This window comes from Gilliamella sp. ESL0405, from assembly GCF_019469205.1.
Classification (GTDB): Bacteria; Pseudomonadota; Gammaproteobacteria; order Enterobacterales; family Orbaceae; genus Gilliamella.
This window is the reverse complement of the sequence record NZ_CP048265.1, coordinates 1,095,756-1,153,426: the sequence shown is the minus strand read 5'-3', so window position 1 is coordinate 1,153,426 and position 57,671 is coordinate 1,095,756. Positions and strand designations below refer to the sequence as shown.

The 57,671-nt window shown below is 37.3% G+C and carries 50 protein-coding genes, 1 tRNA gene, 1 pseudogene and 1 riboswitch (2 of these 53 cut by a window edge); of the genes and pseudogenes, 20 read left to right on the top strand and 32 right to left on the bottom strand.

Annotated elements, in window-relative coordinates:
- Positions 1-2,141, top strand: partial view of a translocation/assembly module TamB domain-containing protein gene (locus GYM74_RS05125; protein WP_220219415.1) — the 3' portion only. It extends 1,660 nt beyond the left edge of the window; only the last 2,141 of its 3,801 coding nucleotides appear in the window; its start codon lies beyond the left edge, outside the window; it ends in the stop codon at positions 2,139-2,141.
- A gap of 154 nt (positions 2,142-2,295) precedes the next feature.
- On the opposite strand, the gene GYM74_RS05120 is transcribed toward GYM74_RS05125, so the two are convergent.
- Together GYM74_RS05120 and mnmD are read right to left on the bottom strand one after the other, a co-directional pair.
- Entirely contained in the window at positions 2,296-3,225 is a 930-nt protein-coding gene (locus GYM74_RS05120) for a hypothetical protein (protein WP_220219414.1), read from the bottom strand.
- A 122-nt stretch (positions 3,226-3,347) separates the two neighbouring features.
- Complete coding sequence (mnmD, locus tag GYM74_RS05115) at positions 3,348-4,058, bottom strand: tRNA (5-methylaminomethyl-2-thiouridine)(34)-methyltransferase MnmD (protein ID WP_220219413.1); 711 nt, start codon at positions 4,056-4,058, stop codon at positions 3,348-3,350.
- A 90-nt stretch (positions 4,059-4,148) separates the two neighbouring features.
- Between mnmD and GYM74_RS05110 the strand changes: the two genes are divergently transcribed.
- The 6 genes from GYM74_RS05110 to GYM74_RS05085 all read left to right on the top strand — a co-directional run bounded on the left by GYM74_RS05110 (position 4,149) and on the right by GYM74_RS05085 (position 9,117).
- Positions 4,149-4,880 (top strand): 1-acylglycerol-3-phosphate O-acyltransferase, encoded by a 732-nt coding sequence (locus GYM74_RS05110; RefSeq protein ID WP_220219412.1) that lies wholly within the window; start codon positions 4,149-4,151, stop codon positions 4,878-4,880.
- A 3-nt stretch (positions 4,881-4,883) separates the two neighbouring features.
- Positions 4,884-5,660 (top strand): methyltransferase domain-containing protein, encoded by a 777-nt coding sequence (locus GYM74_RS05105; RefSeq protein WP_220219411.1) that lies wholly within the window; start codon positions 4,884-4,886, stop codon positions 5,658-5,660.
- 262 nt (positions 5,661-5,922) lie between these two features.
- Positions 5,923-6,849 (top strand): ADP-glyceromanno-heptose 6-epimerase, encoded by a 927-nt coding sequence (rfaD, locus tag GYM74_RS05100; RefSeq protein WP_220219410.1) that lies wholly within the window; start codon positions 5,923-5,925, stop codon positions 6,847-6,849.
- 11 nt (positions 6,850-6,860) lie between these two features.
- The gene (rfaF, locus tag GYM74_RS05095) at positions 6,861-7,907 is read left to right on the top strand and encodes an ADP-heptose--LPS heptosyltransferase RfaF (protein ID WP_220219409.1); all 1,047 of its coding nucleotides are present in this window, start codon (positions 6,861-6,863) and stop codon (positions 7,905-7,907) included.
- Between the two features lie 2 nt (positions 7,908-7,909).
- A complete protein-coding gene (rfaC, locus tag GYM74_RS05090; protein ID WP_220219408.1) occupies positions 7,910-8,872 on the top strand; it encodes a lipopolysaccharide heptosyltransferase RfaC in 963 nt (320 codons plus the stop codon).
- Positions 8,873-8,916: 44 nt separating this feature from the next.
- A complete protein-coding gene (locus GYM74_RS05085; protein WP_220219407.1) occupies positions 8,917-9,117 on the top strand; it encodes a YaeP family protein in 201 nt (66 codons plus the stop codon).
- Here GYM74_RS05085 and GYM74_RS05080 read toward each other — a convergent pair.
- The 3 genes from GYM74_RS05080 to trmA all read right to left on the bottom strand — a co-directional run bounded on the left by GYM74_RS05080 (position 9,110) and on the right by trmA (position 12,645).
- A complete protein-coding gene (locus GYM74_RS05080) occupies positions 9,110-10,513 on the bottom strand; it encodes a heavy metal sensor histidine kinase (RefSeq protein WP_220219406.1) in 1,404 nt (467 codons plus the stop codon). The genes GYM74_RS05085 and GYM74_RS05080 overlap by 8 nt on opposite strands.
- Positions 10,500-11,186, bottom strand: coding sequence for a heavy metal response regulator transcription factor (locus tag GYM74_RS05075; RefSeq protein WP_220219405.1), 687 nt, complete (start codon positions 11,184-11,186; stop codon positions 10,500-10,502). The genes GYM74_RS05080 and GYM74_RS05075 overlap by 14 nt, the downstream gene beginning before the upstream one ends.
- 358 nt (positions 11,187-11,544) lie before the next feature.
- Positions 11,545-12,645 (bottom strand): tRNA (uridine(54)-C5)-methyltransferase TrmA, encoded by a 1,101-nt coding sequence (gene trmA / locus GYM74_RS05070; protein WP_220219404.1) that lies wholly within the window; start codon positions 12,643-12,645, stop codon positions 11,545-11,547.
- Between the two features lie 409 nt (positions 12,646-13,054).
- On the opposite strand from trmA, the gene srmB reads away from it, so the two are divergent.
- Complete coding sequence (srmB, locus tag GYM74_RS05065) at positions 13,055-14,368, top strand: ATP-dependent RNA helicase SrmB (RefSeq protein ID WP_220219403.1); 1,314 nt, start codon at positions 13,055-13,057, stop codon at positions 14,366-14,368.
- Between the two features lie 119 nt (positions 14,369-14,487).
- A complete protein-coding gene (locus tag GYM74_RS05060; RefSeq protein WP_220219402.1) occupies positions 14,488-15,090 on the top strand; it encodes a peroxiredoxin C in 603 nt (200 codons plus the stop codon).
- Positions 15,091-15,256: 166 nt separating this feature from the next.
- Here the strand turns inward: GYM74_RS05060 and GYM74_RS05055 are convergent, their stop codons facing one another.
- The 4 genes from GYM74_RS05055 to GYM74_RS05040 all read right to left on the bottom strand — a co-directional run bounded on the left by GYM74_RS05055 (position 15,257) and on the right by GYM74_RS05040 (position 16,758).
- Positions 15,257-15,589, bottom strand: coding sequence for a multidrug efflux SMR transporter (locus GYM74_RS05055; protein ID WP_220219401.1), 333 nt, complete (start codon positions 15,587-15,589; stop codon positions 15,257-15,259).
- 113 nt (positions 15,590-15,702) lie between these two features.
- Positions 15,703-15,778: transfer RNA gene (locus GYM74_RS05050), tRNA-Lys, on the bottom strand.
- Between the two features lie 216 nt (positions 15,779-15,994).
- The gene (locus GYM74_RS05045; protein ID WP_220219400.1) at positions 15,995-16,309 is read right to left on the bottom strand and encodes a multidrug efflux SMR transporter; all 315 of its coding nucleotides are present in this window, start codon (positions 16,307-16,309) and stop codon (positions 15,995-15,997) included.
- A 125-nt stretch (positions 16,310-16,434) separates the two neighbouring features.
- Positions 16,435-16,758: a multidrug efflux SMR transporter gene (locus GYM74_RS05040; RefSeq protein WP_220219399.1), complete on the bottom strand. Its 324-nt coding sequence runs from the start codon at positions 16,756-16,758 to the stop codon at positions 16,435-16,437.
- 663 nt (positions 16,759-17,421) lie between these two features.
- On the opposite strand from GYM74_RS05040, the gene GYM74_RS05035 reads away from it, so the two are divergent.
- Genes GYM74_RS05035 through GYM74_RS05025 form a run of 3 tightly spaced genes read left to right on the top strand, consistent with a single transcriptional unit; the run spans position 17,422 to position 19,653 of the window.
- On the top strand, positions 17,422-18,078 hold the full coding sequence (locus GYM74_RS05035) for a nucleoside recognition domain-containing protein (protein ID WP_220219398.1): 657 nt from the start codon (positions 17,422-17,424) through the stop codon (positions 18,076-18,078).
- Entirely contained in the window at positions 18,071-18,538 is a 468-nt protein-coding gene (locus tag GYM74_RS05030) for a YjiG family protein (protein ID WP_220219397.1), read from the top strand. The genes GYM74_RS05035 and GYM74_RS05030 overlap by 8 nt, the downstream gene beginning before the upstream one ends.
- Before the next feature lie 14 nt (positions 18,539-18,552).
- Entirely contained in the window at positions 18,553-19,653 is a 1,101-nt protein-coding gene (locus GYM74_RS05025) for a M20 peptidase aminoacylase family protein (RefSeq protein ID WP_220219396.1), read from the top strand.
- Positions 19,654-19,748: 95 nt separating this feature from the next.
- Here the strand turns inward: GYM74_RS05025 and ribB are convergent, their stop codons facing one another.
- The 6 genes and pseudogenes from ribB to eco all read right to left on the bottom strand — a co-directional run bounded on the left by ribB (position 19,749) and on the right by eco (position 26,259).
- The gene (gene ribB / locus GYM74_RS05020; RefSeq protein ID WP_220219395.1) at positions 19,749-20,384 is read right to left on the bottom strand and encodes a 3,4-dihydroxy-2-butanone-4-phosphate synthase; all 636 of its coding nucleotides are present in this window, start codon (positions 20,382-20,384) and stop codon (positions 19,749-19,751) included.
- A 215-nt stretch (positions 20,385-20,599) separates the two neighbouring features.
- Positions 20,600-20,787, bottom strand: a riboswitch (FMN riboswitch).
- Positions 20,788-20,909: 122 nt separating this feature from the next.
- Complete coding sequence (locus GYM74_RS05015; protein WP_220219394.1) at positions 20,910-21,911, bottom strand: ABC transporter permease subunit; 1,002 nt, start codon at positions 21,909-21,911, stop codon at positions 20,910-20,912.
- Positions 21,912-22,784 (bottom strand): annotated as a pseudogene (locus tag GYM74_RS05010) (ABC transporter permease subunit); the annotation flags it as partial.
- Positions 22,785-23,102: 318 nt separating this feature from the next.
- Positions 23,103-24,239 carry a putrescine ABC transporter ATP-binding subunit PotG gene (gene potG, locus GYM74_RS05005; protein ID WP_220219393.1) on the bottom strand — a complete coding sequence of 379 codons (1,137 nt, stop codon included), beginning with the start codon at positions 24,237-24,239 and terminating at the stop codon, positions 23,103-23,105.
- A 105-nt stretch (positions 24,240-24,344) separates the two neighbouring features.
- Entirely contained in the window at positions 24,345-25,454 is a 1,110-nt protein-coding gene (locus tag GYM74_RS05000) for an extracellular solute-binding protein (RefSeq protein WP_220219392.1), read from the bottom strand.
- 310 nt (positions 25,455-25,764) lie between these two features.
- On the bottom strand, positions 25,765-26,259 hold the full coding sequence (eco, locus tag GYM74_RS04995) for a serine protease inhibitor ecotin (protein ID WP_220219391.1): 495 nt from the start codon (positions 26,257-26,259) through the stop codon (positions 25,765-25,767).
- A 112-nt stretch (positions 26,260-26,371) separates the two neighbouring features.
- Between eco and ydiK the strand changes: the two genes are divergently transcribed.
- Both ydiK and pssA read left to right on the top strand, forming a co-directional pair.
- Positions 26,372-27,424: an AI-2E family transporter YdiK gene (gene ydiK, locus GYM74_RS04990; RefSeq protein WP_220219390.1), complete on the top strand. Its 1,053-nt coding sequence runs from the start codon at positions 26,372-26,374 to the stop codon at positions 27,422-27,424.
- A 128-nt stretch (positions 27,425-27,552) separates the two neighbouring features.
- Complete coding sequence (gene pssA, locus GYM74_RS04985; RefSeq protein WP_220219389.1) at positions 27,553-28,908, top strand: CDP-diacylglycerol--serine O-phosphatidyltransferase; 1,356 nt, start codon at positions 27,553-27,555, stop codon at positions 28,906-28,908.
- 1,581 nt (positions 28,909-30,489) lie between these two features.
- Here pssA and GYM74_RS04980 read toward each other — a convergent pair.
- The 11 genes from GYM74_RS04980 to GYM74_RS04930 form a co-directional block, all read right to left on the bottom strand.
- Positions 30,490-31,464, bottom strand: coding sequence for a sugar-binding transcriptional regulator (locus tag GYM74_RS04980; RefSeq protein ID WP_220219388.1), 975 nt, complete (start codon positions 31,462-31,464; stop codon positions 30,490-30,492).
- A 21-nt stretch (positions 31,465-31,485) separates the two neighbouring features.
- Positions 31,486-32,265, bottom strand: coding sequence for a triose-phosphate isomerase (locus GYM74_RS04975; RefSeq protein WP_220219387.1), 780 nt, complete (start codon positions 32,263-32,265; stop codon positions 31,486-31,488).
- Positions 32,266-32,491: 226 nt separating this feature from the next.
- On the bottom strand, positions 32,492-33,607 hold the full coding sequence (locus GYM74_RS04970; RefSeq protein ID WP_366915701.1) for a glycerol dehydrogenase: 1,116 nt from the start codon (positions 33,605-33,607) through the stop codon (positions 32,492-32,494).
- A gap of 70 nt (positions 33,608-33,677) precedes the next feature.
- Positions 33,678-34,340 (bottom strand): dihydroxyacetone kinase subunit DhaL, encoded by a 663-nt coding sequence (gene dhaL, locus GYM74_RS04965; protein WP_220219385.1) that lies wholly within the window; start codon positions 34,338-34,340, stop codon positions 33,678-33,680.
- Positions 34,341-34,355: 15 nt separating this feature from the next.
- A complete protein-coding gene (locus GYM74_RS04960) occupies positions 34,356-35,357 on the bottom strand; it encodes a dihydroxyacetone kinase subunit DhaK (RefSeq protein WP_220219384.1) in 1,002 nt (333 codons plus the stop codon).
- 36 nt (positions 35,358-35,393) lie between these two features.
- A complete protein-coding gene (locus GYM74_RS04955) occupies positions 35,394-35,741 on the bottom strand; it encodes a hypothetical protein (protein ID WP_220219383.1) in 348 nt (115 codons plus the stop codon).
- Positions 35,742-35,766: 25 nt separating this feature from the next.
- Positions 35,767-36,240 (bottom strand): hypothetical protein, encoded by a 474-nt coding sequence (locus GYM74_RS04950; protein ID WP_220219382.1) that lies wholly within the window; start codon positions 36,238-36,240, stop codon positions 35,767-35,769.
- 15 nt (positions 36,241-36,255) lie between these two features.
- Complete coding sequence (gene dhaM / locus GYM74_RS04945) at positions 36,256-36,639, bottom strand: dihydroxyacetone kinase phosphoryl donor subunit DhaM (RefSeq protein WP_220219381.1); 384 nt, start codon at positions 36,637-36,639, stop codon at positions 36,256-36,258.
- Between the two features lie 659 nt (positions 36,640-37,298).
- Positions 37,299-38,846, bottom strand: coding sequence for a hypothetical protein (locus tag GYM74_RS04940; RefSeq protein ID WP_220219380.1), 1,548 nt, complete (start codon positions 38,844-38,846; stop codon positions 37,299-37,301).
- Positions 38,847-39,428: 582 nt separating this feature from the next.
- Complete coding sequence (locus GYM74_RS04935; RefSeq protein ID WP_370634051.1) at positions 39,429-40,964, bottom strand: hypothetical protein; 1,536 nt, start codon at positions 40,962-40,964, stop codon at positions 39,429-39,431.
- A gap of 714 nt (positions 40,965-41,678) precedes the next feature.
- Positions 41,679-43,655, bottom strand: coding sequence for a TonB-dependent receptor domain-containing protein (locus GYM74_RS04930; protein WP_220219378.1), 1,977 nt, complete (start codon positions 43,653-43,655; stop codon positions 41,679-41,681).
- 169 nt (positions 43,656-43,824) lie between these two features.
- On the opposite strand from GYM74_RS04930, the gene GYM74_RS04925 reads away from it, so the two are divergent.
- From GYM74_RS04925 to GYM74_RS04910, 4 genes are all read left to right on the top strand, one after another.
- Positions 43,825-44,751, top strand: coding sequence for a siderophore ABC transporter substrate-binding protein (locus GYM74_RS04925; protein WP_220219377.1), 927 nt, complete (start codon positions 43,825-43,827; stop codon positions 44,749-44,751).
- A 334-nt stretch (positions 44,752-45,085) separates the two neighbouring features.
- On the top strand, positions 45,086-46,402 hold the full coding sequence (gene rimO, locus GYM74_RS04920) for a 30S ribosomal protein S12 methylthiotransferase RimO (RefSeq protein WP_267335806.1): 1,317 nt from the start codon (positions 45,086-45,088) through the stop codon (positions 46,400-46,402).
- A 9-nt stretch (positions 46,403-46,411) separates the two neighbouring features.
- Complete coding sequence (locus tag GYM74_RS04915) at positions 46,412-47,800, top strand: MATE family efflux transporter (protein WP_220219375.1); 1,389 nt, start codon at positions 46,412-46,414, stop codon at positions 47,798-47,800.
- Between the two features lie 322 nt (positions 47,801-48,122).
- A complete protein-coding gene (locus GYM74_RS04910; protein ID WP_220219374.1) occupies positions 48,123-49,619 on the top strand; it encodes a phosphoethanolamine transferase in 1,497 nt (498 codons plus the stop codon).
- A gap of 83 nt (positions 49,620-49,702) precedes the next feature.
- On the opposite strand, the gene tkt is transcribed toward GYM74_RS04910, so the two are convergent.
- From tkt to GYM74_RS04880, 6 genes are all read right to left on the bottom strand, one after another.
- Positions 49,703-51,709 (bottom strand): transketolase, encoded by a 2,007-nt coding sequence (gene tkt, locus GYM74_RS04905; RefSeq protein ID WP_220219627.1) that lies wholly within the window; start codon positions 51,707-51,709, stop codon positions 49,703-49,705.
- Positions 51,710-51,834: 125 nt separating this feature from the next.
- The gene (tal, locus tag GYM74_RS04900) at positions 51,835-52,785 is read right to left on the bottom strand and encodes a transaldolase (protein ID WP_220219373.1); all 951 of its coding nucleotides are present in this window, start codon (positions 52,783-52,785) and stop codon (positions 51,835-51,837) included.
- 212 nt (positions 52,786-52,997) lie between these two features.
- Positions 52,998-53,453 carry a ribose 5-phosphate isomerase B gene (rpiB, locus tag GYM74_RS04895; RefSeq protein ID WP_220219372.1) on the bottom strand — a complete coding sequence of 152 codons (456 nt, stop codon included), beginning with the start codon at positions 53,451-53,453 and terminating at the stop codon, positions 52,998-53,000.
- A 348-nt stretch (positions 53,454-53,801) separates the two neighbouring features.
- Complete coding sequence (locus GYM74_RS04890) at positions 53,802-54,053, bottom strand: FeoC-like transcriptional regulator (RefSeq protein WP_220219371.1); 252 nt, start codon at positions 54,051-54,053, stop codon at positions 53,802-53,804.
- A 62-nt stretch (positions 54,054-54,115) separates the two neighbouring features.
- Positions 54,116-56,440: a Fe(2+) transporter permease subunit FeoB gene (gene feoB, locus GYM74_RS04885; RefSeq protein WP_220219370.1), complete on the bottom strand. Its 2,325-nt coding sequence runs from the start codon at positions 56,438-56,440 to the stop codon at positions 54,116-54,118.
- Positions 56,437-56,679 carry a FeoA family protein gene (locus tag GYM74_RS04880; protein WP_220219369.1) on the bottom strand — a complete coding sequence of 81 codons (243 nt, stop codon included), beginning with the start codon at positions 56,677-56,679 and terminating at the stop codon, positions 56,437-56,439. The genes feoB and GYM74_RS04880 overlap by 4 nt, the downstream gene beginning before the upstream one ends.
- A gap of 400 nt (positions 56,680-57,079) precedes the next feature.
- Here GYM74_RS04880 and GYM74_RS04875 point away from each other — a divergent pair, with 400 nt between their 5' ends.
- Both GYM74_RS04875 and dapE read left to right on the top strand, forming a co-directional pair.
- Positions 57,080-57,436 (top strand): ArsC family reductase, encoded by a 357-nt coding sequence (locus GYM74_RS04875; protein ID WP_220219368.1) that lies wholly within the window; start codon positions 57,080-57,082, stop codon positions 57,434-57,436.
- Between the two features lie 13 nt (positions 57,437-57,449).
- On the top strand, positions 57,450-57,671 hold the start of the coding sequence (gene dapE, locus GYM74_RS04870) for a succinyl-diaminopimelate desuccinylase (protein WP_220219367.1). 918 nt of this gene lie beyond the right edge of the window; the window shows 222 of its 1,140 coding nt (coding positions 1-222); its start codon is at positions 57,450-57,452; its stop codon lies beyond the right edge, outside the window.

Here is a 57,671-nt window from a genome sequence, read left to right as displayed (position 1 = left end):
TATCGCTTTTGGTAGATGATATCAACGGCTCAATCGAAGGCAACATAAAAATGAGTGGTACCGCCACTGCGCCAATGATTATGACCAACTTAAATGTTAATAGCTTAAGTTTAAATAATCTATCTGTTGCTAAAGCTAACCTTATCGGTAAAGTACAATATCAAAATCAGATTAGTGGTGAGATAAAACTACTAGGACAAGGCATTGAACTCGCCAATGAAACGATCAAAAAAGCCACTATCGAACTTTCAGGGAATGAAAGCCGGCACACATTAACGGTTGATCTTAACGGAACGCCAGCATCATTTTCCACCTCATTAACCGGTCAAATTAATCATGAACGCACTAAATGGACAGGCGATCTACCACAAGCTTTATTAAAGTTAGGCGATAACAACCAGTGGCATTTAACCCATACATTACCGCTATCTTATGATTTAACTAAACAGGTACCTACAATTGGCGCGCATTGTTGGCGAAACAACAATTCAACAATCTGTCTGGATAAACCATTAATCATCGCCCCTAACACCGATACAAGTATTACTCTTAAAGATATCGACTTAACTCGATTACCCATCCCGAATGACGGTGAAACCAAATTAGAAGGCTATATCAATGGTACGGTAAAAATTAATTTTAACAACAGTAGTTCCATACCGAATATCAAAGCCAACATCAACAGCAATAAAGTTTTTGTTAAGCAGATGATTACCAATCAAGCACTACCTATCCCTTTTAATCTGTTTAACATCAATGCTGAATTTAATGAACAACAAGCGAAAGTCGATTGGAATTTTGGGTTGAATCAACTAGGTAAAATCAGTGGTGATCTCACCATTAGCGACCCGATGCAACAAAAAAGGCTTAGTGGTCAATTAGCGATTAATAATTTGGCTCTGGCGATTATAAACCCGCTACTTGATAAGAATGATTATGCCAAAGGTGCCATTAATGGGGTTGTTAAATTTTCCGGAACACTTAATGATCCTTACTTAAATGGTGGAATTAACTTAAAACATATCGAAATCAAATCCAGCCAACTACCTGTCGATGTTAAATCCGCTATTGTTGATATCGACTTTAACGGCAAATCATCAACCTTAAAAGGTCACTTAACCACAAAAGCAGGTAACATTAATCTTAATGGTCAAGCCAGTTGGAACACTTTGAATAAATGGCAAGCAAGCTTAGTTGTCAACGGTGCGGCTATGGAAGTAACCGTACCGCCAATGATTGTAATGACTGTCATACCAGATATAAAAATCAATGCTAATCAAGACGAGTTAACTTTACTAGGAAAGGTCACCATTCCTAAAGGAAAAATCACGGTTGAATCACTGCCACCGTCAAGTATTGATGTTTCACCGGATGAAGTCATGCTGGATAAAAACTATAAGCAAATCGAACCACAAAAATTTGGTATGAAAATAAATAGTCATCTTGAAATCAACATTGGCGATAAAGTAACCGTCGATGCCTTTGGTTTAAATGCCTCGTTAAAAGGCAATTTAATTGCAACCCAAACCAATAAAGGTTTAGATTTACATGGTGAAATATTAGTTCCAACTGGTCGCTTTCATGCTTATGGACAAGATTTGATTATCCGCAAAGGCATTATTACCTTCTCAGGCCCAACTGATCAAGCTATGCTAGAAATTGAGGCAATCCGTAATCCCGACTCTATGGACAATAATAATATCACTGCCGGAATACGCGTGACCGGCACTTCAGAAGATCCAAAAATTGAGGTCTTTTCCGATCCGTCCATGTCTCAACAAGAAGCCTTATCTTATTTGGTTCGAGGACAAGGGCTTGATAGCTCAGATCAAAGTGATAACGATATGATGACCGCATTATTAGTTGGTTTCGGAACTGCCAAAACAGGTAAGTTTATCGGTGATATTGGTAATGCATTTGGCATTAAAAATCTTTCGTTAGATACGCAAGGCGCAGGAAACAACTCCAAAGTTGTGGTGAGTGGTTATATTTTACCTAATTTACAACTTAAATATGGTGTTGGAATCTTTGATTCACTGGCAATATTTACTTTAAGATATAGACTTCTGCCTAGCTTATATTTAGAGGCGGCCTCGGGTCTTGCTCAAACATTGGATTTAATTTACCAATTTGATTTTTAACTCAGTAAAAATAAAATTTTAGTTAATCTTGAAAGTATACTTGGGATTGGTTGGACTGAAGATAAATGTTTTATCATTCAATCAAAAACATAGGCAAATCACAATTATTTACTATTATCTAAAACCCCATTAAACATGGGGTTTTAGATGAATCCTAGTTACTAATTTTCTCTTTAAAATTGGTATAGGACATTCCTCGCTTAATAGCAGCTTCTCTTATTTGGCTACAAGGATAACTGTCTTTAATATTTTGATTTAATTCAATTCTCTTTGACCAGTCATCAACGGTAGAATCAATAGCCACGACTTTATCAACGCATGCATTATAGGTACTGATAAATTCCGCTTGATTATCAACAAAAAATTTCACAACTTCCTGATTTTGTTTTGCCCAAGCTTTTTGCCAGCTACTTCTACAAACTGATGAAAATCTCAAATCATCAGAACAATAAATAGATTCCTTTTCTTCAATGGTTTTGAGATCATCATTTGCTAATTCAGTTGTAGCCTTTTCTTCTAACGCTTGTTCAGCTACACGACAGTTAGATTTCGTTCTAGAATCGAGCTTACATAAAGACAGCATTTCACCTTTGATTTCATCAAATGATAACTGTTTTAACTGATCTTTACCCTCTTGAGCCTTTTCATCATAAATAATCTTCCAAGCTTGACATTTAGCACTACTAGTTCCAAACGTAAATTCTTGGCATTCATCATCCTTCAAATATTCGTTTATAGTTTGTTGCCAAGTAAGTCCTTCTGTTTCTTTTACTATAATGGCCTTCGCTGCATCTAGTGCTTGTTGCTTCTCAGCTTCCTCACGCTCTCTTTCCAATTGCGCCTTTAACTTTTTATCGTTGATAATTGCGTTTTTTGCAGCAATACATTGTTCATCATTGATTAATTTATCATATGCTTTGCGATCCCCTTCTAACTGAGCTTTACTTATTCCATTGGAACACTCTTCTCTTTTTGCTTCAGCAGCATCGAGATTTTTTGAATAATACTCATAATCTTTTTTCTCACAACCGGCCAAACTTAATGCTATAGCAACAACAAATACAACTGTATTTAATATTTTCATCTTAACTCCTTATTATTTATTAATAATTAAGCTCAATTTATATTCCATTAATGATAAATGTTTATTTAAAATCGCAATATTGGCTAAGTTTACCGTAATTTCCGTAATCGTTATAGCATATTTTATAAAGACTTAACGCCAACTAACATTTCACGTTTTATACCAAAACCTTTACGCTTTAATACTTGAAAACCTGCATTGGTTAAATTACGGCGCACAAAACCTGCTGAAGTAAAAGTTGCAAAAGTTCCCGCTGGTCGGGTTAATTTAAAACAATCTTGAAATAAATGTTGTGACCACATATCAGGATTTTTTGCTGGTGAAAAACCGTCAAAAAACCATGCATCAACAAGTATATTAAATTTTGATAAGAAATCAGGATAGGCGCTAATATCATCATAACAAATCGCTAAACTGATATTCGCCTCAATCGGCTCAGATTGAAATAAATAAGATCTTAACTGCTTAGCAAGTAACGCTAACTTGTCATCATCTATCACATTTTCATGCATTTGCAGCATCTCTTGTGCTGATAATGGATATTTTTCTACACTGAAAAATTTCAATTGTTGAAGAATGTGATTAGGGTATTGTCTTTTAAACGCTAAAAACGCTTTGGATAGTACCAAAAAACTCAAGCCAGAACCAAAACCGGTTTCGCCAACAATAAATGTATCAGACTGATGCGTTAAAAAGCGTTCAACTAAATTATTTCCTTCAACAAAAACATAGTTTGTTTCGGCTACTGCGCCACGGGTATTAAAATAGACATCATCAAAATGTGTCGAAATTGCGGTTTGGTTTTCATCCCAAATAATTGTTGATTTTGGCATAACCGTCCTTTTAGCTGTTATCGGTAGCGGAAACTGTATATTAATGCTGATTACGTATATAATACGCTAAGTTAACTTATGAGGTAAATTATGGTTTTTCTTTTTCGCTTAATTAGTGTTGTCATCTTAGGAGTGATAATCTGTGTTTTAGGTATTATTTTTTGCCTGTTTAATCCACGTAATCCAAAAAATGTTGCACGCTTTGCGCATCTATTTAGCTTTTTTTTCAAGCCCATTTTGGGCGTTAAAGTTGAAACCCGCCAATATTCCAATATCCAAAACATGGGAAGCTGTGTATTTATTGCCAATCATCAAAATAATTATGACATGATTGTTGCCGCTGACATCGTTCAACCGAAAACCGTCACCGTAGGGAAAAAGAGTTTGGCATGGATCCCATTTTTTGGGCAACTTTATTATCTAACCGGTAATATTTTAATTGATCGTAATAATAAATCTAAAGCACACGATACCATTAGCCAAGTGGTAAAAGAGATCAACAATCGAGGCATATCTATCTGGATGTTTCCCGAAGGGACTCGAAGTCAAGGTCGAGGATTGTTACCTTTTAAAACAGGCGCATTTAAAGCCGCTATAGCCGCAGGTGTACCTATTGTGCCAATCTGTGTGTCGGATACCAATTCAATTAAACTCAATCGTTTAAATAACGGACATGTGATTGTTGAGATGCTTGATCCGATTGAAACCAAAAACCTTCAAAAAGACGATACTCGTGCCTTAATGGAACAGTGTTATCAATTAATGTCTGAAAAATTATCGCAAATCAATGCGCAAGTACAAAAGCTGAATAATCAAAACTAACGTATGAATAAGCAAGATAGAAATTTTGACGATATCAGTGCTAAATTTGCACAAAATATTTATGGTACAACTAAAGGTAAAATACGTGAGGCGATAGTCTGGCAAGAACTTGAACAGATCTTAGCAGACTGTAGTGTTAAAAAACCACTAAAGATCCTTGATGCTGGTGGTGGGCAGGGACAAATTGCTTGTAAGCTTGCCAGACTGGGGCATCAAATTACCTTGTGTGACATTTCAGCGCATATGCTTGAACAGACAAAACAAACCGCGATAGCGGAAAACTTACCGATAACGTGTATACATAGTGCCATACAAACGCTTGACCAAGTGACAGATGAACAATTTGACCTAGTGATTTGCCATGCAGTTTTAGAATGGGTAGCTGAGCCAATAACTGTCATTAACGCCTTAAAAAGACATTTAAAAGCTGACGGTTACTTATCGTTAATGTTTTATAATTATGATGCACTGTTATTTAAAACGGTGACACTGGGTAATTTTGGTTATACTCAAGCAGGTTTAGCTAAACGCAAAAAAAAGACCTTATCGCCGGATTTTCCAAGAAAGCCAACTGAAGTTTATACCTGGTTAACCGATCTTAACTTTACCATAACAAATAAAATTGGCATCCGGGTTTTTCATGATTATTTAATCAATAAAAGCAAGTCTGAAACACACTTTGACCAACTATTAGCGCTTGAAAAACAGTATTGTCAAACCGAACCCTATCTTAGTTTAGCAAGATACATTTTATTAACTGCAAAACATAATAATGAGTAATTTCAATAAAAGAGAGAGTTTTAAACGACAATCTCTTTACCCAACCCATTTTTCTACATTGCATCTATTTTTGATAAACATCGCTAAAAGCATGAATTAATCGATATAAAAAATAGCAATTAACCGCTTACTACCAAACAATGGTAATTAATTATTCTCAAAACGGATAAAAAACAATATGCATCTAAATGAACACTCGAAAATTTTGTCATAAATCGGTATTATAGAGGCATTAAATTTAATTCGTTTAAAGGTAGTAATTATGATTGTTGTCACTGGCGGTGCAGGTTTTATTGGAAGCAATATTGTTAAAGGTTTAAATAGTATTGGACATAAAGATATTTTAGTTGTCGATGACTTAACTGACGGAACTAAATTTGCAAACTTAGCTGATTTAGACATCGCTGATTACATGGACAAAGATGAGTTTATTTCTGCAATCATCTCTAATGAAAATCTTGATATCGATGTTATTTTTCATCAAGGCGCTTGCTCATCAACCACTGAGTGGGACGGAAAATTCATGATGGAAAACAATTACAGCTATTCCAAAGATCTCTTACACTACTGTTTAGATTTCAATATCCCATTTCTTTATGCTTCATCAGCGGCAACTTATGGCGGTCGTAGTGATAACTTTATTGAAGAGCGAGCCTACGAAAAACCACTAAATGTATATGGTTACTCTAAATTTTTATTTGACCAATATGTCAGAGAGATTTTACCGCAAGCCACATCGCAAGTTTGTGGTTTTCGCTATTTCAATGTTTACGGACCGCGTGAAACTCATAAAGGCAGTATGGCAAGCGTGGCTTTTCATCTCAATGAGCAATTGAAAAAGGGTGAAAAACCCAAACTATTTGCCGGTAGCGATAACTTTAAACGTGACTTCATTTATGTTGGTGATGTGGTTGATGTCAATTTATGGTTCTGGAAAAATCAAGTATCCGGGATTTTCAATTGCGGTACCGGTCAAGCGGAATCTTTCCAATCCGTAGCAGATGCTGTTATGAGTTATCATCAAACAGGCGAAATTGAGTATATTCCCTTCCCTGAGCAGTTAAAAGGACGTTACCAAACCTTTACTCAAGCTGATTTAACTAAATTCCGACAAGCAGGTTGTCAAATAAAATTCAAAACTGTGACCGAAGGCACAACCGAATATATGAAATGGCTCAATGAACAATAAAAAGGAAAAAAATGAAAACTCTCATTATTGGTCCTTCATGGGTTGGCGATATGATGATGTCGCAAAGTTTATATCGAACATTAAAACAGCTTAACCCCGATATTGAAATTGACGTTATGGCGCCTTCATGGTGCCGAGCTTTATTAGCTAAAATGCCGGAAGTTAGCCAAGCTATTGCCATGCCGCTAGGTCATGGTGAATTTGCTTTATCTAAGCGTTATCAATTAGGCAAATCGCTACGGGAAAATCATTACCAACAGGCTATCGTTTTACCTAATTCATTTAAATCTGCTTTGATCCCCTATTTTGCCAAAATTCCTAAACGCACAGGCTGGAAAGGTGAAATGCGCTACGGATTACTCAACGATCTTCGTAAATTAAATAAGCAAGCTTATCCGTTAATGGTTGAGCGCTATGTTGCCCTTGCCTATCCAAAGCAAGAGATGCACTCAGCTAAAGATATTCCTCAACCTATACTGTGGCCTAAACTGCAAGTCACCATGCCGGAAATTTTAGAAACGTTAACCGCTTTTGATATCCCGCAAGATGCCCCTTTGATAGGTTTTTGTCCTGGGGCTGAATTTGGACCAGCCAAGCGCTGGCCGGATTATCATTATGCAACGCTTGCTGATATGATCGTTAAACAGCATGCTAAAGTGTTAATTTTTGGTTCGGCCAATGATCGCCAAGTCGGTGAACAGATTATGGCAAAAATGACTCACAGCGATCAATGCATTAACCTAGCCGGAAAGACTCAATTAGATCAGGCCATAAATCTAATTGCTGCTTGTAAAGCAGTGGTAACCAATGATTCAGGATTAATGCACGTTGCCGCAGCCCTTGATAGACCGCTTGTAGCGCTGTATGGCCCAAGCAGTCCGGATTTTACGCCACCATTGTCAAATAAGGCTGAAGTGATTCGGTTAATTACCGGTTATCACCGAGTTCGTCGAGGTGATGCGGAACAGGGATATCATCAAAGCTTGATAGATATTAAACCCGATCAAGTGTTTGAAAGTTTAATGAAGCTAATTGTCCGCTGTGAAAAGAGTAATTAATTATGCGTGTACTGGTCGTTAAAACATCTTCAATGGGTGATGTGCTTCACACTTTACCCGCCTTAACCGATGCAGCAAACCATATACCCAATATCACGTTTGATTGGGTTGTTGAGGAAAATTTTGCCCAAATTCCTAGCTGGCATTTTGCGGTTGACACGGTCATACCGGTAGCAATCAGACGCTGGCGAAAGAATTGGTTTTCTCGCCCTGTCCGTAAAGAGCGTCATCAATTTATCCAGCAACTTCGCCAGCAACAATATGATTGTATCATCGATGCCCAAGGATTAATAAAAAGTGCCTTTTTGATTACTCGTAAAGCCCGTGGAATCAAACATGGCTTAGATCGTCAGAGTATCAAAGAGCCTATTGCCAGTTGGTTTTATGATGTTAAACATCATGTCCCCAAACAGATGCATGCCATTGAGCGAGTTAGGTTACTGTTTGCTAAAAGTTTAAATTATACCTTCCCTAACCACACCGGCGATTATGCTATTGCTCGTCATTTTACTCAGGTGCTACCAGAAGACGCTATGCAATATCTGGTATTTCTCCATGCCACCACTCGTGATGAAAAACATTGGACAGAAGATGCATGGCGAGAATTAATTAAACAAATTGAACCAACCGGATTAACCATTAAACTACCATGGGGTGCGCCGCATGAAGAGCAGCGTGCACTGAGGCTGGCTAAAGGTTTTCAACATGTGCAAGTATTGCCAAAACTCGCCTTAGATGAAATTGCAACTATCATCGCAGGTGCAAAAGCAGTAGTATCGGTTGATACTGGATTGAGCCATTTAACAGCGGCGTTAGATAGACCCAATATCACCTTATTTGGTCAAACCGATCCTAAGCTAATTGGTGGGTACGGTAAAAATCAACACAGCATAATTTCCGCTGATAAAAGCATGCAAAGCATTACCGCTAATCAAGTTTATGAAAAATTGGCTCACTTTTTATAATCAATGTTTGAAAGACAAATTTACACATTAAAGGATAAAGTTAAATGAATCAGTATCATGAAACAATTCGTCAAAAATATGCACAAATTGGAAGTAACGAACTCGGTTATATTGATGATGCGCTAGGTGCCGTGATGCAAGTTCTTGATGAAGTAGTGCGTAACGAGCACGTTCCCCAAGAATTAAAAGATAAAGCTGCTTATGCAGCAGCTAATCTATTAATTAGTGATTTTGATGTTAAATAGCCGTTGGCAAATTAATCACAAAGCGGGTTGATTGATCGTCCGATTCAACATAAATCGAGCCTTTATGGGTTTCAATAATCGATTTAACGATCGCAAGCCCAATCCCCGCTCCGGATGAATCATTACCGCTACGATGACGTGATTCATCCACACGATAAAATCGGTCGAAAAGGTGCGGTAAATGGCGACTGTCGATCTTTTTACCGGGGTTAGAAATAATAATTTTTATTCGCTTTTGCGTCACTTGACTCAAGCTTATTCGGATTGTTTCGTTTTCAGGTGTATAACGAATAGCGTTGGATAGAATATTACTAATCGCTCGCCCTAACATCATCTTATCACCTTGAATATGAGCACACTGACCTTCCAAATCGATAGTGATATTTTTCTCGTCGGTTAACGGTTCAAAGTATTCACACATCATCGTCAACATCTGATGAATATCAATATCGATCAGATTTGGCACTAGTTGGCGGTTATCTGCCTGCGCTAAGAACAGCATATCGGATATCATTTGTGACATTTTTTCATACTCTTCTAAATTAGAGTATAAAATCTCTCGGTACTCTTCTGTAGAGCGAGCATTATTTAAAACAATTTGTGTTTGGGTTGTTAAATTAGTAATTGGTGTACGCATCTCATGAGCAATATCTGCTGTGAAATTACGTTGCCGATGAAATACATCTTCCATACGGCTGAGCATCTTATTAAATGCTTTCACTAAACTCACATATTTGGTTGGCACAGAGGCGGTAGAGATTCGATAATTAAGGCTTTTTAAGTTAATTCGCTCAATTTTCTTAATTAATCGGTTAATCGGTTTTTGGGTGTAATAAATAGAGATTAGCGATCCAATTAACGCCAAAACACACGCAATTGCAATAAGTATACCTAAACCAATGCGCAAGCGATAAATAAACTCGAGTTGCAAATCACGTCCAACGGCAACAATAGTGGTAAACTGTTTACCTTCATCTACCATAACCCTTGAAGCAGCAATGCGGTAAGATGATTTATCGACATTCCAAATGGCGGTACTATTTTCGGCAATAATCCGTTCGAATTCACGTTGTGATAAAGCGATTGCCAGATTAGGGCCGCGTGTTCGATAAACAATTTTTCCCGAATCATCTAAAATATAGACAAACAGATGATGGTGACCTGTCAAAATTAACAACAGATTTTGGAAAAACTCATCACGATTATCAGCGGGAGAATAGTAAGTCAATTCTCGCTCAACTGAAGTAATAACCGAATTTAATTCAGTCACATTTTGTTGAATCGAAAACTTCTCAAAAGAGCGTTCGATAAGATAACTAAAACAGTAAAGTAGCCCACAAGTAAGTAGGCATACAATAAGTGGTAAGCGAAATGATATAATTTTACTCTGCTTCATCCAATACATCTAATTTATATCCCATTCCACGGACAGTATGAATTAATTTAGGCTCAAAATCGGCATCGATTTTGTTACGTAAACGCCTAATTGCAACATCAATAACATTGGTATCACTATCAAAATTCATGTCCCACACTTGTGAGGCAATAAGCGATCTAGGCAATACCTCGCCCGGATAGCGTAAAAAATATTCCAATAGTAAAAACTCTTTATTGGTTAAATCAATTCGTTTATCGCCACGTGTAACGGTTCGTTTAGGTAGGTCCATTACCAAATCAGCAATACTTAATTGATAATTATTCACTTGTGGCACATTACGCCGTAAAAGTGATTTTACCCGAGCTAATAGTTCGGCAAATGAAAAAGGTTTAACTAAATAGTCATCAGCACCTAAATTTAGCCCTTTAACTTTATCTTCAACACTGCCCATGGCAGTTAGTAACATTATTTGAGTATCTTTACCCGCTTCTCGCAATGATTGAACGATTTTCCAACCGACGATATCCGGAAGCATCACATCGAGAATTATTAAATCATAGTCTTCTGTCATTGCTCGATGATAACCATCGAGACCGTTATTAGTCAGATCAACTATAAATCCAGATTCAACTAATCCCTGACGAAGATACTCTCCTGTTTTTTGTTCATCTTCAACAACTAACAATTTCATTTTGAATATTTCCTTTGTTGTTTTATCAGGTTATCGAATTTGCATAATGGGTTATAGGATATATGAAAAACTCAAATGCAATCATGACAATGTAATGACTATTTTGTAATGTTTGTGTCATTAATTCGTTTGTTTGTGTTTGTTATATTAGCACCACAATGATTCATGAGGCTAGACAGTATTGTTTCATTGTTTTATTTCCTTTCATCCATTCCTTGCAATTTAATGCAGCCCTAGTTTATCTAGGGTTTTTTTTTATCTAAAATAGCACTTATCTTAATAAAACAATAAAACAAAATATAAAGAGATTTGAAATCTTGCCTATTTTAACAAGATTTCTGTTTTTTTAATACGAATATCACGACTTTTTATGTAGAACAATACCCGTTTCAACATGATCAGTATAGGGAAACTGATCAAACATCGCAAAATGGGTAATATCGTGCGTTTGTGAAAACTGTTTTAAATTCTCTTTGAGCGTTTGAGGATTGCAAGAGATATAGATGATTTTGTCATAGCTTTTAAGAATAGTAATGGTATCGTCATCTAAACCGCTACGAGGCGGATCAACAAGTACCGTATTACACTGATAATCATCAAGATTAATGCCTTTCAAACGATTAAACTCACGCTCTTTCTTAATAGCGCTGGTAAATTCTTGGGCTGACAATCGGACAATTTTCAGATTATCTATATGATTGACTTTAATATTATGCTGGGCTGAATAAACCGAAGCTTTGGCAATTTCAGTGGCTAAAACCTGACGGAAATTCTGCGCCAACGCAATAGAAAAATTACCATTACCACAATAAAACTCCAGTAAATCACCGGTTGAATTTTTAGTCACCGCTAACGCCCACTCGAGCATTTTAATATTGATTGCCGCATTGGGTTGAGTAAAGCTATTTTCAACTTGTCGATAGGACAGTGATCGATCTTGCAATGGTAAAACTTCGTCAACATAATCCACATCGAGACAAATTTTTTGATTACTGGCTCGCCCGACTAAATTAGCCTCAATACCTTGTTCGGCTAATTGTTGCTTTAAAAGCTGGGCTTGCGCAAGCCAATTATCATCTAACTTTTTATGATATAAAAGTGTGATTAAAAGCTGACCACTTAAGGTTGAAAAATAATCTATTTGAAACAGCAAATGACGTAAGGTTTCATTGTGTTTTAAAAGTGGTAAAATCGCTTGCATCGCTTGATTTATCAGTACTGTCGCTATCGGGAAAGTATCAATTCGCACCCGTTTTTTGGTCTTTTTATCATACATAATATGATAAAGATCTTCACCATCATGCCATATTCTAAACTCAGCTCGCATACGATAATGACTGACTGGAGAGGAATGAACGACCAATTGAGGAAGGTTAAAATCAGACAATAATGTTGTTAATTGAGTAATTTTATTTTGTAATTGTACTTCGTAATTATCGTTGGTGAAATATTCAGTCATTTTGTTTATCAGATCGTTATAGTAAAAAACAGAGAGTTGATTTTTGGACAACAACATCCAACTAGTAAAGATAAAACTGAACGGTTAAGCATTTAATCAGACAACACAATAAATATTGTTCAAAGCTATACCTTCAAATTTGCCGCACATTCTATCACAAACTCTAAACGATGATAAGTTTCTACTTAAACATATACATTTTCTGAAACTTCTTGACAAAAAATTTAACCATTAATAACAAATCAAAGCTGTATGACAAAAAGTTGAAGTAGTTCATCGATATCCATAACCAACAGATAAACGTTACTAAGCGGTAATTAAATCAAATCAAAATATGTCACATGATAATGATTGTAGTTATAAACATTGTCGCTATAATACTTCTCAAATTTCTGATAAAAAGATAGCTATGACAACACAAACATTTTCCGATCTACAACTTGATGATATTTTAGTGGAGAACTTACAAGCACAAAACATCATCACCCCAACAGTCATTCAAGCGCAAACTATTCCGGCGGCATTAGAAGGCAAAGATATTTTAGGCTCAGCCCCAACCGGTACCGGTAAAACATTAGCTTTCCTTATCCCGGCTGTGCAACATCTATTGGATTTTCCTCGTCGCAAACCTGGGCCACCAAGAATTTTAATATTAACCCCAACCCGTGAACTTGCCATGCAAATTGCTCAGCAAGCACAAAAACTTACCCAATCAACCCATTTAAGCATCGCAACCATAACCGGTGGTGTCGCTTATATGAACCATGCAGAGATCTTTAGCAAAAATCAAGATATCGTAATAGCAACTACCGGACGGCTTTTGCAATACATCAAAGAAGAAAATTTTGATTGTCGTGCGGTTGAAATGCTCATTTTAGATGAAGCTGATCGCATGTTAGATATGGGCTTTTCGCAAGATGTTGAAACCATATCGGCTGAAACACGTTGGCGTAAACAAACCTTACTATTTTCTGCAACACTAGAAGGTAAAGGCTTGTATGACTTTGCTAATCGCATATTAAATAATCCGGTTGAAATCAATGCCGATCCTTCACGCAAAGAGCGCAAAAAAATCCTACAATTTTATTATCGAGCTGATGATTTAACGCATAAAGTGGCGCTATTAACTCATTTGCTTAAACAAGAAGAGTTCAAAAAAACAATTGTTTTTGTGCGCAAACGTGAACGTGTTCATGAATTGGTATCAATGCTGCATCAAGCGGGGATCCATAGCTGCTATTTAGAAGGCGAAATGGTGCAAGCAAAGCGTAACGAAGCGATAAAAAGAATCAGCAACAATACTGTTAACGTATTAGTTGCAACCGATGTAGCGGCACGAGGGATTGATATTGATGATATCACGCATGTGATCAACTTTGATGCACCAAAAACAGCCGACGTCTATTTACATCGCATAGGTCGCACAGCTCGTGCCGGCAAAAAAGGCACCGCTATCATGCTAATAGAAGCGCACGATAACGAGTTATTACAAAAAATCGAACGCTACATCAATGAACCGATTAAATTAAGAACTATTGACCATTTACGCCCAAAAACTCGTGCGCCTAAACCTGTAACCAAGAAAAAACCTTCGCAGAAGGCGAAATCAAAAAGTATCAGTAAAAAACACGAAGAAACTAACAAGAAAAAGGTAAAACTGCGTCATCGCGATACAAAAAATAAAGGTAAACCGAAAAAATCGATAAAAAAAACCGAACAATAATACCTTTCTTGATAGCTTGTGCTTATGAAATTAATTGCTTATAACAACTGTGACCGTCACGTTAAATTGTTATAATGCATACCAATTAAATTGATATTTGTTTGAAAAGGAGACATTTTATGACATTAGTCACCCGCAAAGCCCCTGATTTTACTTCTGCAGCTGTTTTAGGTTCTGGTGAGATCGTAAATAATTTTAATTTAGCTCAACACATTAATGGAAAATATGCTGTCGTTTTCTTCTGGCCAATGGATTTCACCTTTGTATGCCCTTCTGAAATTATTGCCTTTGATCATCGTTTAGAAGAGTTTAAAAAACGTGGTGTAGAAGTGATTGGTGTATCAATGGACTCTGAGTATGTGCACAATGCATGGCGCAACACGCCACAAGAAAAAGGTGGTATTGGCGAAGTGAAATTTCCTATCGTTGCCGATATTAAACATAGCATTATGCAAGCTTATGGCGTAGAACATCCTGAAGCAGGTGTTGCGCTTCGTGCATCATTCTTTATTGATAAATCGGGTATTGTTCGTCATGAAACTATTAATGATTTACCAATTGGCCGTAACATTGATGAAATGCTACGTATCGTCGATGCTTTCCAATTCCACGAAGAGCACGGTGAAGTATGTCCTGCTCAATGGACTAAAGGCAAACAAGGTATGAAAGCTAATCCAAATGGTGTAGCTAGCTTCTTAAAACAACATTCTAATGAAATTTAAATTAAGCAAATAATCGATTATAACTAGCCTAATTATATTTTGGAAAGCACTTGCCGGAGTTAAACTCCGGCTTTTTTATGTCCTAATACTAATCAACTCAACGAAATATCCCGTCAGATCACATTCAATGAGTATCAAAGCCAGTTATCAAGACTAATTAATAAAATTAATGTCCTGCAACATTAGAAAATAGGTTAATAATAACCACACCAAATATAATAAAGCCCATACCAATTAAAGCCGCCAAATCTAAAGACTGTTTCATAAAGATCCAAGCGATTAAACTGATAATAATAATCCCAATCCCCGACCAAATCGCATAAGCAATCCCAACAGGAATGGTTTTTAAGGCTAAAGAAAGAATATAAAACGAAGCACTATAACCAACAATGGTAATGATTGAATACAGTAAATGAGTAAAACCATTTGACAGTTTTAAGGAAGAAGTTGCAATAACTTCACAAATAATTGCAAAAAAAAGTAATAGATATGAATTCATAATATGACTCATAAGTTAGTTGAAATAAAGAATGAAGACTCGCCATTAATTTTAGTGATAAAAATGATAAATAAAAAACTAAATAATCACTCAATTTAGGAAAAATAGAAATATGGTGGGTTGTGAGGGGATCGAACCCGCGACCAATTGATTAAGAGTCAACTGCTCTACCGACTGAGCTAACAACCCACTAAGACAGTGTGATTATTCTATATAAATTTAGACTGCAATGCAATTAATCAAAAGTTGAAATTAGAAAATAAGTTGATATTGAAAATAAAGAAAATTCAATAAATCAAATCAGCATAATAAAGGCAGAAATTTGGTAAGAATCTTAATGGTTGTATGTTGTATCTAAAATGATCTCGATATTTGATTAATCTCATCAATGTGAATAATGGTATATCACATGGTGAGATGCAAACCAACCACACCAATAATAATAATAGTCAGACCAATTAATCGCTGAATATTTTTAGGCTCATTAAACAAAAACATATTGGCTAACACCGCACCGGACGTGCCAAGGCCGACCCAAACCGGGTAAACGATACTTAAATCCAAATAACGTAACGAAAAATAGAAGAGCGCAAACGAAACAAAAAAGCCGCCCCAATACAGTACAATCCGTAATAAGCTTTTTTGCTGTGAATAGAGTTTGAGCCCAACAGCACCAACTACCTCAAAAATCGATGCAGTAAATATTAATAACCAGCCCATAATAAAGTTCCTAATTTAACGCTTTGACTATCTATAAAAACTAATTATCTAAATGCACTCACGGTTTATATGTGTTAACTGTTTGTACCTGTTAACTTTTTTTACTTATTAACTATCATTACATTTTAACTATCAGTACGTTTTAACTGCACAACACCAATAATGATTAATAATACAAAAAACAGTTGAAGAAGATTAAATGTTTGCCCGAAAAGGAGCACATCAATCGCAACCGATCCAATCGCACCCACACCCGAAAAGATTGCATATACAGTGCCGGTTGGTATGGTTTTACACGCTTTAGTCAGACAAGTAAAATCGACAATAATCACTAGCACAATGATGATCCAGTGCCAAAATTCGGTTGCGATAGTAAATCCAAGAACCCAACTCAATTCAAAAAAGCAGGTCAGTATAACGTATACCCACTCTTTATTCCTGCTATGCATAGCTACCTCACTGAAATTTATTACTTTTTCGCTTTGCTTGATTTTCTTTTTTCACCTTAACGCTTTGGATGAAAATAAAAAGACGGTTCGCAAATTAAACAAATTTGCCACCTAAAGATCGTGATGTTTAAAAGTAGAGAAACAACGCAATTTTTTACTAAAACGTAGGTAGTTTCTGAAACATTTTTACAAAAAATTTATTACAAATTTCAACATACTCAATGATTTTATAGCGAAGAAAAATAAATATCAAGGCTAAAACTGTTATAAGTCAATGTTTAAGACTGTTGCTGCCATTATTTTTACCAATCAAACGAAAGTAAAACTTTTAAAAAAACGCTAGGATCAAAATGCCGACAATATAATGATGCCAACATAATATAATTGGTTGTTTTATTAGTAATCATTATGGGAAAAACAGCCACCTTTTCAGGGTAAACAACTGTATAAAAACGATCACATTTTCAATTTAAACGAAATTCAGTATAAAATACCCAAAATAATTTCTGCTACTTTTGATAGCTAACATCGCTATTTAACACTAATTTGTCTATAACTGATTAGAAATAAAACAGAATATAACAGATTAAGTTGATAAAAGTGCAGTAATTATTTTTTTTATATTGAAATGAAAAGATTGAATAATCGTAAAAGGAAGATCGCATGTCAAAAAAATCTGACAATGAAGTAAAAGTCGGAATAAAAGCGTATATTTCACTTATTGTGGCTATACTGTTTTTTTCCGGCCTATTTTTTAATGTAGAGGGAAAAGAGTGGCTGGGTGCATTTGATTTTACCAGCCTAAGTGGTAAATTTGGTACGATGCTTCATCCGGAAAAAAATAGTTTTGTGGGTGAAGGCGGCATCAGTGCTCGAGCTGGTTTTATCTTTGCCCTTTCGCTCATACCCACAGTAATGTTAGCCCTGGGCGTTCTTGAAATATTTACCCACTATGGCACCATTCGAGCTGCGCATAAATTATTAACTCCGCTACTTAAACCTATCCTAGGTGTGCCGGGCAAAACGGGGCTTGCGCTTATCACTGATTTGCAAAGTACCGACGCCGGTGCGGTTTTAACTAAAGAATTATATGATGACAAGCAAATCACCAAAAAAGATTTAGTGATTATCAGCGCTTGGCAATATTCGGGCGCCGGATTGATTAATAACTATTTTTCAATCGGTTCCGCCCTATTCGCTTCGATGAGTGTTGCCATTTTTATTCCTTTAGTACTGATGATTGTACTTAAGTTTGTCGGTGCCATTTTAGTGCGTCTGGTTCTAAACTCAGTTTATAAGAAGGATTTTAGTAATGAGTAATTCACAAAATCAAACCAACAACCCATTAGATATTTTTGTTATTGGCGCACGTAAAGGCTTTAATATTGCCATTAATAACTTAATGCCCAATATCATCATGGCTTTTGTTATTACCGAAATCTTAAAACGCTTAGGATTAATGCAGCTAATTGGTGATTATTTTTCACCGGTTATGGGGCTTTTTGGTCTACCGGGAGAAGCCATTACGGTCTTACTCACAGCGTGGTTATCCGCTTCAGCAGGTACCGGTGTGGCGGTTAATTTAATTACGCAAGGCTTACTTAGCGCAACCGATGTTACCATTTTGGCACCCGCTATTTTCTTAATGGGCTCACAACTGCAATATATGGGGCGATTGCTGGGCGTTGCTGATGTGCCGAAAAAATACTGGCCATTACTCATGGTAAACAGTATTGTTAATGGTTTAATTGCCATGACTGTTATGCGGTTTATTGTTTGATAAAGGAGATATCAATGTCTACTGTTTTACAACACTATAACCATTTGCATCAGATCCCTGAGCTTGGTTTTCAAGAGCATCAAACAGCGGCTTATATTGCAAACGAGCTTGAAAAAGCAGGTTATAAAGTGACTCGTAATATTAATAATACAACCGGAATAGTGGCGGAGTATGATTCTGGCAAACCCGGACCGGTACTTACCTTACGGGCTGATATGGATGCGCTTGGGCATATTATTGATGGCGAACATTGTGCAAGACATACTTGTGGTCATGATGGACACTCATCAATCTTGTTAACGGCAGCAGAAGAGCTAATAAAAGAAGGCAATATTAAGCAAGGCCGTTTAAAGCTTATCTTTCAACCCGCTGAAGAGCTAGGCTCTGGCGCTTTAGCGATGATTGCCGGTGGCGCCATTGATGATGTTGATATGATTATTGGTCTACATCTTCGTCCTAAAGATGAATGTCCAAAAGGCTTCGCATCGCCGGCAATGTTTTATTCGGCTTCTACCACTGTGGAAGTTAATATCCACGGTATACCTGCGCACGGCGCACGGCCACATCTAGGCGTCAATGCACTAGATGCCGCTATGATGGCAATTCAAGCAGTAAATACCATTCATCTTGCGCCTAGTTTAACTTATAGCGTAAAAGCAACACGCTGTATTTGTGATGCTGGCGTCACCAATGCCATTCCGTCGAAAGCCTATGTCTGTTGGGATTTAAGAGCACCGACCAATCCGGCAATGGATGAGTTAAAAGCCAAAACCTTACAAGCAATTAAACTCAGTGTAGAAGCGATCGGCGCTAAAGCTGATATTGAAGTATCAAAAGAGATCCCAGCTGCTGAGATCGACAACGAAGTTAGCCAAATCATTACTGAGGCTATCGTTGACGTGTTAGGTAGTGAAGGATTAAAAGATCCGATCTTCACACCGGGTGGCGAGGACTTTTTTAATTACCCAAGAGAACGTAATGTTAAAGCTGGATTTTGGGGATTAGGTTGTGATTTAACACCAGGATTACATCATCCGGAAATGAAGTTTGATTTATCCGCTTTAGAAAACGGTGTCAAAATTACTAAAGCTTGTGCTCTAAAAGTTTTAGGTTAATTTAACCATAACTATGTCGATAATGGTGCCAATAACTACGCCAATAACTATGCCGACAAATTCGGCATAGTTATCTTCCACCATTTAGCAAGATCTTAAGATTCACGATATTGAACAATATCTTCAATAGTGACCACTGGTAAATGGTGTTTTTTAGCAAACTCAACCACTTGTGGCGCTCTTGCCATAGAGCCGTCATCATTGGTTAATTCACAAATAACCGCAGCAGGTTTGAATCCGGCTAAAGTCACTAAATCAACAGAAGCCTCAGTATGCCCACGCCGTGCCAGTACCCCACCTTGTTGAGCCACTAACGGGAACACGTGACCGGGATGATTTAAATCACTGGGTTTTGCATCATCCGCAACGGCTGCTCGAACAGTGGTGACGCGATCGGCGGCTGAAACACCGGTTGACACGCCTTCAGCCGCTTCAATGGTAATCGTGAAAGCGGTATGATTTTTACTCGTGTTATTTGCCACCATCATCGGTAATTGTAATTTTTCACAATAGGCTTTTGGCATGCATAAACAGACAATCCCACTACCATAACGAATGGTCAACGCCATTTGCTCTGTGGTGATTGTTTCAGCTGGCCAAATAATATCGCCTTCATTTTCACGATCTTCATCATCTAACACTAATACACCTTGACCGGCTTTAAGTGCAGATATCGCATTTTTCACACGCTCAATCGGTGTGCCAAACTCATTTAAATTAAACTGATTCATGGTAGTTACCTATCCTGTTATATACAATTAATTGTATTTACACTTAAATCCAATTTGCGAAGAACATGCCGTAAATATATCTGGCTGATCGCCGTATGCGCATTTAGGGCTTTGTCTTTGCTTTTTTTCAATTAAGTATAAATAAATTAAATACCAGAATCAGGGCAAGTGCTTGACCATAGTGATTTTACCTTTCGGTAAATATAGAAAAGATAAGCTACTCTCTTTCATCCAGACTTTAACTGTCGGCTTTGGAATCACACCAAATCTGCTAGACCTTAATCGATTAAAGATATTGAGTGTTTAGTCGGAAACATACCGCACTAAACCAACAAAATAAACGATTAAGCGCTCGTGGGCTATAACCACCGGTGGGGAATTACACCCCGCCCTGAGAATTTTGTCAGAAAACTGACTTAAAACACTATAATACAAAATGCATTAAAAAACACGGACATTTTAAAGAAAAATTGCCGCATATAGCGGCAATAATTAATAAAAGCAATATTGAGTAAAAGCAATAAGTTATTGCATACGAATTTCCCGCATTTTACGTCGCTCAGCTTTACGCATCCACAGCCATGATATAAAACCAATAATGCCGACAATCAATAGAATAATTGTTGCCAGTGCATTGACTTGTGGATCGACCCCTAACCTAACTTTTGAGAAAATAAGTTTAGGCAAAGTCATTGCGCCCGGTCCGGTGACAAAATTCGCAATCACCACATCATCCAGTGATAAGGTAAATGCCAGTAACCAACCCGATACTAACGCTGGGGCGATCATAGGTAAGGTGATAATAAAAAATACCTTAAGCGGATTAGCACCTAAATCGAGTGCCGCCTCTTCTATCGACTTATCTAATTCACGTAAACGGGCACTAATGACCACGGTAACATAAGCGGTACAAAATGTGGCATGCGCCATCCAAATGGTAATTGCGCCACGGTCTTTAGGCCAACCTAACACTTGTCCGATACCAACAAATAGTAATAACAGTGCTAAACCCGTTATAACATCAGGCATAACCAACGGTGCTGTTGTCATAAATGAGAACAAATTAGCGCCACGGAAACGTCTGAAACGAATAATGGCGTAAGCGGCTAATGTACCTAACAAAATAGCCAGCGTTGCTGCGCCAGCGGCAATCGATAAGCTCAATCCGACAGCTTTAAGCAACGTATCATTGTGAATAAGCTCAAAGTACCATTTGGTTGAAAAATCTGCCCATACTGTCACTAAGCGTGAACTATTGAATGAATAGATAATCAATATAATCATTGGGATATACAAAAAGGAAAATACCACCAATAAAATTAGCCCTTTTAAGCAACGACAAACTAACGCAATAGTCACGAGTGTCGTTACAATCAAGCTAAATGTTAAGCAACCAATATAGTAGCTCGCTGAGCCTAATAAACTCAGTCCGGATGATGATATCAACAGTGTTAAAATCATCACACCAAGTAGCGAAGAGATAAAGACGATCAAAGCAGATCGTAGAATAAGTGATGAATTATTCATTTATTTACCCCCCGTTTGGCTGTTCTGAAATTTGTTGAAATAATATATTGGCACAATTAATATCAGAAGCATCACACTGGCAACTGCCGATGCCGCTGGCCAATCATGGTTATTGAAGAATTCAGTCCAAAGCTGGGTACCAATCATAATACCTTCTGAAGGTCCTAATAGTTCCGGAATGACATATTCACCCACTGCCGGAATAAAGACCAACATTCCCCCTGCAATAACGCCATTTTTAGTTAATGGCACAATAATTTTGAAAAAGGTCTTAATCGGTTTACAACCTAAATCTAACGCTGCTTCAATTAAGGTCGTATCTACTTTACTTAGTGATGTATAGATTGGCAGAATCACAAACGGCAAATAAGAATAGACAATACCGATATAAACGGCGAAATAAGTTTTCATAATGATCAGCGGCTGATCAATCACGCCTAACCACATTAAAAAGTGATTAAGTAAGCCATTTGGATTTAAGATACCAATCCATGCGTAAACCCGAATCAAAAACGAAGTCCAGGAAGGCAATATAATCAAAAGTAACAAAATGTTACGGGTTGACGGTTTACATTGTGAAATTGCCCACGCTAATGGATAGCCAATTAAAATACATAATATTGTTGAAATCGCCGCAATTTTTAGTGATTGCAAATAAGAATCAAGATAGATAGTATCCGTGATTAAATTGACATAATTACCGAAGTTCAAAACAATATTGAGCAGTCCGTCATCATAGCTAAACAGATCAGTATAAGGCGGAACAGCCGAAGCTATCTCGGAAAAACTGATTCTAAACACAATTAAAAATGGCAGTAAAAACAGCAATAACATCCATAAATATGGAATAGCAATGACAGTTAACCGACCATAAAGTGTCATCAAATCGGATTCATCCCGCTGTTGGCGCATTTTTTTATAAGCAAAATAAATGGCAACTAACCCAGCAGGAATGAACAATATGCTTCCGGCAATAATTAAGCGATAAGCAAATTTTGATGGTTTGTAATTTGCTAAATATAATCCTAAGCATGACAATAAGAAGCTTAATGTCATTGCCGTAAAGAGCGCATCTAAAAATAAGTTATCAAATGCATCAGTTGTTTGAAAACGCCAATAAACATTAAGCAAGACAAATGCATTTAACAACAAACCCAATAAAATGGATCGCATTACTTTATCCTCTTTTGTCTATTCGGTAAGCACAACACAACTATCAACTTCCCAACTTAGGTTGATCACATCCCCCCAAGTTGGCATGCCTTTACGATAGCGATGCTCATTTTGTAACTGTGCAATGATAATTTGTCCGCTGCCCAGTTTAACGTGATAAATCGACAAATCACCAAGATAAGCAATTTCTACCACTTCACCGGTTGCAACGTTATACCCTTCTTCCGGTATTTCATCACATAATTTAATTTTTTCCGGACGTAAGGCAACTTGAATTGGCACACCTTCGACAGCTGGCGAATCATAATCAACTTTGATTGGATGCTTGATCATCGGACAATTGATAATTAATCCGTCTTCTAAGGTTTCTTGCAAAATACCGTCAAAAACATTAACTGAGCCGATAAATTCAGCACTATAACGGCAATTTGGATGCTCATAAATCTCTTCTGGTTCACCAATTTGGACAAATTGCCCTTTGTTCATAATCGCAATTCGCCCTGCCATTGTCATGGCTTCTTCCTGATCATGGGTCACCATAACGCAAGTGGCGCCGACTTGCTCTAAAATGCTGACCACTTCCAGTTGCATACGATCACGTAGCTGTTTATCCAGCGCTCCCATTGGCTCATCTAATAACAGTAGTTTCGGCCGTTTAGCTAAACTACGTGCTAAGGCAACACGTTGGCGTTGACCGCCGGATAATTGGTGTGGCTTGCGTCGGCCAAACTGTTCCATATGAACTAGCGCGAGCATCTCTTCAACACGATGTTTGATCTCTTTCGGATCTAATTTGTCTTGCTTTAAACCAAAAGCAATATTTTGCTCAACCGTCATGTGAGGAAATAGAGCATACGATTGAAACATCATATTAATTGGTCGGTTATAAGGTGGCACTTGTGATAAATCTTTACCATCAAGAATAATCTGCCCCGAAGTTGGCTGCTCAAAACCAGCAAGCATACGTAATAACGTAGACTTACCACTACCTGATGCACCCAATAATGCGAAAATCTCACCTTTATAAATGGTTAGATTCACATCATCAACCGCATAATAATCATCATTAAAAACTTTGGTTAAATTTTTGATCTCCAATAATGGAGTTATCATCTTTTTTTTAGGCTGTACCTGATTTGTTGTTTTATCGTTCACTCTTTTTTCCTCTTAACAACAAGCCAAAAAAAACGAGACGGAAAGACTCAACAATCTCTCCGTCTAGAATATATCGTGTAAATAACGCAATTTTTCAATTGACGTTTATCTACCAGTTTTGAGTTTTGTCCATGTACGTGTGATCACACGTTCAAGCTTAGGTTCTTTAACTGTTAAAGTAAATAGTTTTTCCATAACTTCCGGTTTCGGATAAACAGCAGGATCGTTTTTCACTTCCGGCTTAACAAACTGATCATTTGCTACCTTGTTTGCACTAGCAAAATTAACATCGTTAGTGACTTGTGCAGCAATTTCAGGTTTCATAACAAAGTTTAAGAACTCGTGAGCTTCTTCTACGTTAGCGGCATCTTTTGGAATGGCAAAGGTATCAAAAAAGACTAATGCGCCTTCTTTAGGAATTTGATAACCAATATGCACACCGTTTTTAGCTTCGTTAGCTCTATCACGTGATTGTAAAATATCGCCAGACCAACCTAAAATGACACAGATATCACCATTTGCAAGATCGGTAATATATTGTGAAGAGTGGAAATAACGAATATTAGGTCTAACTTTCTCTAACAACTCGTAAGCGGCACCTGTATAATCTTTCGCATCGGTACTATTTGGGTCTTTACCTAAATATTGCAACGCACTGGCAAAGATTTCGGTCGGCGCATCTAAAAATGCCACACCACAATCTTTAAGTTTTTCCATATTTTCAGGTTTAAACACTAAGTCCCAGCTGTCGACCGGTGCATTATCACCTAAACGCTCTTTAACTTTATCAATATTATAACCAATACCGGTTGTCATCCATACATACGGAATAGCATAAGTGTTATCCGGATCGTGATTTGCCATTAATTTCATTAGATTTGGATCAAGATTTTTCCAATTCGGTAATTTACTTTTATCTAATGGTAAATAGATACCCGATTTGATTTGTCTTGCTAAAAAACTATCTGACGGAGAGACCACATCAAACCCAGAATGACCAGCCATAAGCTTGCCTTCGAGCGCTTCATTGGAATCATACACATCATAAACAAGTTTAATACCGGTGGATTTTTCAAAATCAGCAATAGTTTGATTACCGATTTGACCCGCCCAGTTATAAAAATGCACGACACGATCTTTAGCGATAGCAGATTGAGATAATGCTAGTGAAACACCAGCGATGATTGAAAGAATTGTTTTACGTTGAGTAAACATGCTCACCACTTCTCCTCTAGTTAGGGATATTACATGTTAGACACAAGCCCGTTGTTAACTGACAACGAACCCCCAAATTTTACCATAACCTATTTCTAAATCGTATGGCGAAACCGAGGTAATCAGGTAATCACAAGTCATTAATAATAATGAACAAGTAGAGCTAACCTTGCATTACGAGGGATAAAATACCTTTTTTTTGCCAGATGTCTACATAAAATATCAAATATCTTGAGAATCTGGGCTGAATGATTACATTTTAACCGATCAGCCCGATTTTAGCAGTCTCTTAACAAATAATTTAACGTAATTATTCAGCGGATGCCTGCAAAGGTTTGCTAGTTGGCTGCCAAACACGGTATTTGACAGTGAGATCACTTGGAACATAAAAAACAATTGGTAAACGGCTGTTATAACCTAATAAACCAATATTGTGATACATAGTGACAAATTGATTATGGTTAGCGCTTTGCGGGCAAGCCATTAAAGTTGAAATGCCGTCATTGACTTTATCAACAACATAATAAGAGTAACCCCAGCCTTTGAGCTCTTCTTGCTTAACCGTGCCGGTTAAACTGCGTGAATTACAATCGACACTCATCTCTTTGCCGATCATAACTTCAACTTGTGCACTGTTTTCATCAGCAAGGCTTGGTAAACGAATAACATAACGAGTATAGCCCGTTTTAGCCTCTGGATAAGGCGCAATTTCATTGATATTTTGTACTGCTTGGGGGACGTTTGGTGATTTTGCACAAGCAGATAATGCAACACCCATTAACATTAATAACATTAATTTTTTCATATTATGCCTCCAACAAAAAATTGAATGTATTGACCATTAACACCTTATCATATGCTTTTTAAAGCATAAAGCGTATAATAACACTATCTTACTCAAATAACATGGTACAAAAATGCCAGCTGAAAAAAATACTTATGATCTATTAAAGTTAATTCTTAACTTACTGCTAATTGGATTATTAATTATTGTGACTTATCGGGTCATTGAGCCTTTCTTATTTGGTTTCTTTTGGGCGGTAATGGTTGTCATTGCAACTTGGCCATTAATGATAAAAATACAACAAAAATTGTTTAACAAACGTTGGCTGTCAATTTTAGTTATGGCATTGATATTAGCATTTGTTTGCGTCATTCCGTTTATTTTAATCATTAGTAGCATTGCTCAAAACGGGCATCATATGATTGAATGGGCAAGGACGTTACCCTACAAAGAGTTACCCACATTTGACTGGTTAGAAAACATACCGACGTTTGGTACTGAATTGCATCAAAAATGGTTAGAGCTTAGAAAGACCGACGGCTCAGAATTAATCTCAGATATTCAACCCTATATTGGCACCGTCATTGGTTGGCTGTTAGAACAAGCAACCAATATTAGCGTCTTTATTTTTCATGCCGGGGTGATGATTATTTTTAGCCTTTTACTCTACCTTAAAGGCGAAAGTACCACAAAATATGTCTACCTGTTTGCCAATCGTTTATCTAAACAATACGGAAAAACAACGGTCACCTTAGCGGGCCAATCCATTCGAGCAGTAGCTTTGGGCGTTGTGGTCACCGCTATCACGCTGGCGTTAATTGGTGGCTTAAGCTTTATTGTAACTAAAATGCCATTACCGGGTATTTTAACCTTAATTTTATTTATCTGTTGTGTGGCTCAAATTGGACCTGTCGTTGTCATGCTAGGCTGTATTATTTGGCAATTTTGGGATGGACACACCGTTTACGCTATCGTGCTTATTGTGGTGGCTATCATTTTAACCACCCTTGATAGTGTGATGCGAGCTTATCTAATTAAAAAAGGGGCTGATCTGCCTTTCTTACTGATTTTATTTGGTGTGATTGGTGGTCTACTTGGTTTTGGTATTATGGGACTGTTTATTGGTCCAGTAGTACTTGCGTTAACTTATAAAATTATTCAAACATGGGTTGATGAACAATCTTAAATGATCTGTTTATTAATAAATAATAATGATTAGTGATTTAAACCTTATCCCACATAAAAAGGAGTGTTATTTTCTGATGTAAATTGTGTTATTCTACAATCTATACCAGTTATAATGATATATGAATCATGCGAATACCATTTATAAGATATAATCATCGAAAGCATCTTGATGAATTAGCCAAACTTCCTCAAAATGCTGAACAATATCAGATATTATATGATCCACAAAGTTATCGGTCTGCGTTACTTGAACATATTCAAAAAGCCCAATATCGAATCTATATTGTGGCACTTTATCTTGAACAAGATGAAGCAGGTAAAGAGATCCTTGCCGCCCTTTATCAAGCTAAAAAACTCAACCCTAGTCTGGATATCAAAGTCTTTGTCGATTGGCATCGGGCGCAGCGTGGTCGATTTGGCGAAGATAAATCAAACACCAATGCACGCTACTATTATCAGATGAGACAGCAACATCCGGATATTGATATTCCGGTCTATGGCGTGCCAATTAATCGACGGGAAGTGCTCGGTGTTTTACATTTAAAAGGATCAATCATTGACGACACGGTCATTTATAGCGGTGCCAGTATTAATAATGTCTATCTGCATAAGCTCGATAAATACCGTTATGATCGATATCACTTTATTACCAATAAAGCGTTAGCCGATAGTATGATCAAGTACATTGATGACAACTTTTTACCGTTTGAAGGTTTGCAACGATTAGATATTGAAAATCATAAAACCCGTAAGCAACTGAAATCGGCAATTAAATCGTTACGCCAGCACATTTCCGGAGCCAATTATCAATACACCAACAATACTGATAACAGATCGCTATCAGTTGCGCCTATTGCAGGGTTGGGACGCAATAATGCGTTAAATAAAATTATTCATCATCTGGTTAATATTACTCAGAAGAAAATTATATTTTGCACCCCGTACTTTAATCTACCGAATATTTTAGTACGCGACATTATTCGTTTACTACGTAAAGGTCGAAAAGTTGAGATTATTATTGGTGATAAAGTAGCAAATGACTTTTATATACCGGAAGATCAACCATTTAACATTTCCGGCGGGCTTCCTTATTTATATGAAATCAATTTAAGACGCTTTATCGAACGTCTGCAATCGTATGTTGATAAAGAGCAATTGATTATTCGTTTATGGAAAGATCAAGATCAAACCTATCATTTAAAAGGGGTTTGGGTCGATAATGACTGGATGCTGGTAACCGGTAATAACCTTAATCCGAGAGCTTGGCGTTTAGATCTTGAAAACGGCATTTTAGTTCACGATCCAAAACACCAGCTAAAACATCAACTACAACAAGAACTTGATACTATTCGTGAAAAAACCACATTGGTTACGCATTTCCAACAAATTCAAGCTAGCCAATTTTACCCTAAGCAGGTACACAAGCTGATTAAAAGACTTAGTCGTATTCGGGTTGATAGAATTATCAAGCGCTTACTGTAGCCAATAAAATTGCTGATTTTGATTTATCAAATTAAGTTATGTTTGATAACAATTATCCAAACCAGCAATAGTATACCAACCATGCTCCGGTAGCCAATCCTAACCGGGGCATAAATTTTCAAACTTATTTATGCTATTTCAATACGCTCATATCTCAATAAAAGATAAATTATCTTGTCAAGAACTTTCATAAAATACCTATGTTTTAGTATAAAACTATTAACATTGATTTTAGAAAGAAATCAAAGGATATAACTGCTTAAAAACCCTTACAAAGCAAAGCTTTATCAAATCCTCCAAAGATTAACGACTAAGGCTAGTCATCAGCAGAAGTTAAAAACCCTTGCCAAGAACTTTCAGAAAATACCTATGTTTAAGTAAAAAACATAAATATCGATTTAGAAACAGATCAAAGGCTTTGTCGGCTTAGAAAAATCTATAAAGCTAAGCTTTGTCAAATCATCCAAAGAATAACGACTAGGAACTAGTCATCAGCAGAAGTTAAAACCCTTGCCAAGAACTTTCAGAAAAAACCTATGTTTTAGTAAAAACATAAATATCGATTTAGAAAGAGATCAAAGGCTTTGTCGGCTTATAAAAATCTACAAAGCAAAGCCTAGTCAAATCTTCCACAGAATAACGACTAGGAACTAGTCATCAGTAAAAGTTAAAAACCCTTATCAAGAACTTTCAGAAAATACCTATGTTTAAGTAAGAAACATAAATATCGATTTAGAAAGAGATTAAAGGCTTTGTCGGCTTATAGAAATCTACAAAGCTAAGCTTCGTCAAATCATCCAAAGAATAACGACTAGGAACTAGTCATCAGCAAAAGTTAAAAACCCTTGCCAAGAATTTTCAGAAAATACCCATGTTTAAGTAAAAAACATAAATATCGATTTAGAAAGAGATCAAAGGCTTTGTCGGTTTATAAAAATCTACAAAGCAAAGCTTTGTCAAATCATCCAAAGAATAACGACTGGGAACTAGTCATCAGCAAAAGTTAAAAACCCTTGCCAAGAACTTTCAGATAACACCTATGTTTTAGTAAAAAACATAAATATCGATTTAGAAAGAGATTAAAGGCTTTGTCGGCTTATAGAAATCTACAAAGCTAAGCTTCGTCAAATCATCCAAAGAATAACGACTAAGGTTAGTCATCAGTAAAAGTTAAAACCCTTGTCAAGAACTTTCAGATAATACCTATGTTTTAGTAAAAAACATAAATATCGATTTAGAAAGAGATCAAAGGCTTTGTCGGCTTATAGAAATCTACAAAGCTAAGCTTCGTCAAATCATCCACAGAATAACGACTAGGAACTAGTCATCAGCAGAAGTTAAAAACCCTTGCCAAGAACTTTCAGAAAACACCCATGTTTAAGTAAAAAACATAAATATCGATTTAGAAACAGATCAAAGGCTTTGTCGGCTTAGAAAAATCTATAAAGCTAAGCTTTGTCAAATCATCCAAAGAATAACGACTAGGAACTAGTCATCAGCAAAAGTTAAAAACCCTTGTCAAAAACTTTCAGAAAATACCTATGTTTTAGTAAAAAAACTATCGGTTTCTTATTCACCTTCTTATTTATTGGTATTTTGTTGCAGGCTTAAAACCATTCTGGCATTTGATGCGCTGGTTGCAATAATATCGATAACACCGGAGCGAAGCGCCCCTAGAATGGCGGTGGCTTTGGTATTTTCTGAGGCAATAGCAATCACACACGGTATATTGCGTAGCTCTTCGATACTTAAGCCAATAACGCGATCATTCATCACTGTATCGACCGGATTACCTTGAATATCGAAAAAGCCATAACCGGCAATATCACCAATCACCCCTTGATTTAACGTGGCGTAGGTGATCTCTTGTGGGGTAAACCAACCGAGTTGAACCATATAACAATTTTCGTTCATATCACCCAGACCAACCAAAGCAATATCGGCTTTAGAGGCTCTTTCTAAGGTATCTTTGATCACTCGATTTTGCATAAATGCACGTTTTAACTCACGGTTTTCAACATAAGCTGGCGCATATAATGTTTCGCTGGTGGCATTAAATTTTCTGGCAAGGCTTCGACTAATATGGTCAGCATCGATAATCTCGCCAACTCGTTGTGTACCGCCAATTCCACAAATAAATTTACACTGTTTTTCGGGAAATACGCCAATATGGCTGGCAATGGCAGCCACATTACGGCCCTGTCCCACGGCAACGGTCATGCCGTTTTTTAAGGTGCTTGATAGGTAATTAGAAACTAGCGCAGCAACTTGCCGGCGTTGTTCATCTTCATCTTGATGATCTAAAGCAATCAGTGCCCGTTTGATACCAAAATTATTAACAAATTGCTGTTCTATTCGTGAGCTAAAGACAGGATGATATTTAACATTGATTTCAACAATCCCTTCAGCTCTCGCTTTTTTTAATAAACGACCAACTTTAATCCGTGATATACCAAATCGCTTTGCAATCTCTTCTTGAGTCTGTTCATACTCATAGTAGGCAACTGCGATTTCGGTAAGTAGTTCTGACTCTTGTTTATCATTGAATATATCCATTGGTGCGCCTTGTGTTTTATCTTAGCTTTGCTGATTAATAGCGGATAATATATTACAAAAACCTTTAGCTTGCCATGCACTGCGTCCAATAAATAAGCCATCGATGTTTGGTTGCGCAATCAATAAGGTTGAATTTTCAAGGTTTACGCTGCCTCCATACAATAAAATTATTTTATTCGCTATCTCGGTGCCATACATTTCAGTTAGTGCAAGTCTAAGTCGATGATGAATAGATTCTGCTTCTTCCGGTGTAGCCGGAACGCCATGTTCACCAATTGCCCAAATAGGCTCATAGGCAATGATAACTTGTTCAACTTGCGTTTTATCGACGCCATGCAGGGCAATTTTCATCTGTTTAACTACGGCTTCATGCGACACGCCCCACGCTTTTTCTTGAGCACTATCACCAATGCATACTAAAGGGGTGAGCTGGTGCTTTAATGCCGCATGTACCTTTTTATTGACAGTCATATCGGTTTCGCCAAAAAATTCCCGCCGCTCTGAATGCCCCATTTCCACCAGTTTAGCGCCGGTATCTTTTGCCATAATCGGCGAAATTTCACCGGTAAAAGCGCCTGAATCTTCAAAATGCATATTTTGTACGCCGGTTAAACAGTTCAGATTATGGCGCTGTATATAGTCAGATACTTCACGAACGCAGGTAAAAGGCGGAATAACAAAAGGTTGGATTTGTTTTTTTAAATTTTCCGGATAGAAGGTTCTTAACTGTTCACAATACAATAGCGCATCAGCTAATGTTTTATTCATTTTCCAGCTAGTGCCAATATAGATTTTTTTCATGATTCATCCTGTAATTAAAAATAGTTAGGCGGTAAATGGCAACGCTCAATTTTAATCAGAAACAACAAGCTTATACATAAGCGAAAACAGACTATTCAGTTTGGTATCTATTGCTTAATAACTTATGTGATTAGATCAATACTTAGCGTTATTAAAAATGACGTTTAAAAATTAAAAAAACACTTCATACAAGTAACAATACCGGTATGAAGTGCGAAATGAATGACTAGTTAAGACCTAACCGTTTTTTGTAATTTTTAACGTGATAATCTGTTGCTTTGATCGCTTGAATCACATCATCAGCCGTCACCTCAAAAGGCATGCTATGAATAGTTTCAACCGGATCTACCGCTTTTTTACCGATAAGTTCAAACTCTTCATCGGTAATTTTATCTAAGTGAACTTCCTCGAGCGTAATTGGTAAACCGAGTTTAAGATAGAGGTCGATATAACGCTCCAATTCAGCAATCGGTCGCCCTTCTAAAACCAATTGAGCTATTGTGCCATACGCCACTTTTTCACCGTGGGTTAAATGATGCACATCACCCGGTACCGCAGTAAAGCCGTTATGAATTGCATGAGCGGCGCCTAATCCACCATTTTCAAAGCCAAGACCACTTAATAACGTATTGGCTTCAACCACGGCTTCTAAAGCTGGGGTAACCAATTTCTTTTCATTTGCTTCTACTGCTAAAAGCGCATATTCAAAAATGGTTTTTTCACACTCTCTGGCAATAGCTTCACCGGCTATGGTTGCAATGCCGCCAGCATCAGTTTTATGACAGCTACGAATTGAAGTTCGTGCTTCAACCCATGTGGCTAAACCGTCAGCAATCCCCGATTTTAATGAGCGAACTGGCGCATTAGCAATCACACGAGTATCAACCAATACCAAATCCGGATTTTTATAATGGTGCCATAGGAAATCAAACACGCCGTCTTCGGTATAGACCACTGACACTTTAGCCGTTGGCGCATCGGTCGAGGCGGTGGTTGGTACGCACACTTTTGGAATGTTATATTTTGCGGCTAAGGCTTTTGCAGTATCTAACGTTTTACCGCCACCGACACCAATAATGGCATCAAATTTTTTATCTTTATACTCATCGAGCAGTCGATTGATTTCAACCATAGAGCACTCACCATTAAACACAGCTTTGGTAATGTCTAATCCTGAGTTGGTTAATGAATCTGCCAGTTGATTTGCCGCTATATTCCAGATGTTTTGATCGGCAAGAATTAAAAAATGCGTTCCAAAAGGTTTAATATACACATCTGCTCGTGTAAGTAAATCTTTACCCTGTACATATCTGTTAGGACTAACAAAAACCTTATCCATAATTACTACCTCTTTTTATGACTTTTTACTCACATTTCATCATCCAAAAATCGAATGATGATTAATACATTGCTTAGGCATTTTGTTGATTTTCTAGTTTTAATTGCTCCAAAAATTGATTTATGATCATCCACGATGATTCAGAACCGGCATCACGATGACCGATCGCCCTTTCACCTAGTCGCATTGAACGCCCTTTTTTAGCTATCAATGCAATGGTATTATCTGACCCTTTTTTCATTTCATCTACGCAGGTTTGTAGTGTCTTTACCGGATCGTCCCCTTCCTGATAATTTTTTAATACATCTAACCCGGGGATCAGGGCATCGACCATGGTTTTATCACCTACTTCGGCCTTGCCTCGAAACTGCACCGCTTCAACGCCGTCTTGATACATTTGACAAAATTCTTTAAAGGTGACCTCTTGTTTTCCAACGGTATGAGTCGCCATTTTCATAAAGAAACTGCCGTATAAAGGCCCTGATGCACCGCCAACTTTACTTAACAAAATCATGCCGACTTTTTTCATCAATTCAGCAATATCCGCCGTTGTTTCAGACAGTGTCGGTAACTGTTTTTCGACCTCCCGAAAGCCAATGGTTAAATTAATACCATGATCACCATCACCGATATCGGAATCCAATTTACTGAGATGATCACGATTTTGTTCAGCCATTTCGGCAAGTTTTTTAAATGTTTCGATAAAATAGGACTTGGTTAGCATCAGCGCGCTCATTTCTACTCTCCTTGGTTATTTATAGGCAACTTTGAAATACGGGGTGTCACATGGATGATCTAATAACTGCTTAAGTTCATCATCGAGTTTAATGACAGATATAGACATCCCCACCATATCCATGGAAGTGACATAATTGCCAACCAATGGGTTGTAAATTTTAATGCCCTTTTGCGCCAATAGCAGATGAGCTTTACGATAACAGACATACTGATCCATTAAAGCTAATCCCCCTAGCCCATTAATGAGTAATTGGACTTCATCACCTGATTTGAGTTGGGAATCTTGTAAGATATGATCAATGAGTTGACTAACAACATAATCGGCTTTTTCAAGTTTTGTTCTTTCAATACCCGGCTCACCATGAATGCCCATACCAACTTCCATATCGCCGTCTTGCATTTCAAAAATCGGCTCGCCAGTTACAGGGAGTGTTGATGATGAAAGTGCTACACCAATTGAATAAGTATTGGCATTTGCTTTTTGGGTTAAGGCTTTAACTTTGTCGAGATCATATCCTTTAGCAGCGGCGCTACCGGCAACTTTAAAGACAAAAACGTTACCTGCCACACCACGACGATCGGGTATGTTTTTAGAAGAATAGATATCATCGGTTGTGGTGACTGTTTCAACACGAATACCGTCTTGAGCAGCGAGTTCAGCGCCCATATCAAAATTCATTACATCACCGGCATAATTGCCGTAAACAAACAAGCAACCTTTACCGGCATCAACCGCTTTAACCGCTTCATAGCAATATTCTGGCGAAGGTGAAGTATTGACATTGCCCACTGCTGCTGCATCAGCAAAATCTTTACCGACATAACCTAAAAAAGCCGGTTCATGACCTGATCCGCCGCCGATGATAATTCTGACTCTTGGTTCAGCGCTTATCTTTTTACTGACAATAACCCGATCACAGTCATCTTTAAGCTTGACATAATCACTGTGCGCTAAACAGTAGCCTTCTAACATCTCTTCAACGACATCATAGCCATCATTAATTAATCTTCTCATTACACTACCTCTACCTTTTTACTTTTAACCTAACACTTAACCTACCAGGAAAAGTGATAACACATATCCACCGACAATACCTGCACTCACAGCAGCGACGATATTTTTAACTGATTTACGTTTGCTTCCACCTGTTAACGCCGAGGCAACCCAGACACCGACACCTGCCGCAAGTCCCTGATCGACCCAAACGGATCCACTTTGGGTAATCATCGGCGTTGCAATACCATGATTAATGCACCAAACTGTGCCAACAATAAAGGCTGCGGCCATCCAACCACCAATTGGACCCCAATTATCAACCATTCGCCCCCACGCCATTCGGATGACGAAAGGAAAAATAAATCCCCCAATTAATGTTGCAATCGCTAATTTTATTGACATGATTCACTACTCCTTATTCGGTAACTTATCTCTTCTTTTGAAAAACTTTGATTTGTTTATTGCGCAAAATCTTCTCTTTTGCCTCTTTCAATTTTTCAAAATCAGTGCGGCGTAAGCCTGGCTCTCTTGGATTTTCATTAGTAAACTCTTTCTTCTTCGCCATGTCTTTTTCAATATAGGCTGCGGTAATTCCCCCTAAGGTTGCGCCGCAAGTCACCAGAATGATTGTTGGCATTGAAGATACAAACGCTTCACCACCTTGAATAAAGGTATCTCGCATAATCCCGCATACAGCAATCGCAAGCCCCATATCAACAAAGGCGGCATCATCTTCGTTGCCGGTTAAATTAATGTAGTGATTCATATACCACATAGGTCCAATGATGATGACTGCCGCTAAAAATCCACCAAAAATCCCGTAAGTCCCTAATTGAGACCATACCGACATAACGATCATTCCAGCAATACAGTAACCAACAAAACTACGAAAAAATTTCATCGCTATGCTCTCTTCTTAAATATTTTGTAATTCAGCTAAAATACCTTCTACATCGTCATCTACCATGGCTTGTATAGACGCAACAAACGCCCCTTCTACCAAAGGCGCATCGACTAAAGTCACTTTACTTTTGAGCTCTTCATCTTCGATTAGGTCAATAGCGGTTTCAGTACTTAGTATCGCACTGCCAATATCAGCAAAAATTAGGATGTTTTTATGATTTTTAGATTGTTCAATAATGTTGTAAATCGCAACTGCATCGGTTCCCAAACGCCCGTCATCAGTTCCGCCTGCGGAATGAATTTCTACATCTCCGGTTGAATCAACCATCTCTTCTATCATCTCCTTTAAACCATCGGTAATTTTTCTACTATGCGATACTAAAACGATACTAACCATGAATCCTCCGAACAAATGTTTACCTAATAATCTTTTGTTCAATTATATCGAATAAAGTTTTGGCGAAAATGGTTTTATAATAAATTTGTGACTAAGATCTAAATATTTATTCATTTTGTTTTTCAGATGAAAATCACGGTGAAAATGCCAATAGTCAAAATTTCACTATTGTTATTGTGATCTTTTAACAAAATGAACGCTTTTTAAAATGTCAGACAAATGTTCATAGCATTGACTTAATAACAACAAAAATCGCCCTAATGGATTGGGTCATGTTAAAAAACAAAGTGATAGACACTTGTTTATCGTTAATTGACAAAGCAATGCACTGATTTTTGAGAAATGAAAACAACCCATCAAAATATGAACAGATCGCTTTTTGTTTGAGTTTTTTAGCGAATATCGCCAAATAGATACGTCTTTAATAATGAGTGAAAAGAATGTAGGTTGAAAGCGTTTTAAGCCGATAAGACCACTCATCTAAACTGTTTATTAATTTCATTGATGATTTTGCAATGTTTTGGTTGCTATCAGAAAATCATATTGCTTAACGGTTTTTGATTTGAAAGGGGATTGCAGCAATATTTAAATAAAACCAACGCTATTAAAATAACGTTGGTTTGGGATGAATTATTATTGAACGATGAATGGTTTAATGTTTACCAAACTTCTTTACACACCTCATGTACCGTAGAAAAAGGAACTGCTGTCCACTTGTTACCTACAACTTTATGCACGCCACTGTTTAACATAAATACCACATGATGCGTATTGCCATTATCAGTGGTATCGGACACCCATGCATGTCGTTGCGATGTACCATTGACTAATCCTGAAGTGAGGAAATCGGATTTAGGATAATATTCTTTTACCACTTGTCCCCATTCGCCATTTAATCCACCGTCAAATTTTCTGGTCATGGCAACGCCGTGACCGAGATTCCCACTATCAGCTGTTGGGTCTAATGCTTGCGGGGTATTATTCCAATCGGCGATAGTTAACTGATTTTGAATGCCACCACATAGATCTTCAGAATACTCATTGGTTTCTCTTACATATTTTGCCCAGAATTTAAGATCCGTCCAAAATACGATTCTATCTTCTATACCCTTACTGTCTTTTGGCCAAATAAAAACTTGAAATGTTTTTCTTTGTGGCTTCGCGTTAAAGGTGACTACACCAAGTTCATTGACAGATATATTATCATCATCGGTTGAAAACAGATAATCTTGCTGATCGTTACTCAGCCAAAGTTGAAATGTTGCACCTTTGAAAGCAGTTTTAGGAAATTTATTATTATAACCATTATTATTTAAGAAAAATCCTAATTCCGGATGCCACTGAGATTGTATATATCCACCACCGTGTTTTGTATTTGGCGTTGCACTGATATGATCACTATTCCAGCCATAACCATAAGGCATATCACCGTCATATTGAATCCATGACCAATTTTTGCTACTCATCATTGGGTTAGGTCGGGCGTAGCAAATTTGATTAATGGATGATTTAAAGATATATTCTTGCTTAACATCAGCATAATCAATATTCGATTCAAAAGGCAAGCCGTATTGGGTTGCCGCTTTTATATTTTTGATTGAAAGCACTAATTTATAAGGCGCCCGGCAAGGTTCCATTGTGTTATTTAATTCATTTTCCGGCACCTGCTTATACCGACTATCACCCATGCCGTTTCCACCCGGAAGGCTGTAATACCAAGTGGCAGACAATACCCCCTCCGGTATCCCCTCATCACCGTCTTCATCGAAAATCGTCATGCCTAAATTTTCTGCAATATCGGATAATTTAACTTCTTGACCATTGGCTTCAATGATAAGTTTATTATCTTCGTTTGAATCTTGCTTAGCTGGCAAAACCCATTTGATATCGTTATAAGTGGTTGACGGGCTGATCTTAAAATCTTGAATATTGCTTTGACTATCTCGTAACTGCCCGTTCGGCATACTTACAATACTGAGTTTTTCGGCGAAAGCCGATGAATCAACTAACTCACCATTGATTGAGATACTCGGGAAATGACCATGAATTTTTTCGATCGTTGAAATCGAAAATACGGCATTAGCGCAATTGACATAACCTAAAACAAAAACAACAGGCAAATAATTAAACAAATTTACTAATTTATTGTTTTTTAACACCAGCAATAAACTAATACCTCTCTTAATAAAAATTGATATCCAGCTCAATTTGGCTCTCCTTATAATTTCATTTTTTATAACAAATTATTTTCATAATTATTTAAATGCCTTTTGTGATATTTTTGTTTTATAGTTACATTAGCTAAGCTAGTAATTATTTGCACTAATTGATTAAATAAATATCACTTCTCTAACATTAAATATCTAACTTGATATCTAAGACATTTTGCGAATTATCGTTCTAATTTTTTAAGCAATCAATATGGTGATTATGGCGATTGATCATCAAATATACAGGATGATATTTAGACGATTAAAAAAAAATAGACCGGCTTTTTTTAGAAATTTATAAATTTTTGACAAATATTATTGATTAATATCATTTTAATTAATTTTTTACAAATAAAATCAATCGCTAAACCGATATATTTTTTTATTCAAGAAAACTTAAATAGATTTTACCTATTAATTCGATACACAGAATAAATGAACATTTATTAGTTTAATTATTTCATTGTTTTAAAATGCAGATAAATCAACTAACTTATTGAAATATTCATAATATCTAATACAGTTTAGTCACACCAACGCTATCGAAATAACGTTGGTGAGATAGGAATGATTTTATAGTTACCAACCCTCTTTACACACTTCGTGTACCATAGCAAATGGAACGGCTGTCCATTGTGTGCCTTGGACTTTATTTACACCACCATTTAACATAGTGACTACGTTATGTATAGAGCCATTCTCATTGGTATCTGATACCCATGCATGTCGTTGCTCTGTACCATTAACGAATCCTGAAGTTGGAAAATCAGAATTAGGATAATATTCTTTTGTAAGTTGACCCCATTCGCTATTTAATCCACCATACGTTTTTCTTGTCATGGTCACGTTAGTTGCCATAACATTGTTATCAGTTGCTGGATCTAATGCTTGCGGGGTATTATTCCAATCTGCGATGGTTAACTGATTTTGAATGCCACCACACAGATCTTCAGAATATTTATTGGTTTGTTTTACATATTTTGCCCAGAAGTCAAATGCTGACCAAAATAAAACTCTATCTTCCAGACCTTTAGCATCTTTTGGCCAAGCAAAAATTTGAAATGCCGCTCTTTTTGGCTTTGCGTTAAAAGTTACAATGCCAAGTTCATCTATCGATATATTTTCATCATCGGTTGACCACAAATAATCTTGCTGATCATTACTCATCCAAAGTTGGAAAGTTGCACCTTTAAATATGGTTCTAGGAAATCTATTGTTGTAATTATCTTCCAGTAAAAATCCTAATTCTGGATCCCATTCTGATTTTAAATATCCGCCACCGTGTTTTGGATCTGGTGTTGAACTTATATTACGACTATTCCAGCCATAACCATATGGTTCATCGCCGTTATATTGCGTCCATGACCATCTATTGCTATTCATCATTGGGTTAGTTCGGGCGTAACAAATTTTATTAATCTTTGATTTAAAGACATATTCTTGTATCACATCCGCATAGTCAATTTCAGATTCTGACGGCAAGCCATATTCGGTTTGGGCTTTAATATTTTTGATTGATAACACTAATTTATAAGGCGCACGGCAAGGTTCCATTTTGCTGTTTAACTCACTTTCAGGCACCGGTTTATATTGAGCCTCACCTTTTCCTTTTCCACCCGGAAAGCTGTAATACCAAGTAGCAAATAATACCCCTTGTGGTATCCCTTCATCACCGTCTTCATCGAAAATACCGACCCCTAAATTTGCTGCAATATCGGATAATTTCACTTCTTGACCGTTGGCTTCAATGATAATTTTATTATCTTCGTTTGAATCTTGCTTAGCGGGTAAAACCCATTTGATATCGTTATAAGTGGTTGACGGGTCGACTTTAAAATCTAGAATGTCGCTTTGGCGATCACGTAACTTACCGTCTGGCATCCTTACCACAGTTAATTTATCGGAAAATCCGGATGAATCAACTAACTCATCATTAATGGCAATAGCAGGGTAATGCCCATGAATTCTTTCGAGCGTTGAAATCGATAAAACGGCATTGGCGCTATTGATATGACCTAAAACAATTAATGCAGTCAAACAATGAATTTTTGTGTTAAATTTATTGTCAAAAGATTGAGATAAGAAGTCTAACCCCCTTTTAACAATTGGTGACATCCAGTTCAAGTTTGCTCTCCTTATAATTATAATTTTCTAAAACAAATAATACTGATAATGTTGTTATGTCCTTCAGATATTTTTCACAATTCAGCTTACTAAACTGGTTAACAACTAAACTCTAAATGGTTAAGTAAAACTCACTGATTTAAATTAAGTTTTTAACATCATATCAATAGACACTGAGCACATTATCGATCGGATTAATCGATCAATCAATGCGCTATTAATGGTGATTGACTATCAAATGTACAGATCACTTTTTCAACAGCACAAAAATAAAAATGAACTTGATTAATTTTTTTTCAGAATAAAAATTCATATCTTTATGATTTGTCATTACTTTATCTTTATTTTTTAAGAAAATTACCTTAATGCCTAACTAAAATATTTTCCAAAATAAAATTGCTTATTCATGTTATCTATTGAATTAATAGCCAAAAAAATAGGCTTATTTGACTATTATCCGGCAAAATTTAGGGAAAAAATCGAAGATAGCGAGCAGAAGTTTTTCAAAAAAAGTGGATTATTTGCCAAAATTGCCAAGTTAGCAGTTCTTCCATTGCTATCCCTTAAACTTAATTAGGGTAAATTTAGAAAGTTTTGCTTGTCGAAAAGATAACAAATTGAGGTTGATTAAACGCTTTGTTAATCGTCATTGAGGCGAGATTTCATCAAGTAGGTAAAAAAGATAACTACTTGATGAAAAACTATTTAGAAGTTAATTTCAGCGCCGACAAAATAGCGTCGACCTTCTAATTTTTTACCATAATCTTGATTGCTGACATCTTTATCAAACAGATTATAAACGCCGGCAAACACTTTAGTACTTTTATGCACTTTATAAGCCGCGCCAATATCCCAGAAAGTGTATCCCGGGTATTCAATCTTCTTACCGGTACGGTTAGTGGTGCTTTCTACACCGTAGTATGCCATTTTAGCCCATAAATCCCATTGATCTGTGACGTTCCAGTCAAGTTGAGTATTGAACTTTTGTTTAGGCGTACGATTTAATGGTTTACCTTTATTTTTACCGGTCTTTTGTTCGGTCTTCGTCCAGGCATAGTTAGTGCTTAATAAGAATCGATCAAATAACGGTGTTTTAAAGGTTAATTCCAGCCCTTTAAGATCAGCTTTATCGACGTTTTCACGCCCTTGAACAAAATCAAATTTTTCTCTATAGCCATTGATTTGACATTTACGCGATCCTGCTTCACCACGGCAAATATAATAGGATTGAATTTTATCTTTATATTTAGTGTAGAACGCTGTTGCCGACGCATCCACACCATAATCATTGGTATAACCTAAGCCAATTTCGAAATTTTGGGTTTTCTCAGGTCTCAAATCCGGGTTACCCATAATCATCCCTTTATTACCGGTACCGGAACCGCCGGTCACTTGTCCCCAATCTGCAACAACTTGACGCAATTGTGGGGCAGCAAATCCTGTTGAATAACCGCCTTTTAAAGTGAAGTTATCATCGATATTCCAAACACTATAAATACGTGGATTCCAGTTACTGCCATAATTCTCATCTTTATTAAAACGTAATCCAAAGGTGAAACTTAAATTATCTAAAACCCGCACCTCATCTTCGGCAAATAAAGCGTAGTTCCAACGGTCAATTTTAGTTAATCGAGTATTTAATTGGTTACCTTTATCATGCAACTCTTGATAGTTATACTTTCCACCAACAGTTAACATATTAATTGAAAACGGAATGGTTATTCGTGTATCGGCATCGGTATTTCGAATCTTCATTTTTCTTTCAGGATTGTTGTTGCCTTCATAAGCCACAAAGCTTGTGGTCGAGATATCGCCAAACATGCCGTTATGTGTTAAAGCAAAGCTACTTCGATGATTATCACGTGGGAAGTCGCCTCGATTAGTTGGGCGAGTTTTTCCGGCGCTGGCTTTACTTTTTTGTAAAGAACGGCCAAAATCCAAATCAAACCTTTGGGTATCGCTGGCATTTAACGATAGCTTACCATTCAAACTTTGTAACTGTTGCTGTGCATGACCGTTGAGAAATTTATCTTCATGCCGTTTCGAATATTGGCCGTAAAGTTGAATACCTAAGATATCTTCAATAATGGGTCCCATTGTTGAAAAACTGGTTACATAAGTATTTTTTTCGCTTGAACGATACGGTATAACAGACTCAAAACGTAATCCGGCATGCCATTCATCCGAGACTTTTTTGGTGATAATGTTAATTACCCCACCCATCGCATCAGATCCATATAATGAAGACATTGGACCCCGAACCACTTCGATGCGATCAATAGCGGTTAACGGCGGCAACCAACCTTGCTCAAAACCCGAATTATCGCTATTTGGTCTGGTCTCACGAGTACTGATTTTTTTACCGTCAACGAGAATCATTGTATATTTTGAATCCATACCACGAATACTGATATCGGTAGAATCACCACCACCAGTAATTGTAACGCCGGGAATATCTTTCAAGGCATCTGTTACATCTCGATAAGGTTTGTTGCTGATCTCTTCTGGTGTAATAACCGATATCGTGGCTGGCGCTTCCTTGACTTGTTGAGCAAATCCCGAAGCTGTAACGACCATAGTTTCAGTTTCAGAATTGGTGTCGGCCATAGCAGCACTTGACAATAATAAAAGGCTAGTGTTAATGACGTGAGTCGCTAACTTCAATTTTCGCTTTATCTCCATTTTTTATAACCCCATTATTTATAATGATATTTTAGACTTCCCCTCAGGTAACACTACAGTAGATGAGAATAATTATCAATATCTTTAATAAAAATTATTTATTAGTAGACAAAGAGCAATTTTTTAAATAATAATGGTTATCATTTTTATTTGCAGAAAGGAAATTATCATGAACAGAAATAAAAAACTACTTTTAAGCACGCTAGCTGCTGTGATTTTAGGTCTTACAGGTTGCCAATCAACCTCAAAAATGAATGTGGTAGTTGATAATAATAGTATTGAAGTGCCTAAATCACCTAAAAAAGTGGTGGTTATGAATTATGGTGCTCTTGATACTTTAGATGCATTAGGTAAAGGCTCAATAGTTACCGCTGTACCACAATCGGTGATCCCTTCTTATCTACAAAAATATAATAATAATGGTATTGCTGATACCGGCAATATGAAAGAACCCAATATAGACGCAATAAAAAACCTTAAACCCGATTTAATTATTATTGACGGTCGACAAGCCAGTAAAGATGCCCAATTAAGACAAATTGCCCCTGTTCTGAATTTAAGTGTTAATGCCAAAAATTACTATGATTCCACCCGAAATCATATCTATGCTTTAGCCTCTATCACCGGTACAGAAAGTAAAGGTAAAGCGATCATCGAGTCGCTGGATGTTAAACTTCAACAAGCGCAAGCAATCAGTCATAATAGCCATAAAAAAGCCATTGTTGCTATCCATAATGACGGAAAAGTAATTCTTATTAATAACAGTTCAAGCGCAGCCCTTATTCATGATGTGTTAAACGTTAAACGTGCTGTTCCTGTGGAAAGTAACAAAATCACACAAATTGGCGAAAAACCTAAACCAGTATTTATTGATAATAACTATATAAAATCGGTTAAACCTGACATTATTTACGTTGTCGATCGCAGTAAAGCAATTGGTAATACAGCGATGAAAGAGAACTTTTTCGATTCAAAAGTGCTAAAAAATAGCAAAACACAAGTTGTTTATTTAACACCTGATCTTTGGTACCTATCCGGTGGCGGTGCAGAAAGTTTAGAGCGCCAAATTGACGAAGTTATCAATGGGCTAAAATAAATCTTATATAAAAGCATGATGATTGCAGTTTGTATCTTATCCTAACTCCACCTGCCCTCACGTACGTGAGGGCCTTGTTATTATCCTCAAACAAGATTGACTGATTACATTCATCTAAATTGGTGATTGATTGTTATTTGCTTGCACAATATAACAATCAAATCAACTGAAAATTGTTAACAAATAAAAGCAAATCAAAAATCGCTGTTTCAACAAAATTCAAATGTGATAAAATGCCGTCGTTTTTTTAATAATCAACATTAAGCAGTAAAAGTTTATTAATTCTCAACTTTATACCCCTTAAATATTTAACACTATTATAAATACTATGAATATGTCATCCCCTACTATTGGATTTGTGAGCCTTGGTTGTCCTAAAAATTTAGTTGACTCAGAGCGAATTTTAACCGAATTGCGCACGCAAGGTTATCGTGTGGTACCCAGTTACGATAATGCCGATTTAGTGATCGTCAATACCTGTGGCTTTATCGATAGCGCTGTACAAGAATCGTTAGAAGCGATCGGCGAAGCATTAAATGAAAATGGTAAAGTCATTGTGACCGGCTGTCTTGGTGCGAAAGAAGATCAAATACGTAATGTTCATCCGAAAGTGTTGGAAATATCTGGTCCGCACAGCTATGAAGCGGTACTGACTCATGTCAATAAATATGCACCAAAACCGGCTTATAATCCGTTTACCAGCTTAGTGCCGGAGCAAGGTGTTAAATTGACACCAAAACATTATGCCTATTTAAAAATATCTGAAGGCTGTAATCATAGCTGCACCTTTTGTATTATTCCTTCATTGCGGGGCGAAATGGTCAGTAGACCAATTGGAAATGTGCTTGATGAGGCAAAAAGATTAGCTGAAAGCGGCGTAAAAGAGTTATTGGTTATTGCTCAAGATACTTCAGCTTATGGAGTTGATATTAAAAATCGCACCAATTTTTGGAACGGCATGCCTTTGAAAACCGATATCCAAACTTTGTGTGAGCAGTTAGCTACGTTAGGCATTTGGGTGAGACTGCATTACATGTATCCTTACCCTAGCGTCGATAATTTAATCCCGTTAATGGCTGAAGGTAAAATCTTGCCTTATTTAGATGTACCACTGCAACATGCCAGCCCAACCGTTTTAAAATCGATGAAACGACCGGGAACCATTGACCGAACGCTTGAACGAATACATAAATGGCGAGATATTTGCCCCGATATAACATTACGTTCAACCTTTATTGTCGGTTATCCGGGTGAAACCGAGCAAGACTTTGAGTTACTGCTCGACTTTTTAACTAAAGCCGAACTTGATCGAGTGGGTTGCTTTCCTTATAGTCCGGTTGAAGGCGCACAAGCCAATGCGCTCGCAAATCAGATTCCGGAAGCGATCAAACAAGAGCGTTTTCATCGCTTTATGCAATTACAACAAACTATCTCAAGCAAAAAACTTCGTAATAAAGTTGGTCAAACATTATCAGTTATCATTGATGAAGTGGATGCCGAAGGTGCCATTGGTCGCAGTATGGCAGATGCACCCGAAATTGACGGTGTTGTTTATCTTAATGATGAAAATAGTGTTAAAGTGGGCGATATTGTTCAAGTTGAAATTGAACACTCTGATGAATATGATCTATGGGGAACTGTTAAACAGTAAACAAATCAAATGAAGCTACATTATCGACACGAAATTAAACATATCATTACACTTGCAATACCGGTAATGATTGCCCAAATATCACAAACCGCCATTACGTTTGTTGATACCATTATGGCTGGCAACTATAGTAAAACGGCGCTATCTGGCGTCGCCATTGCTGTCTCTATTTGGCTGCCGACAATCTTATTTGGGCAAGGGTTGCTCACCGTTTTAACCCCTATCATTTCAAACTTAAATGGTGCTGCTAAGCGTAATTTGGTCGCTGACCACACCCGTCAAGGTGTGGTTATTGCACTGATTTTGTCGGTAATGATGATGCTGATTTTATATCATTCCGATAAAATCATCAGCTTAAGAAGCTCAGCTGAGCACCCTATTGATCCGCAAATGGTCGAGGTTGCTGTCTCATTTTTACGCGCCATAATGTGGGGCGTTCCTGCATTCTTGCTGTTTTTAGTCTATCGTAATCAGTGCGAAGGGCTATCCAATACTAAACCGGCAATGGTGATAATCTTTATTGCTTTGCTTGCTAATATTCCAATCAACTACATTTTAATTTACGGCAAGCTAGGTTTGCCGGCTTTTGGTGGTGTTGGATGCGGTATCACGGCGGCAATTATCTTTTGGTTGATGTTTATTTTAATGCGCCTTTATACTTTAACCACAGCAAGCCAAAAGGATATTCGTAACACGCCTGTCACTAAACTGGTCGACTTTGCGATCATCAAAAAAGTGATTGTGCTGGGCACGCCGTTGGCATTGGCGTATTTCTTTGAAATGAGCTTGTTTGCGGTTATCGCCCTGTTAATTGCCCCACTCGGACAAATAACGGTAGCTGCTCATCAAATTATCTTCACAATCAGCAGTTTAACTTTTGCTATCCCTTTATCACTTGGGGTTGCAACCAGTATTCGTGTTGGATATTTACTGGGTAAACAAAAGCCTTCATTAGCCAAACAAACCGCTTATATCAGTCTGGCAATTTCATTTGCGATAGCCGTTGTTGTGGCACTGATTTTGGTGATCTTCAGAACGCCAATTATCGAATTGTTTACCAAAGAGACGGCGGTTATTGCTATTTGTATGCACCTGATTATTTTATTAGCCATTTATCAAGCTTCTGATTATTTGCAAGTGGTAGCCAGTAATGTGCTTCGTGGTTATAAAGATACCCAAAGCATCTTTTTTATTACTCTGCTCTCTTATTGGGTTGTCGGCTTGCCAGTTGGATATATTTTAGCTTTGACCGATCTGGTTATGCAGCCATTGGGGGCTGCCGGTTTTTGGATTGGGATTATTTCCGGACTGGCAGTTGCTGCGGTACTCCTGATTGGCAGAATGATCTATCTACAAAAACAACCAACCGAATTGATTTTAAAACGGGCTTCAAAATAAGCCCATAATAGCCTTAAGCTGAATAAAAATGCATTTCTCAGTTTTAAGGCTATGTTCTCTATTTTCTTTTCAATACTATCATCGCTCTATACCTATTATCTTGCCATACACAACTTAATAAATTGGTGGATCATCGGTTGAAAACCAACAATAAACCTTTCAGCTAAACTGACTTTTACAACTAATAATTGCGTAAAGTTCGATTATTTATATAATGTATTTTTTTGAAATTCTGTAAATTATTTAATAAATTGTAATGTTATTTAAAAAAACTATTTTTCCCCACCTAGTTTGTATTGTCCTTTCAGCTTTATTGGTATATTTGTTAGGGTATCCTTTAAGAGTTGATCGCATTTTACTCACTTATTTTTCATTGATATTTTTTGCTCACTTTACGCCAGGCAAATTTATTTTTGGTTTTCTATTTATTTTAGCTGCGATCTACTTTCCAACCTCTTATTATTATGGTTCGCCGAATGTTGCGGTTATCAGTGCGCTTTTGGAAACAAATTTAGATGAATCGAGTGAATACTTCAGCCAATTACCCCCACTATTACTTGTTGCGCCAATATTTTTAATCTTAGTTTTTATCTTCACATTTACCAAACTTCAATTTCCGAAGATTAATAACAAATATTTTATTCTCTTTGCTCTGGCAGTCTGTCTTTATAAACCGGTTAAAATATTATGTAAAAGCAATGCTAATTTGCCCGCTACATTTGTGATTGATAATTTCAAATATCCTTTTTTTGAATTTTTTACAGATTTATATACCAGTATAAAAATCTATACCACTGAAAAGCAGGAGCAACTTGAGCAGATTAAGTACGCAAATACTATTCCGATTAACTCGGTCAGCCCAAAACATAAAACTTACGTGATAATGATTGGTGAAAGTGTGCGCAAAGATTATATGAGTGCTTATGGCTTTAAATATGACAATACGCCTTTTGCTAATCATAATGCCAGTATCATTTGGGATGGACTTATCGCACCAGCGCCTAATACACAATCATCAATCCCTCACTTTATTAGCCAATCAGTTTTTATCGATGATAAAAAAGTCACCACGCAAATAAATAACAATATAATTAGTATTGCAAATGCAGCGGGGTTTGAAACTTATTGGCTGTCTAATCAAGGGCGATTAGGTAAAATGGAAATTACCGTACCTCGAATTGCCGCCTACTCAAAACATAGTTTTTATACCAAAAAAGGCGAATACAATGGTAAAAATTCCCGTGGAAAACATGATACTTTGCTGTTACCCGAATTAGACACTATTTTATCGACCGAACAAACTCGACCAAGATTGATTGTTATGCACTTAATTGGCTCGCATCCCCACTTTTGCAAACGGTTAGAGTTTGATGTACAGTTTAATCTGAATAATAAAAATATTTCCTGCTACGTCAGTAGTATTAAAGAAACCGACGATTTAATAAAAGCAACGATTGAATCTTTACAGAAACATCATGAAGATTATGCGCTGGTCTATTTTTCCGATCATGGTCTTGCTCATACTGATAATTATCAAGACTTAAGACACAATGCGAGTTATCAAAATAGTTATCAAGTGCCTTTAATCTTTTTTGATTCCAATCGCACTCAACAACAAAGAATCAATAGAACGATATCCGGCTTTCAGTTTGTCTATCTATTAAGCCACTGGTTAGGAATAGAGTTAGATGTTAAGCACGACTATATGCAAAACGAATTAATGGATATTTCAGAACAGAACGATATTAAGATAAAAGACTGGCAAAGCAACAAACTTTATCAGTTTGATAATTTGAAAAAAGATCCTAACCCGTATTAATTGGTTAGTTTATTAATCTTGATATCAATAAAAAACGCTATGGCTAAATGATTAACCATAGCGTTTTAAATGTCAGAAACGTCTTACTTCAATAAACTGGAAGCTTTTTCAACAACGTTTTTAACAGTGAAACCAAATTTCTCAAAGAGTTGTTCTGCCGGGCCTGACTCACCAAAGGTTGTCATACCCACTACTTTACCATTCAGACCCACATATTTATACCAGTAGTCACTAATGCCTGCTTCAATAGCAACACGAGCAGTTACTGTTGAAGGTAAAACTGATTCTTTATAAGCGCTATCTTGTTTATCAAACGCATCAGTACATGGCATGGAAACAACTCGCACTTTTCGACCTGCTTGCGTTAATTGGTGATAAGCTTCAACCGCAAGTTCAACTTCAGAGCCGGTAGCGATAAGAATTAATTCTGGTGTACCTTCGCAATCATTTAAGATATAGCCACCACGATAAACATTAGCTAATTGCTCAGCGGTGCGATCTTGTTGTTTAAGATTTTGTCTTGAGAAGATTAATGCTGTTGGGCCATCTTTGCGTTCAACAGCATATTGCCAAGCAATAGCCGATTCAACCTGATCACATGGGCGCCATGTGCTGACATTTGGTGTAACACGTAAACTTGCCATTTGCTCAACAGGTTGATGTGTTGGTCCATCTTCACCCAAACCGATAGAATCATGGGTATAAACAAACAGTGAACGAATTTTCATTAATGCAGCCATACGAATCGCATTACGCGCGTATTCCATAAACATTAAGAAAGTCGCACCATAAGGGATAAATCCACCATGAAGGGCAATACCATTCATGATTGCTGACATACCAAATTCACGTACACCATAATGGATATAATTACCATCCGGATTGGCTAAAATTTCTTTCGATCCTGACCACATGGTTAAATTACTCGGTGCTAAGTCAGCCGATCCGCCTAAAAATTCCGGAAGAACAGGGGCAAAAGCTTCGATCGCATTTTGTGATGCTTTACGCGTTGCAATCGTCGCCGGATTTGCTTGTAATTTAGCGATAAAATCTTTAGCTGTTTGTTGCCAGTTAGTTGGTAAATCACCATTGGCTCGACGTTTAAACTCTTTGGCTAGTTCCGGATACGCTTTTGCATAAGCATCAAAACGGCTATTCCATTCGTCTTCAATTTGTTTACCTTTTGCTTTTGCATCCCATGCATCATAATAGGCTTTTGGAATTTCAAATGCGCCATACGACCAGCCCAGTGCTTTACGCGTTGCTTCAATTTCAGCTTCACCTAGTGGCGCACCATGACTATCATGACTACCGGCTTTATTTGGTGAGCCAAATCCGATAACGGTTTTACACATTAAAAGCGACGGCTTATCGGTGACCGCTTGCGCCTCTTCAATGGCAACACTGATCGCTTTAGCATCGTGACCGTCAATGCCACGAATAACATGCCAACCATAAGCCTCAAAACGTTTAGCGGTATCATCAGTAAACCAACCGTCGATTTCACCGTCAATTGAGATACCATTATCATCATAGAAGCTGATAAGTTTACCTAATTTAAGGGTACCGGCTAGTGAACACACTTCATGAGAAATGCCTTCCATCATACATCCGTCACCCATAAACACATAAGTGAAGTGGTCTACAATAGTGTGACCGGGTTTGTTAAATTGTGCCGCTAATGTTCGCTCAGCAATCGCCATACCCACTGCGTTAGCAATACCTTGGCCTAAAGGTCCGGTTGTCGTTTCAACACCCGGCACATGACCATATTCGGGGTGGCCTGCGGTTTTTGCATTTAATTGACGGAAGTTAATTAAATCGTCGAGAGTGACGTTATAACCGGTTAAGTGCAATAGACTATAAATCAACATAGACGCATGGCCATTTGATAAAACAAAGCGGTCACGATCAGCCCAGTTTGGGTTTGTTGGATTGTGTTTTAAGAATCCTCGCCATAGTACTTCAGCCATATCCGCCATTCCCATAGGTGCGCCTGGGTGGCCGGATTTCGCTTTTTGTACGCCATCCATGCTTAATGCCCTTATCGCATTCGCCAGTTCGCGGTGAGATAGTGTCGTTGCATTCATGTTCATGATCTCCAAAAAAATTTAATTAATATTCGTTATTGCCGCTACAGTAGTTGACTGTGCAGATTCGTTAATCAAATTAACGAAAGAAAAAGAAAATTAAAGGGGAGCAAGCTCCCCAATTGTTATAAAAGTTCACCAATCATTTGTTCTAATTTACCTTGGTCAACGGCAAAAGCACGGATACCTTCAGCCAGTTTTTCAACCGCCATTGCATCGCTATTGTGTTGCCATCTAAACTCTGCTTCGCTCATTAATTCAGGGCGAGCAACGATAGGTTGATTCGGGTTAAGTTTTTGAACCACCGGCGCATCAGATTGTTGCATTTCGGCCAGTAAATTAGGTGAAATTGTTAGTCTGTCACAGCCCGCTAGCGCTAAGATTTGATCCACTTTACGGAAACTTGCTCCCATAACAATCGTTTTATAGCCATGTTGTTTGTAATAATTATAGATATTACGAACTGAAACCACACCCGGATCTTCATCAGCAATATAAGGGTCGATAGGTTTTTTAGCTTGATACCAATCATAAATGCGACCAACAAAAGGAGAAATTAAAAAAGCATTCACTTCGGCACAAGCTCGTGCTTGGGCAAATGAGAATAACAACGTTAAGTTACAGTTAATGCCTTCTTTTTCTAAAACTTCCGCAGCTTTAATACCTTCCCACGTTGAAGCGATTTTGATTAAGATTCTGGATTTATCAATGCCTTTCTCTTGATAAAGTTCGATAAGACGACGGGCTTTATCAATACAGCCTTGCTTATCAAATGATAAACGCGCATCAACTTCGGTTGAAATGCGTCCGGGAACGATTTTTAAAATTTCCGCACCAATATTAACAGCGACTTGATCACAAGCATTAATTAATTGTTGTTGTTTGCTTCCACCGATCTTTTTGGCGGTTTCAATAGCTGAATCAATTAGATAACGGTATTGAGGAAGTTGAGCGGCTTTGAGAACTAAAGAAGGATTGGTAGTTGCATCTTCTGGGGAAAACTGTTTAATCGAATCGATATCACCGGTATCGGCCACAACGACGGTTAGTTTTTTAAATTCATCTAATTGACTCATACTTCTGTATCCTCTAGAACTTTAGGTGTTAAACACGATTATAATAGCATTTTTTCTATAATAAAACGACTGTTCAAGCCGTTAATTATGCCGCCATTTTACAACAAAAAACGATTAAAAACAGATTGAAAACAACGGCTAATATCAACGTTGAGTGATATTATTCTCCTAGTTTTGGCGGCATAATTATTGAATAAAACAGTTATTCAAGGTTATTTGCTATATAATTCATCATAATAATTAATACGTTCAACTTTAGGTGTTGAACCCCCGCCCTCAAACTCTGATTCTAGCCATGCTTGTACCAGTTTTTTGGCCAGTTCAACGCCAATGACTCTGGCACCCATGGTCATAATCTGGGCATTGTTACTCTTTCTTGCTCGTTCAGCAGAAAAGACATCATGGCACTGAGCGGCTCGAATTCCCGGTACTTTATTGGCGGCGATCGCAACCCCAATCCCTGTACCACAAATTAAAATCCCACGTTCATGCTTACCCTCTTTTATTGAACAAGCAACAGCATTAGCCACATCGGGATATAAAGGATTTGTTGGCTGTTTATCACTGCTATAATCAACCGTTTCAATCCCTTGTTTAGTCAAATATTCAACAATACTATTTCTGAACTCAAAAGCGGCATCATCCGCGCCGATTGCGATAGTTTTCATATTAATTCCCACTCCTTAAATCACGAAAAATGAACATAAGTTCATATTAATATCATTTGTTATTTTTCGATATAAATAAATTCAGTTATGTGACATAAGTCTCGAAAATAGAATTTTTTTTTAAGGAAACAAACCGCCATTTTATACATAAAAAATGATTTTATACTTAAACGTAGGTATTTTCTGAAACTTCTTGACAAGAATTATTCAAAGGTTACAACACAAAACATTTGATTAAAAGAGACAAGCGTAATGATTAGGGTAAAAACAATGTTTGGTTATTGAGCAATGATAAGCTAATAGATTGAACTGATATAAATCAAGCGCAATCGATTGTCGCAATATCCGTTAGCTTGCTGGCGGTAGAATCCAGCTATAAATCGGTTGGGATAGTAAATCACACCCGACACAAGTGCTACATTTGGTTGATTGACAGACTGTGTTAGTTTCGTTGGTCATAACACTGATGATACCTTTATTGACCCAAAAGCTGAGCATTTGGCTTACCGCGCTTTCCGGTAAGCGAAAATGACGGGCAATATCTTGCAAGCTCACCCGCCCTTTTAACTGAACATAATCACGAATTGAGGTTATTAACATACTTACTTAAAGCGCAATATCTTAATTATTGCGCTCCCTTTTATGACATTAATTTGAGAAAACTAGTTACAACAACCGGTATCTTTTGTTGTCGGGCATTTTGGTAATGCCAAATGATTAAATAGCGCTAACTGACCTAACTTACGCAAGCACGCCAATAAAATGCCGATAAATAAACCACAACCAATCAACCAGTAAATGGCAGAATTGGTTTGCCCTAACAAAGTACATTGATAAAACATGGTCGCAATCAACCACCCAATAATAAATGTCCAACTTGCAATAAACAGCATCCATTTGCTACCCGCTTCACGATAAACCGCCCCTAACGCAGCGGCACAAGGGGTATAAAGTAAAATAAAAATGAGATAAGCCATTGCTGAAGTTGCGCTGACAAATGACAATTTGATTTTTGAAACGGTTTGCAAATTGACATCTAAATTATTTTCAATACTCTCCAGATCTTGATCTACCGTTGTCAGTCCTAACGGATCGACAAGTGCATCAGACAAATGGCTCAAATTTTCCGGTATTGTTGCCACAGCCGATTTAATGCCACCAACAAAGTCATATTGGTCGACATCGCTATCCTCACTATCCATTGAATAGAGTGAATTGAGTGTTGCAATAACAGCTTCTTTAGCAAATACCCCGGTAAAAATACCCACAGTTGCCGGCCAGTTTTGCTTATCAATCCCCATAGGTTCAAATACCGGTGTGACCTTTTTACCGATTAGTGATAGCACCGAATTATCAGAATTTTGATGACCAAATGCGTTATCTGTCCCCCATGAATTGAGCACGCTAAGCACCGTAACCATAATCACAATCGCTTTACCAGCCCGCACCATAAACCCCTTAAGGCGTTGCCAGGTTAATTTCAGCATACTGCTTAAGGTGGGTATTCGATAGACCGGCATTTCCATAATAAAAGGGGTTAATTCGCCTTTTAATAAAGTAATTTTTAGAATAAATCCCGTAATAATCGCTACCACAATGCCCAGTAAATATAAAATAAATACCACGGTTGATGCATAATGCGGAAAAAAGATAACAGCAAACAGGGTATAAACCGGTAAACGAGCACCACAGGACATAAAAGGGATCATGCAAATTGACATAATGCGGTCACGAGTGCTTTCCAGCGTTCGTGTGCCCATAATGGCCGGTACACCACAGCCAAAGCCAACTAACATCGGTACAAAAGCTTTACCCGGTAACCCGATAGCTCGCATAGCCCGATCGACAATCAATGCGGCGCGAGCTAAATAACCACTGTCTTCTAAAAAAGAGAGGACAAAAAACATGGCAGCAATAACCGGCACAAAGGTCGAGACAGTGGTAATGCCGGTACCAATACCGTCAGCCAATAGCACATTTAACCACAACGGAGCATTAATTGAGTGGAGTAAATAAGAGACGCCACCAACAAAGATTGTTGTAAATACCCCTTCGAAAAAGTCGATAAACACGGAGCCAAAATTGATCGCAACAAAAAACATGGCGTACATCGCAAAGAGAAAAAACGGAATGCCACTTAGTCGCCCTAAAACCCATTTATCGAGTTTTTCAGTAAAGCTGATACTTAGCTCCCGCGGTTTATCAATCACGGATTTACATAACCAATCGATAGTTTCATAACGAGCACTGGCTAACGCCACATCGATTTGATTATCGCACCATGCTGATAGTGAATGTCGGCAGTTTTCAAGCTTTTCATTTTCATAATCATTTAACGCATAATGCGCACTATCTAATAACGCATCGATAAGTTGCCAGCGATTAAACTGGTGCACAATACTCTTATCGGGTAATTGACTAATAAAACGGTTGATAATGCTATGTTGCTCGTCACCTAACGTATCGATCGTTGGTTTTGCCACTTGTCGGGTGTTAACCATTTTTTTTATGAGTGAATGAAGTAAATCAATACCCGTTTTACGTTTCGATGAGATAGCCACAACCGGACAGCCCAGCAAATCTGATAATTTTCCAATATTAATTGACTCACCCATAGCCTTAAGCGCATCGGTCATATTAAGCACAACCAACATAGGAACTTGTAAATCTATTAGCTGCATGGTGAGATATAAACTACGCTGCAAATTTGTTACATCAATAATATTAACGATCACACTGTCTTGATTTGTTAATACAAATTCACGGGCGATTAACTCATCTTGCGAAACACGCTGTGGATCAGTTTCAATCGAATAAGTACCGGGAAGATCAATAATCTCATATTGTTGATTTTCAATCGTTAATATCCCACTTTTACGCTCAACAGTGACCCCAGGCCAATTACCTACTCGCTGTTTGGCGCCGGTGAGTAAATTAAATAGTGTGGTTTTACCGCTATTAGGATTGCCTATCAGTGCCACCTTCATGGTTTAATCTCCTGAACTTGAATTGATGATGCTTCAAGCCGACGTAGGCAAAGAAAAAATCCTCGTATTTTAATTTCGATAGGATCACCCAGCGGCGCTATACGTACTACGGTTACTTTACAACCGGGTGTGATCCCCATAGCGAGTAGTTTACGACGAAAAGGAGAACAATCCGGCAAAAGCCGATAGATAACCGCCTCTTGACCTATAGCGAGGTGATTGAGTGTTAGGACAGACATTAAATTTCCTAGGTTGATTCGATTTTGAAAGATCTATTTAATAATGCGAACGATTCGCAATATTAATACACATCTAATGAGAAAAAAATAAAGGCAATATTAAAAAAATGGAAATGATTGTCAGTATAATGGTGAAAAAACATCAATTTTTAATAATTTTTTTACTAAATGGATCGATAGGCTAATTTTACTTTTCTGCTAATACTTGTCGTTTAAAAATCACCCTGATTTTTACTTATTACTAGCTGTTTCCACCATACTAAGAATTAGCTTAGTTGAGCCAATAAATTGATTATCAATCAAAAGCGTAAACCGCTAAATAGGTTAATTATCTTCATTGCTGTGTTAAGCTGTTAACTGTTATAATCATTTTATTCTTCGCCTATTTGGAACTATTTTTATGTATAAAATCTACGGTATTAAAAATTGTAATACCATGAAAAAAGCCTTTACTTGGTTAGATGAACATCAGATTGATTATCAATTTCATAACTACAAAACAGACGGCCTTTCGGCAGAGCTTTTACAATCTTTTCTGAAATTAGTCGATTGGCAAAGTTTGCTTAATACCCGTGGCACAACATGGCGTAAACTTGATGAGTCCGTTCGAGCAAAAATAGATAACGAACAAGCAGCCATTAAAATTATGTTAGACAATCCTTCGATTTTAAAACGCCCTTTATTGATAAATGGGCAACGAGCGTTGTTAGGATTTTCCGACGAAAGTTATTCACAATTTGTCAGCCAACCAAAATAAGATTGAGATCACCATGAATGAATCTGTTATTGCCTTAACTAAAGCACTGATTGCCGAAAAATCGATAAGCCCTGATGATAAAAATTGTCAGAAAATCATTATCGAACGATTAAAACCGCTGGGATTTACGATTGAAGAAGTCAATATCGGCCAGACGAAAAATTTATGGGCTTATCATGGTGATCGTCAGGCTAAAACGTTGATGTTTGCCGGTCATACCGATGTTGTGCCAGCG

Bases quoted from the DNA above. Each gene is read 5' to 3' on its own strand.
- GYM74_RS05120 (WP_220219414.1), bottom strand. From the start codon at position 3,225: ATGAAAATATTAAATACAGTTGTATTTGTTGTTGCTATAGCATTAAGT.
- mnmD (WP_220219413.1), bottom strand. From the start codon at position 4,058: ATGCCAAAATCAACAATTATTTGGGATGAAAACCAAACCGCAATTTCG.
- GYM74_RS05110 (WP_220219412.1), top strand. From the start codon at position 4,149: ATGGTTTTTCTTTTTCGCTTAATTAGTGTTGTCATCTTAGGAGTGATA.
- GYM74_RS05105 (WP_220219411.1), top strand. From the start codon at position 4,884: ATGAATAAGCAAGATAGAAATTTTGACGATATCAGTGCTAAATTTGCA.
- rfaD (WP_220219410.1), top strand. From the start codon at position 5,923: ATGATTGTTGTCACTGGCGGTGCAGGTTTTATTGGAAGCAATATTGTT.
- rfaF (WP_220219409.1), top strand. From the start codon at position 6,861: ATGAAAACTCTCATTATTGGTCCTTCATGGGTTGGCGATATGATGATG.
- rfaC (WP_220219408.1), top strand. From the start codon at position 7,910: ATGCGTGTACTGGTCGTTAAAACATCTTCAATGGGTGATGTGCTTCAC.
- GYM74_RS05085 (WP_220219407.1), top strand. From the start codon at position 8,917: ATGAATCAGTATCATGAAACAATTCGTCAAAAATATGCACAAATTGGA.
- GYM74_RS05080 (WP_220219406.1), bottom strand. From the start codon at position 10,513: ATGAAGCAGAGTAAAATTATATCATTTCGCTTACCACTTATTGTATGC.
- GYM74_RS05075 (WP_220219405.1), bottom strand. From the start codon at position 11,186: ATGAAATTGTTAGTTGTTGAAGATGAACAAAAAACAGGAGAGTATCTT.
- trmA (WP_220219404.1), bottom strand. From the start codon at position 12,645: ATGACTGAATATTTCACCAACGATAATTACGAAGTACAATTACAAAAT.
- srmB (WP_220219403.1), top strand. From the start codon at position 13,055: ATGACAACACAAACATTTTCCGATCTACAACTTGATGATATTTTAGTG.
- GYM74_RS05060 (WP_220219402.1), top strand. From the start codon at position 14,488: ATGACATTAGTCACCCGCAAAGCCCCTGATTTTACTTCTGCAGCTGTT.
- GYM74_RS05055 (WP_220219401.1), bottom strand. From the start codon at position 15,589: ATGAATTCATATCTATTACTTTTTTTTGCAATTATTTGTGAAGTTATT.
- GYM74_RS05045 (WP_220219400.1), bottom strand. From the start codon at position 16,309: ATGGGCTGGTTATTAATATTTACTGCATCGATTTTTGAGGTAGTTGGT.
- GYM74_RS05040 (WP_220219399.1), bottom strand. From the start codon at position 16,758: ATGCATAGCAGGAATAAAGAGTGGGTATACGTTATACTGACCTGCTTT.
- GYM74_RS05035 (WP_220219398.1), top strand. From the start codon at position 17,422: ATGTCAAAAAAATCTGACAATGAAGTAAAAGTCGGAATAAAAGCGTAT.
- GYM74_RS05030 (WP_220219397.1), top strand. From the start codon at position 18,071: ATGAGTAATTCACAAAATCAAACCAACAACCCATTAGATATTTTTGTT.
- GYM74_RS05025 (WP_220219396.1), top strand. From the start codon at position 18,553: ATGTCTACTGTTTTACAACACTATAACCATTTGCATCAGATCCCTGAG.
- ribB (WP_220219395.1), bottom strand. From the start codon at position 20,384: ATGAATCAGTTTAATTTAAATGAGTTTGGCACACCGATTGAGCGTGTG.
- GYM74_RS05015 (WP_220219394.1), bottom strand. From the start codon at position 21,911: ATGAATAATTCATCACTTATTCTACGATCTGCTTTGATCGTCTTTATC.
- GYM74_RS05000 (WP_220219392.1), bottom strand. From the start codon at position 25,454: ATGTTTACTCAACGTAAAACAATTCTTTCAATCATCGCTGGTGTTTCA.
- eco (WP_220219391.1), bottom strand. From the start codon at position 26,259: ATGAAAAAATTAATGTTATTAATGTTAATGGGTGTTGCATTATCTGCT.
- ydiK (WP_220219390.1), top strand. From the start codon at position 26,372: ATGCCAGCTGAAAAAAATACTTATGATCTATTAAAGTTAATTCTTAAC.
- pssA (WP_220219389.1), top strand. From the start codon at position 27,553: ATGCGAATACCATTTATAAGATATAATCATCGAAAGCATCTTGATGAA.
- GYM74_RS04980 (WP_220219388.1), bottom strand. From the start codon at position 31,464: ATGGATATATTCAATGATAAACAAGAGTCAGAACTACTTACCGAAATC.
- GYM74_RS04975 (WP_220219387.1), bottom strand. From the start codon at position 32,265: ATGAAAAAAATCTATATTGGCACTAGCTGGAAAATGAATAAAACATTA.
- dhaL (WP_220219385.1), bottom strand. From the start codon at position 34,340: ATGAGCGCGCTGATGCTAACCAAGTCCTATTTTATCGAAACATTTAAA.
- GYM74_RS04960 (WP_220219384.1), bottom strand. From the start codon at position 35,357: ATGAGAAGATTAATTAATGATGGCTATGATGTCGTTGAAGAGATGTTA.
- GYM74_RS04955 (WP_220219383.1), bottom strand. From the start codon at position 35,741: ATGTCAATAAAATTAGCGATTGCAACATTAATTGGGGGATTTATTTTT.
- GYM74_RS04950 (WP_220219382.1), bottom strand. From the start codon at position 36,240: ATGAAATTTTTTCGTAGTTTTGTTGGTTACTGTATTGCTGGAATGATC.
- dhaM (WP_220219381.1), bottom strand. From the start codon at position 36,639: ATGGTTAGTATCGTTTTAGTATCGCATAGTAGAAAAATTACCGATGGT.
- GYM74_RS04935 (WP_370634051.1), bottom strand. From the start codon at position 40,964: ATGTCACCAATTGTTAAAAGGGGGTTAGACTTCTTATCTCAATCTTTT.
- GYM74_RS04930 (WP_220219378.1), bottom strand. From the start codon at position 43,655: ATGGAGATAAAGCGAAAATTGAAGTTAGCGACTCACGTCATTAACACT.
- GYM74_RS04925 (WP_220219377.1), top strand. From the start codon at position 43,825: ATGAACAGAAATAAAAAACTACTTTTAAGCACGCTAGCTGCTGTGATT.
- rimO (WP_267335806.1), top strand. From the start codon at position 45,086: ATGTCATCCCCTACTATTGGATTTGTGAGCCTTGGTTGTCCTAAAAAT.
- GYM74_RS04915 (WP_220219375.1), top strand. From the start codon at position 46,412: ATGAAGCTACATTATCGACACGAAATTAAACATATCATTACACTTGCA.
- tkt (WP_220219627.1), bottom strand. From the start codon at position 51,709: ATGAATGCAACGACACTATCTCACCGCGAACTGGCGAATGCGATAAGG.
- tal (WP_220219373.1), bottom strand. From the start codon at position 52,785: ATGAGTCAATTAGATGAATTTAAAAAACTAACCGTCGTTGTGGCCGAT.
- rpiB (WP_220219372.1), bottom strand. From the start codon at position 53,453: ATGAAAACTATCGCAATCGGCGCGGATGATGCCGCTTTTGAGTTCAGA.
- GYM74_RS04890 (WP_220219371.1), bottom strand. From the start codon at position 54,053: ATGTTAATAACCTCAATTCGTGATTATGTTCAGTTAAAAGGGCGGGTG.
- feoB (WP_220219370.1), bottom strand. From the start codon at position 56,440: ATGAAGGTGGCACTGATAGGCAATCCTAATAGCGGTAAAACCACACTA.
- GYM74_RS04880 (WP_220219369.1), bottom strand. From the start codon at position 56,679: ATGTCTGTCCTAACACTCAATCACCTCGCTATAGGTCAAGAGGCGGTT.
- GYM74_RS04875 (WP_220219368.1), top strand. From the start codon at position 57,080: ATGTATAAAATCTACGGTATTAAAAATTGTAATACCATGAAAAAAGCC.